This window comes from Nocardia exalbida NBRC 100660, assembly GCF_000308575.1.
Taxonomy (GTDB): domain Bacteria; phylum Actinomycetota; class Actinomycetes; order Mycobacteriales; family Mycobacteriaceae; genus Nocardia; species Nocardia exalbida.
Window position 1 is genome coordinate 1 of the sequence record NZ_BAFZ01000156.1, and the last position, 42,884, is coordinate 42,884.

42 protein-coding genes are annotated in these 42,884 nt (G+C 68.2%); 18 read left to right on the top strand and 24 right to left on the bottom strand.

The annotated features are described in order from the left end of the window. Positions 1 to 191: 191 nt before the first annotated feature. The 5 genes from ON29_RS30300 to ON29_RS30320 form a co-directional block, all read right to left on the bottom strand. Positions 192 to 788, bottom strand: coding sequence for a DUF2165 domain-containing protein (locus tag ON29_RS30300; RefSeq protein WP_085994970.1), 597 nt, complete (start codon positions 786 to 788; stop codon positions 192 to 194). 293 nt (positions 789 to 1,081) lie between these two features. Further along, a complete protein-coding gene (gene msrA / locus ON29_RS30305) occupies positions 1,082 to 1,597 on the bottom strand; it encodes a peptide-methionine (S)-S-oxide reductase MsrA (RefSeq protein ID WP_040871578.1) in 516 nt (171 codons plus the stop codon). Beyond that, positions 1,594 to 2,049 (bottom strand): peptide-methionine (R)-S-oxide reductase MsrB, encoded by a 456-nt coding sequence (msrB, locus tag ON29_RS30310; RefSeq protein WP_040871580.1) that lies wholly within the window; start codon positions 2,047 to 2,049, stop codon positions 1,594 to 1,596. The genes msrA and msrB overlap by 4 nt, the downstream gene beginning before the upstream one ends. A 149-nt stretch (positions 2,050 to 2,198) precedes the next feature. After that, complete coding sequence (locus tag ON29_RS30315; RefSeq protein ID WP_040871581.1) at positions 2,199 to 3,359, bottom strand: hypothetical protein; 1,161 nt, start codon at positions 3,357 to 3,359, stop codon at positions 2,199 to 2,201. A gap of 11 nt (positions 3,360 to 3,370) precedes the next feature. Then, the gene (locus tag ON29_RS30320) at positions 3,371 to 4,297 is read right to left on the bottom strand and encodes a metal-dependent hydrolase (RefSeq protein ID WP_040871583.1); all 927 of its coding nucleotides are present in this window, start codon (positions 4,295 to 4,297) and stop codon (positions 3,371 to 3,373) included. A gap of 238 nt (positions 4,298 to 4,535) precedes the next feature. Between ON29_RS30320 and ON29_RS30325 the strand changes: the two genes are divergently transcribed. Next, the gene (locus tag ON29_RS30325; protein WP_040871584.1) at positions 4,536 to 5,156 is read left to right on the top strand and encodes a TetR/AcrR family transcriptional regulator; all 621 of its coding nucleotides are present in this window, start codon (positions 4,536 to 4,538) and stop codon (positions 5,154 to 5,156) included. A 72-nt stretch (positions 5,157 to 5,228) separates the two neighbouring features. Here the strand turns inward: ON29_RS30325 and ON29_RS30330 are convergent, their stop codons facing one another. Next, complete coding sequence (locus ON29_RS30330) at positions 5,229 to 5,585, bottom strand: nitroreductase/quinone reductase family protein (protein WP_051175767.1); 357 nt, start codon at positions 5,583 to 5,585, stop codon at positions 5,229 to 5,231. A 286-nt stretch (positions 5,586 to 5,871) separates the two neighbouring features. Here ON29_RS30330 and ON29_RS30335 point away from each other — a divergent pair, with 286 nt between their 5' ends. After that, positions 5,872 to 7,095 (top strand): cytochrome P450 family protein, encoded by a 1,224-nt coding sequence (locus ON29_RS30335; protein WP_051175768.1) that lies wholly within the window; start codon positions 5,872 to 5,874, stop codon positions 7,093 to 7,095. A gap of 3 nt (positions 7,096 to 7,098) precedes the next feature. On the opposite strand, the gene ON29_RS30340 is transcribed toward ON29_RS30335, so the two are convergent. Beyond that, positions 7,099 to 7,755: a maleylpyruvate isomerase N-terminal domain-containing protein gene (locus ON29_RS30340; RefSeq protein ID WP_040871585.1), complete on the bottom strand. Its 657-nt coding sequence runs from the start codon at positions 7,753 to 7,755 to the stop codon at positions 7,099 to 7,101. 261 nt (positions 7,756 to 8,016) lie between these two features. On the opposite strand from ON29_RS30340, the gene ON29_RS30345 reads away from it, so the two are divergent. From ON29_RS30345 to ON29_RS30360, 4 genes are all read left to right on the top strand, one after another. Beyond that, entirely contained in the window at positions 8,017 to 9,828 is a 1,812-nt protein-coding gene (locus ON29_RS30345) for a CocE/NonD family hydrolase (protein WP_040871587.1), read from the top strand. 180 nt (positions 9,829 to 10,008) lie between these two features. Continuing rightward, a complete protein-coding gene (locus ON29_RS30350; protein ID WP_051175769.1) occupies positions 10,009 to 10,692 on the top strand; it encodes a TetR/AcrR family transcriptional regulator in 684 nt (227 codons plus the stop codon). A 163-nt stretch (positions 10,693 to 10,855) separates the two neighbouring features. Then, the gene (locus ON29_RS30355; protein WP_040871589.1) at positions 10,856 to 12,154 is read left to right on the top strand and encodes an FAD-binding domain-containing protein; all 1,299 of its coding nucleotides are present in this window, start codon (positions 10,856 to 10,858) and stop codon (positions 12,152 to 12,154) included. A gap of 96 nt (positions 12,155 to 12,250) precedes the next feature. Next, entirely contained in the window at positions 12,251 to 12,814 is a 564-nt protein-coding gene (locus tag ON29_RS30360) for a hemerythrin domain-containing protein (protein ID WP_040871591.1), read from the top strand. 88 nt (positions 12,815 to 12,902) lie between these two features. Here the strand turns inward: ON29_RS30360 and ON29_RS30365 are convergent, their stop codons facing one another. Then, entirely contained in the window at positions 12,903 to 13,793 is an 891-nt protein-coding gene (locus ON29_RS30365; protein ID WP_040871593.1) for a manganese catalase family protein, read from the bottom strand. A 160-nt stretch (positions 13,794 to 13,953) separates the two neighbouring features. Next, complete coding sequence (locus ON29_RS30370) at positions 13,954 to 15,630, bottom strand: glycoside hydrolase family 13 protein (RefSeq protein ID WP_051175770.1); 1,677 nt, start codon at positions 15,628 to 15,630, stop codon at positions 13,954 to 13,956. A gap of 133 nt (positions 15,631 to 15,763) precedes the next feature. On the opposite strand from ON29_RS30370, the gene ON29_RS30375 reads away from it, so the two are divergent. Then, entirely contained in the window at positions 15,764 to 16,591 is an 828-nt protein-coding gene (locus ON29_RS30375; RefSeq protein ID WP_051175771.1) for an SDR family oxidoreductase, read from the top strand. Between the two features lie 49 nt (positions 16,592 to 16,640). Here the strand turns inward: ON29_RS30375 and ON29_RS30380 are convergent, their stop codons facing one another. The 6 genes from ON29_RS30380 to ON29_RS30405 all read right to left on the bottom strand — a co-directional run bounded on the left by ON29_RS30380 (position 16,641) and on the right by ON29_RS30405 (position 22,948). Next, positions 16,641 to 17,990 carry a family 1 glycosylhydrolase gene (locus ON29_RS30380; protein ID WP_040871595.1) on the bottom strand — a complete coding sequence of 450 codons (1,350 nt, stop codon included), beginning with the start codon at positions 17,988 to 17,990 and terminating at the stop codon, positions 16,641 to 16,643. A 96-nt stretch (positions 17,991 to 18,086) separates the two neighbouring features. Next, entirely contained in the window at positions 18,087 to 18,668 is a 582-nt protein-coding gene (locus ON29_RS30385; RefSeq protein WP_040871596.1) for a TerD family protein, read from the bottom strand. 114 nt (positions 18,669 to 18,782) lie between these two features. After that, a complete protein-coding gene (locus tag ON29_RS30390) occupies positions 18,783 to 19,724 on the bottom strand; it encodes a phytoene/squalene synthase family protein (protein ID WP_373283945.1) in 942 nt (313 codons plus the stop codon). Continuing rightward, entirely contained in the window at positions 19,721 to 21,256 is a 1,536-nt protein-coding gene (crtI, locus tag ON29_RS30395; RefSeq protein ID WP_040871597.1) for a phytoene desaturase family protein, read from the bottom strand. Before crtI ends, ON29_RS30390 begins: the two co-directional genes overlap by 4 nt. Before the next feature lie 15 nt (positions 21,257 to 21,271). After that, positions 21,272 to 22,387, bottom strand: coding sequence for a polyprenyl synthetase family protein (locus ON29_RS30400; RefSeq protein WP_083864166.1), 1,116 nt, complete (start codon positions 22,385 to 22,387; stop codon positions 21,272 to 21,274). A 66-nt stretch (positions 22,388 to 22,453) separates the two neighbouring features. After that, positions 22,454 to 22,948: a DUF6764 family protein gene (locus ON29_RS30405; protein WP_040871626.1), complete on the bottom strand. Its 495-nt coding sequence runs from the start codon at positions 22,946 to 22,948 to the stop codon at positions 22,454 to 22,456. 210 nt (positions 22,949 to 23,158) lie between these two features. Between ON29_RS30405 and ON29_RS30410 the strand changes: the two genes are divergently transcribed. Continuing rightward, the gene (locus tag ON29_RS30410) at positions 23,159 to 24,016 is read left to right on the top strand and encodes a MerR family transcriptional regulator (RefSeq protein ID WP_051175772.1); all 858 of its coding nucleotides are present in this window, start codon (positions 23,159 to 23,161) and stop codon (positions 24,014 to 24,016) included. A gap of 197 nt (positions 24,017 to 24,213) precedes the next feature. On the opposite strand, the gene ON29_RS30415 is transcribed toward ON29_RS30410, so the two are convergent. Beyond that, the gene (locus tag ON29_RS30415; RefSeq protein ID WP_051175773.1) at positions 24,214 to 24,822 is read right to left on the bottom strand and encodes a TetR/AcrR family transcriptional regulator; all 609 of its coding nucleotides are present in this window, start codon (positions 24,820 to 24,822) and stop codon (positions 24,214 to 24,216) included. A 50-nt stretch (positions 24,823 to 24,872) separates the two neighbouring features. Here ON29_RS30415 and ON29_RS30420 point away from each other — a divergent pair, with 50 nt between their 5' ends. After that, complete coding sequence (locus ON29_RS30420) at positions 24,873 to 25,331, top strand: DUF6463 family protein (RefSeq protein ID WP_040871598.1); 459 nt, start codon at positions 24,873 to 24,875, stop codon at positions 25,329 to 25,331. Positions 25,332 to 25,754: 423 nt separating this feature from the next. On the opposite strand, the gene ON29_RS30425 is transcribed toward ON29_RS30420, so the two are convergent. The 3 genes from ON29_RS30425 to ON29_RS30435 all read right to left on the bottom strand — a co-directional run bounded on the left by ON29_RS30425 (position 25,755) and on the right by ON29_RS30435 (position 29,132). Beyond that, complete coding sequence (locus tag ON29_RS30425; RefSeq protein ID WP_245549259.1) at positions 25,755 to 26,453, bottom strand: MspA family porin; 699 nt, start codon at positions 26,451 to 26,453, stop codon at positions 25,755 to 25,757. A 51-nt stretch (positions 26,454 to 26,504) separates the two neighbouring features. Continuing rightward, positions 26,505 to 28,448, bottom strand: coding sequence for a glycoside hydrolase family 15 protein (locus ON29_RS30430; protein WP_083864168.1), 1,944 nt, complete (start codon positions 28,446 to 28,448; stop codon positions 26,505 to 26,507). A gap of 102 nt (positions 28,449 to 28,550) precedes the next feature. Further along, positions 28,551 to 29,132, bottom strand: a complete 582-nt coding sequence (locus ON29_RS30435; RefSeq protein ID WP_040871600.1) for a TetR family transcriptional regulator — start codon at positions 29,130 to 29,132, stop codon at positions 28,551 to 28,553. Positions 29,133 to 29,225: 93 nt separating this feature from the next. On the opposite strand from ON29_RS30435, the gene ON29_RS30440 reads away from it, so the two are divergent. The 5 genes from ON29_RS30440 (at position 29,226) to ON29_RS36215 (ending at position 33,743) form a co-directional block, all read left to right on the top strand. Further along, positions 29,226 to 29,696, top strand: a complete 471-nt coding sequence (locus ON29_RS30440; RefSeq protein ID WP_040871601.1) for a DUF4334 domain-containing protein — start codon at positions 29,226 to 29,228, stop codon at positions 29,694 to 29,696. Positions 29,697 to 29,702: 6 nt separating this feature from the next. Continuing rightward, positions 29,703 to 30,791 (top strand): NAD(P)-dependent alcohol dehydrogenase, encoded by a 1,089-nt coding sequence (locus tag ON29_RS30445; RefSeq protein ID WP_174371886.1) that lies wholly within the window; start codon positions 29,703 to 29,705, stop codon positions 30,789 to 30,791. Between the two features lie 115 nt (positions 30,792 to 30,906). Then, positions 30,907 to 32,328, top strand: a complete 1,422-nt coding sequence (locus ON29_RS30450; protein WP_051175774.1) for a cytochrome ubiquinol oxidase subunit I — start codon at positions 30,907 to 30,909, stop codon at positions 32,326 to 32,328. A gap of 3 nt (positions 32,329 to 32,331) precedes the next feature. After that, positions 32,332 to 33,357: a cytochrome d ubiquinol oxidase subunit II gene (locus tag ON29_RS30455; protein WP_040871603.1), complete on the top strand. Its 1,026-nt coding sequence runs from the start codon at positions 32,332 to 32,334 to the stop codon at positions 33,355 to 33,357. Between the two features lie 242 nt (positions 33,358 to 33,599). After that, positions 33,600 to 33,743: a hypothetical protein gene (locus ON29_RS36215; RefSeq protein ID WP_157172948.1), complete on the top strand. Its 144-nt coding sequence runs from the start codon at positions 33,600 to 33,602 to the stop codon at positions 33,741 to 33,743. A 154-nt stretch (positions 33,744 to 33,897) separates the two neighbouring features. On the opposite strand, the gene fabG is transcribed toward ON29_RS36215, so the two are convergent. The 4 genes from fabG to ON29_RS30475 all read right to left on the bottom strand — a co-directional run bounded on the left by fabG (position 33,898) and on the right by ON29_RS30475 (position 37,981). Next, on the bottom strand, positions 33,898 to 34,644 hold the full coding sequence (fabG, locus tag ON29_RS30460) for a 3-oxoacyl-ACP reductase FabG (protein WP_040871605.1): 747 nt from the start codon (positions 34,642 to 34,644) through the stop codon (positions 33,898 to 33,900). Positions 34,645 to 35,062: 418 nt separating this feature from the next. Next, on the bottom strand, positions 35,063 to 35,317 hold the full coding sequence (locus tag ON29_RS30465; protein ID WP_040871606.1) for a hypothetical protein: 255 nt from the start codon (positions 35,315 to 35,317) through the stop codon (positions 35,063 to 35,065). A 319-nt stretch (positions 35,318 to 35,636) separates the two neighbouring features. Continuing rightward, positions 35,637 to 36,932 (bottom strand): erythromycin esterase family protein, encoded by a 1,296-nt coding sequence (locus tag ON29_RS30470; RefSeq protein ID WP_083864167.1) that lies wholly within the window; start codon positions 36,930 to 36,932, stop codon positions 35,637 to 35,639. Between the two features lie 317 nt (positions 36,933 to 37,249). Continuing rightward, complete coding sequence (locus tag ON29_RS30475; RefSeq protein ID WP_051175776.1) at positions 37,250 to 37,981, bottom strand: IclR family transcriptional regulator; 732 nt, start codon at positions 37,979 to 37,981, stop codon at positions 37,250 to 37,252. A 197-nt stretch (positions 37,982 to 38,178) separates the two neighbouring features. Here ON29_RS30475 and ON29_RS30480 point away from each other — a divergent pair, with 197 nt between their 5' ends. The 4 genes from ON29_RS30480 to ON29_RS30495 all read left to right on the top strand — a co-directional run bounded on the left by ON29_RS30480 (position 38,179) and on the right by ON29_RS30495 (position 42,010). After that, complete coding sequence (locus ON29_RS30480) at positions 38,179 to 38,997, top strand: 2-keto-4-pentenoate hydratase (protein WP_040871609.1); 819 nt, start codon at positions 38,179 to 38,181, stop codon at positions 38,995 to 38,997. A 4-nt stretch (positions 38,998 to 39,001) separates the two neighbouring features. After that, entirely contained in the window at positions 39,002 to 39,985 is a 984-nt protein-coding gene (locus ON29_RS30485; RefSeq protein ID WP_040871611.1) for an acetaldehyde dehydrogenase (acetylating), read from the top strand. After that, the gene (dmpG, locus tag ON29_RS30490) at positions 39,982 to 40,998 is read left to right on the top strand and encodes a 4-hydroxy-2-oxovalerate aldolase (RefSeq protein ID WP_040871612.1); all 1,017 of its coding nucleotides are present in this window, start codon (positions 39,982 to 39,984) and stop codon (positions 40,996 to 40,998) included. Before ON29_RS30485 ends, dmpG begins: the two co-directional genes overlap by 4 nt. 73 nt (positions 40,999 to 41,071) lie before the next feature. Beyond that, positions 41,072 to 42,010, top strand: a complete 939-nt coding sequence (locus ON29_RS30495; RefSeq protein ID WP_040871613.1) for an undecaprenyl-diphosphate phosphatase — start codon at positions 41,072 to 41,074, stop codon at positions 42,008 to 42,010. A gap of 39 nt (positions 42,011 to 42,049) precedes the next feature. Here the strand turns inward: ON29_RS30495 and ON29_RS30500 are convergent. Next, a partial coding sequence (locus ON29_RS30500; RefSeq protein WP_040871615.1) for an AMP-binding protein occupies positions 42,050 to 42,884 on the bottom strand: 835 nt, incomplete at its 5' end.

Here is a 42,884-nt window from a genome sequence, read left to right on the forward strand (position 1 = left end):
GCCACCCGGCCAGCAGCCGGTGGCGCCGCCGTCGGGGCAACCGCAGGCGCAAGGGCCGCCGCCGGTGGATCAAGCGAAGATCGCCGACTTGAACAGGCAGATCGATGAGATCCGCGCTGCCCTCGAACGCCTGCAGAAGCAGCTGAGCGAACTCGACCGCAACGGTCGCTGACGCGGGCGCCGGTGACCGCTTATCGCGGCAGAACCTGGTCCGATTGCGTCGCCGTAGAGACGCTTTCGGGCCCGGGGCTATGTTGAGCGTCGGGCAGGTGAACGAGGATCAGGCCGATGCCCGCGATGAGGAAGTTCTGCAGCGCGGCCGAGGACGCGTTCACATCGTCGTTGGCCCACATGCGGAACCATTCGCCGCCGACGGTCAGGAACCCGCCCAGGAACAGCAGCACCGCCATGGTCCAGCCCAGGCTGGACAGCCGCACGGCCGTATCGAGGCCGGCTCGAAGCCGGCGCGGTCGTCCGGCCAGCACCCGGACCCACGCGGCTCCCGCGGCCAGCAGCACGAAGGCGATGAGGAACTCCCAGATCACAACCAGAATGTAGGCGACGAGCGCGACGTTGCCGTTGGTGATCGCGCGCCAGTCCGTTCCCGGATTGTGGATCGTCGCCTTCATCGACAGCACGGCGGCGACCCCCTTGCGATTGGTGTCGGTGTCCACGCAGTTGGTGAACGCGACGAACAGGTAGTAGAAGCCGGTGATCGTGGCCAGTGTCGCCACCGCCATCCGGCGGCTACCCACCACATCGAGAAACCTTGCGCCGCTGCGCGTCATCTGCCTACCTCGGGTCGACTGGCATGAAGGTCCGGACATTTAGGCGCCGACGATCATATCGGCGTACGCATGCGTCTTCTCCCCATGGCGGGGGAGTCGGAGCCGGTCGAAAACCCTCTACCGCAAATCTTTCCGTCCGCCGGATGGAACGACGATCCGCCTCCGCCCCGGTGGTTCCGCGGCGCGGGTCGGAACGCGGCGACTGCGCCACCCGGGAGGGTGGCGCAGTCGCATACTTTCGGCTCGGACGTGTCGGCGGTTACCGGGGCGCGGCGCCGTCGAGCCCGCGCGTCCTACTGCGCGGTGGTCTGCCGCTTCGGCAGCTTCCAGCCCGGACGGGGGAAGTGGCAGGTGTACCCGTCCGGGTAGCGCAACAGGTAGTCCTGATGCTCCGGCTCGGCCTCCCAGAACTCGCTCGCCGGGGTGACCTCGGTGACCACCTTGCCGGGCCACAGCCCGGAGGCGTCCACGTCGGCGATGGTGTCCAAGGCGACGCGCTTCTGATCCTCATCGAGATAGAAGATCGCCGAACGGTAGCTGGTCCCGATGTCGTTACCCTGGCGGTCCTTCGTCGAGGGATCGTGGATCTGGAAGAAGAACTCGAGCAGTTCCCGATAGTCCGTCCTGGCCGGGTCGTAGACGATCTCCACGGCCTCCGCATGGCCCGGGTGGTTCCGGTACGTGGGATGGTCGTTGCGCCCACCGGTGTAGCCGACGCGTGTCGACACCACCCCCGGTTGCTTGCGGATCAAGTCCTCCATGCCCCAGAAGCATCCACCGGCCAGGATGGCCTTCCGCGTGTCGCTCACGCCTCCTCCTTCGCGAAGAGAGTCCTGTACTGCCCATAGCCTTCCGCCTCGAGGTCGTCGAGGCGGATGAACCGCAGCGCTTTCGAGTTGATGCAGTACCGCAAGCCGCCCGCCTCGCGGGGACCGTCGGTGAACACATGCCCGAGATGACTGTCTGCGTGCGCCGAACGCACTTCGGTGCGGACCATCAGATGGCTGAAGTCCCGCTTCTGCACCACGTTCCCGGCGTCGATCGGCTTGGTGAAACTCGGCCATCCCGATCCGCTGTCGAACTTGTCGACCGAGGCGAACAACGGCTCACCGGAGACCACGTCCACATAGATGCCCGGCTCGTGGTTGTCCCAGTACTCGCCCGTGAACGCCCGCTCGGTCCCGTTCTCCTGAGTGACGTGGTACTGCTCAGGGGACAGGGCGGCGACCGCCGCGGGATTCCGGTTGTACTCCCGTGCCACATGACCTCCTCATATCGGCCCCACGTACAACCCCGGCGCAGTCCCGGAAAATCCCGGGCGAGCCGGGCGTCACACTCCGACCGGCTCGCCCGCCCGGCAGGGCGGGCGAGCCCAGTCGCTACCAGCGGCTCAGCCTCCTCGCCGACCCGCTACGCCGTGGGACTCGCGGCTGTTTCCGGAGCGGTGGCAACCGCGCTTGCCGCGGTCTTCCGCCGTGGCACCGTGAACACGGCGATCACGCAGAGAATCGCGACCACGAAGCAGGCGAGTGTGTACCAGAGATTCCCGATCGGGTCTCCCTCGCTCGTCCTGCCGTCGACGGCACCGAAGAAATCGGGCAATGCGGTCACCCAGAGCAACGCCATCACGCCCAGGTACACCACGCTGTAGATACGGACGAAATCGTTCGAATAGGGCGCGCTGTCCGCGCCGTCGCGCCGCAGCCGAAGCCATCGGCGGGTGAGAATCAGGACGGCGACGACCGTGACGACGACCAGTTCGGCGGCGTAGAGCGCTCCGCGCACGGCGGTACTCCCCATGCCGAATACCGTTGCGGGTATCGGCAACACGCCTGTGCCCAACGATGCCAGCACGCCGATGACGACCGTACGCCAGACCAATTGCACCCCGGAGAACGTCTGCCCCTGATCGACGTGGCGGCCGACGAACCATTGGACACAGAACGCCAGCGACATCGGCCACAGGGCGGCGAAGACGACCACACTCGGCAGTGGCACCGAATCGAACATCGGCTGATTGATCGGATTGTCGATCGACCATTCCCACCAGCGCAGCTGCGGGCCGAGATGGTCGAAGATCTCATAGAACGCATGGTGGACGAAGCCCACGCAAGCGGACCCGACGAGCACCCCGTGCTGCCGGAAGACTCCGAGTATCCGGACGATCTCGAAGGCCAGGGTGGCCATGAACGGGTAGATCGCGACGATGTAGAGCGGTAATCGGCCCCAGAGGAATTCCACGGTGAACAAGTTGTGCGCGAACATCGTGTCCACGTGTTCGTCGATGCCGAAGGCCGCCGGGAAGTACAGCGGGGGTTCGATGATGAACAGGTACGCGGTCGCGCCGAACCAGAGCACCAGGTTGGTGGGATCTCCGTGGCGGCGCAACCGCACGATCGCGTAGATCAGCGCGAGTACCGCGCCCAGGACGATCGTGACCTCGAGAACGGGCAACGTCCAGTTCTCCAACGCGAAGGGGTTTCGCACCTCGACCGGTCCGCCTGCCTGCTCGCACGAGAAGCCGAGCGCCGTGGCGAGCCGGTCGAAGGTGGGTGCGCAATGATCAGCCATCGGTCCGGCTCCTAGGGGGCGACCGTGCCGGCGGTGTACCAGTGCGAGACGTCGTAACCGTCCTCGTAGCGCCGGAACCACACGTCCGCGAGCGCGGGCAGCTTCTCGTGGTCCGGGTTGTGCTTGGGCAGCTGGCTGCGCACGACGCCCGCCAACGCGACGAGTTGCTCACGGAGCGGGAGATGGTCGAACGCCCGCGGCATCGGACCGTGGTCCTCCGACCGGAGGAACGGCAACCACGTGCGGAGTTTCTGCTTGCGACGGTAGGACGCGAACATCGACAACGCGTCGACCTTCCGTTCCTCCAGCGGGACGTGCCGGTTGAAGCCCGCGCAGGCCACCCTGATCACCTTCAGCACGTGACGGAAGATCGACGGCGCCATGCGCATCCGATACACGTCGCTGCCGACGACGGAGTCGAAGATGATCAGCGCCGAACTGCGATGTTCGACTTCTTCGACGAAATGCCAGATGAACAGGGACGCGACCCGGTCGTCGCCCGGCCGGAAGAGGGTCGCGTCGTTGTCGAGCATCAGTTTGAACACCGGGGTGAAGGTCGCCTCCAGATCGGCGGTGTAGGCGAGGCGGTATTCGACCGACGTGTTCACGGTGAGGCGGTCGAATTCCGCGATCACTTCGTTGAGCGTCTCCTGCAACCCCGGGTATCGCCGGATCAGGGCGTTGGCATGTTGGCGGTGCGCGGTGGAGTGCTGGCCTTCCTGCCGCACGAACGCGTCGGCTTCCTCGGCGACCTCGGGATCCGTGATCAGGGGCATGGCCTCCCGAATCATGTTGACGATCATCTTCTCGAAGCCGATCGCCAGGATGGACACCGCATTGGCCATCGAGGAGAAGGCCGGGTTCTCCTCGTTCCACAAGAAGGGCACGTCGTAGTCCGCGAACGCGAAGCGCATCTTCCGGACTTGAAGATCGGTCACTGGGCTGTACCTCGTCTTTCGGATCGAACAGGTCCGGCGGCGTCTTCCGGCGCCGCCGAGCCACGTTGGACGTGATCATACACACAGCGGCATTTGTGTATGATCAGAATTGATGCTCGAATCGCGGGACGGTCGTCGGCACCGCTTGTGATACCGTCGAGCCCTTGGTCGGGGGTGTCGGCAGGCTCTCTGATCAGCGGGTTCGCAAGCGACAGGCGTCGAGTCCAGGAAGCGGGCAGTGGCAGGAAGGCGCGGGTGGGGCGGGAGCCCGCCGAAAGACGACGAGGAGGCGTCTCGTCGCATAGTCGCCGCCGCCGTCGACCTGATCGGCCGGACGGGGTCGGAGATCAGCATCGCCGACGTCGCGGAGGCGCTGGGCGTCATCCGTCAGACGGTCTACCGATACTTTCCCAGTGCCGACGCGCTGATGACGGCCGCGGCGATCGCGTCGGTCGACGGTTTCCTCGATCGGCTGGCGCGACACGTCAGCGGTATCGAGGACGCGGTGGAAGCGATGACCGAGGGAGTGGTGTACACCCTGGCCGAAGTGCGTCGCACACCTCATCTCGGCATCCTGCTGTCGAGTACCTACTCGAACGTCCACCCCGAAAGCCTGACGTCCGAAGAGGCGCAAGCCTTCGGAATGACGATGATCAAACGCTTCGACGTCGATTGGGGGCGGTACGGCTACGACGACGAGTCGCTGCACGAGCTCGTCGAATACGTCCTGCGGACGATGCAGTCGTTCTTCATCTCCCCGGGCAATCCACCCCGCGGCGAGGAGGAGCTGCGGCGGTATCTACGACGCTGGATGGGCGCCGCGATCGTCGCCCAGCTGAAGCCGTCCGCGAGCGTCTAGCGCCGCGAAGTGGCACCCCTCGGGGTGGCCGCGTCACGCTTGCTTCCGATGCCGGCGGGGGAGATGCGGCGATCAGGTCGCGTCGTTCAGCCGCACCTTCACGAGCACCCGCCCGCGTTCGTCGCGCTGCGCTACCGCGTGCCCGTGCCGCTCAGCGCCGTCGAGCCGCAGGGTGATCGGGCCGCCATCGTCCAGGAAGTTCCGCCACCACGATTTCTTGTCCGGCATGGCGACCCCGATGACGAGTTCGTCTCCCTTGCGCCGGTAGTTGACCGGCGTGCTGAACGTCCGCCCTGATCGCCGCCCCACGTAGGTGATCACCACGAATCCCTTGCCCAGCAGCCGCCCGAGCAGCGGCACGTCGAGGAGGGAGGCCACCCCCGTGTTCAGCGCTCCCACGGTGCGTCCCAGCGCCGTCTTCGGTTCCACAATTTCCTCCCGGCCGGTCCCGCGGACAAATCCGAACACGCCACTCTAACCGCCACACCGGTTCTCGGCCGTGCCGGCGGGGACGGCCGTTCGGTCGACGTGCCCTCGCCCCTGCCGACCGGCACTCGCTGTTCGACAGGTCCGGAATTTCGTTTTCCGACGCTCGAGTTCTGGTTGGAGGCAGGATCCGTCCGTTGCTCGGCTGCGCGGCCGAACGCGCCGTGATACTCGTGCACGACCGTCCCTACGACGGCTGAAGGGTTCACGCGCAGAAGGGAATTCCCCCATGACAACCAGCCTGCCCGCATTCCCCGCCCCGGACGAGGATCTGCTGGACACCTGCATCCGGCTCCGGGAGATCGCGCCGGTGGTCGAGGTGGAGTTCCCCGGCGGCGTGCCCGCCTACCTGGCGCTGACGCACGACGCGGTGCGCGAGATCCTCGCCGGGGACAACAAGACGTTCGCCCGGGAACCCAAGCACTGGCCGGCCCTGTACGACGGTTCCATTCCGGAGGACTGGCCCCTGCGCGCCATCGTGCAGGGCGATCACCTTTCCACCAAGGACGGTGACGACCATCGGCGGCTTCGCAGCCTGATCAGCAAGGCATTCACGCCTGGCCGGGTGAATGCGCTGGAGCCGCGGGTCCAAGAGATCATCGACCGGTTGCTGGACGAGGTGGTGGCCGCCGGTGACGGCGTCGACCTGGTGCCCACCTTCACCGAAGCGCTGCCGATGGCGGTGATCTGCGAACTGTTCGGCGTGCCCGAGCACGAGCGGGATCGACTGCGGCGCTGGACCGCGACTCTGCTGGCGCACACCACTCCGCCCGAAGAGGCGTTCGCGACGCAGAACGCGCTCATGCTGTACCTGTACGAATTGGCGGATCGCAAGCAGCAGCAGCCGGGCGACGACCTGACCACGGGCCTGGTGCAAGCCCGCGACGAGGGCGACAAGCTGACCGCCGAGGAACTGGTCGCCGTCCTGTGGATCATGCTGGTCGCGGGCCACGAAACCACCGTGCACATGCTCGGATACGCCATCCTGGCGCTGTCGCGACACCCCGATCAGCTCGCGCTGGCCAAGGCCGAGAATCGCTGGGCCGACGTGGTCGAAGAGACTGTGCGATACCGGCATTCGGTGATGATGACCAGCTGGCGGTTCACGTTGACCGACGTCACGGTGGCCGGCGTGGCCATTCCCAAGGGCAAGGCGGTCGGCGTCGCCTACCAGGCCTGCGGGATCGATCCCGCCGAATACGGCGAGACCGCGAACGAATTCGACATCACCCGCGAGCAGCGGGGCGGACATCTCGGGTTCGGCCACGGCCCGCGCTACTGCATCGGCGCGGGCCTGGCCCGTCTGGAAGGCAGGCTCGCGCTCGCCTCGCTCTACCGGAGGCTGCCGGACCTCGAACTCGCCGTCGACCCCGCCGACATCCCGTACTCGCCGTCCTTCTTCACCATCGGTCCGCTGTCCGTGCCGGTCAAATTGGGTGGCGCGGCGCGGTAGCGCTCACCCGAGGACGAACGGCAGCCGCGCGGCGAGCTCGTCCAGTTCGGCCGTCTGTGTCTCGGTCGGCGCCCGTCGACCGGTGCCGATCAGCAGCGCGTCGGTGTCGGAGAACGAGAGGGGGAACGCGGCCCCGGCGATCTTCTCCAGCATCTCCCGTGATCGGCCGAGACCCGCCGCGGGCGGCTCGGTCGCGCCAGGGACGTGCGCGATCAGGTCGAGGTGGTGCAAGGTGCTCTCCAGGACGTACGCGCACAGGTAGTCGCCCGCGGTGAGGACCTCATCGCGGGTGCCGACCCGCAGGTCGGGGTCGGCGAGGCGGGCCGCGCGCCCGGCGGCGGAGCCGACGTCCTCGAAGTGAATTTTCAGCAACCGCGGCTCCCGGTACGCCGCGGCCAGCCGCACGATCAGCGCGTCGAGCGGGTCGTCGCCGGTCGGCGCCGTATCGGCCACCTCCCAGTAGGTCACCGCGTCGCGCGTCGGTTCGGCTTCGGCAGGGGTCACGAGGGTGATCAGGATGTCCTGGGCGTCGATGATCAGATGGCACACCAGGTCTCGCACGAGCCAGCCGGTGCAGCCGGACGGCTGCGCGAAATCCTCGTCCGAAAGGTCGGCGACCGCCGTGCGCAACGCTGTCCAGGAGCGTGAGAAGTCATCCACGGCCCGGAAGCTAGCAGTGTGCGGCGCGGCTCGCGACGGATTCGGCGCTCCGGGTTCGCCGAGCGGCCGAGATCGGCAGCTCACGGTGGCGGAGCGAAGCAGGCGCACTTGCGGCCGGGTAGTCGAATCTTGCAACGTTTCCGCAGGTCATCGGCCTGTTGCGAACGAGGAACGCATCGGCGATTCCTGGGACAACTGATCACATGCCATGTCACGCTGCTGCAGTCCGCAAATTCGCAGCAAACTGGCACGGAAGGATCGATGACGTCTATGTCGCAGGGAGATCCGATCGTCGGGACCACGTCCGAACAGCTCTCGCGGATCGCCGTCGAGGGAGCTTGGGACGCGCGGGGGCAGGTGCGCCCGGAAGCAGTGCAGTTCGCATCGAACCTGGTGACCGCGGTGCGGAACCGCAGTGGCGAGGGGTTGGTGCCCGACGACGTGGCGGACCTGGTGAGCCGGGCGCTGAACGTTGCCGTGCCGTCGTTTCCGCGCATCGAGGCGTCGGACGGAGTCGGGCTCTCGGCGCACATGCTGCGGCAGACCACCACCCGGCCGTGCCCGCTGGTGGTCGTTCCCGCCGGATGGACCCCGTTCGGGTGGCCGTTGTTCGAGTACGCCTACCTCGTGCTGGCGTCCAAGGGTTATCACGTGCTGGCGTACACCCCGCGCGGCATCGGCTTGTCCGCCCTGCCGGGGACGAACATACCGTGGTTCGGCACGTCCGAAGGCACGGTCGACGTGGCCGGTCCGCTGGACCGGATGGACGGTTCCACGGTGCTCACTTACGCGATCGATGAGCTAGCCCCCAGCCGCGTCGCCTTCATGGGCGAGTCGTACGGCTCGGGCATCAGCCAGATCGTGGCCGCGCACGACCCCCGGGTGAACGTCGTCGTCGCCCTGAGTACCTGGGGCAACCTCGCCACCAGCTTGTACGACAACGGCACCCGCCACCTCAGGGCGGTCGAAGCGCTGATCGGGTTGACCGGCGGAGCCGAAGAGGACAAGTTCGACGAAGAGGCGCTGGAGATCCTGGCGAAATTCGCCGAGGGCGACGACATGGACCCGGTGGTCGATTGGGGCACCGAACGCGCTCCGGAAAGTTACGTCGGTTCCCTCAAGGTTCCGACCTTCTTCTCGAACACCTGGCACGAGGGCCTTTTCCCGGTCAACCAGGTTCTGGAGACCTTCGAGAAAATCCCGGGCCGGAAACGGTTGAACATGTGGATCGGCGACCACGCCGCGCCGGAAGGTCCCGGCTTGATCGCTCCGCCCGCGGCCGGCGCCGGGCCGAACGTGCCGCTGCTCGAGGCGTACGCCTGGCTCGATCACTACCTCAAGGACGAGCAGAACGGTGTCGACGAGTGGCCGGAGATCAGCAATCAGGTCATGTTCACCTACGTGACCACGCCGGGCTCCGGGAACGATCAGAACGTGATCATCGAGCCGGCGCGCCGCGAGGAGAAGGCGTCGTGGGCCGACGTCACGACCGACGGCGAATCACTGGCCCTGACCGATGAGCGCGAGGGTGGGGACGGCGCGCTGGGCCCCGACGTCGCTTCCGGTTGGGAACGCAGTTTCATCGTGGGCGAGCAGCCGGAGGTCGTCGCCATGGACAAGCTCATGGTGACCGGCCAGCAGGAGTGGGCGGGCAACCCGAAGATCTACCGGCCCGCCGAGATCGACCGCACCCACGCCCTGGTCTGGTCGACGGGGCCGCTGCTCGCGGTGCGCGATGGTGTAGCGCGGCAGATTCGAGGGATCCCCCGGCTACAGGTGACCGTGGACAGCACCGACGAATCGGCGACCGTGGTGGCCTACCTGCTCGATGTCCACGAGGACGGCTCGGCGACGATCGTGACGCACGAGCCGAAGACCATCGAGTCGGACCTGCCCGCCACCGTCTCGTGGGAGTTGCAGGCGGCCGCCTACGACGTGCCGGACGGTCACCGGTTGATGCTGGTCATCGACGGCTCGGATCCCTTGTACTCCAGCGCCAACAGTGTCGGCGCGAGGATCACCATCAGTTCCCCGGATGGCGCTCCCTCCTGCCTGGAGTTGCCGCTCGGCTGACCGCTGCGCGTGGCCCGGGGCAGCCAAGGGTTCCGGGCCACGTCCGAGGTGACGGCCGGGGGCGTCCCGTGCGATCGGCGGTCGAGCGCAGCGCCGCTGGGAGCGCCGGAGTCGGACGCGACCGGCGTCGGTCGCAGCGGCCCTGGCGCGTGGCCGCGGCCGGCTCGGTAGTCTGCAGAGGTGTCCGCCGCACCCGCCGACGCCGGCGCACCGATCGTTCCGGTGCGAGACGGAGTGTTCTTCACGCTTCCGGCGGCATTGCCGCGCGGTCGGCACAATCTGGGGCGCGAGCAGGTGATGGCGGCCCAGCGGGAACGGCTGCTGGCCGCGGTCACCGAATTGCTCGCCGCTCGCGGTTATGCCGGATTCGGGCCCACCGACGTCGCGAAGCGGGCCGGCGTCTCGCTCGCGGCCTTCTACGACGCGTTCGCCAACAAGGACGAATGTGTCTTCGCGGGATACGATCGCTTCATCCAGGTGCTGCTGACCCAGCTGACCGGCGCTGACATCAGGGGCCGAGACCGCCGGTCCATCGTCGCGGACGCGCTCGGTCGATACCTTCGCTCCCTGCAGAACGACCTGGTCGTCGCTCGTGCCTACCAGGTGGAGATCGACGCGCTCGGGCCTGCGGTGCGGCTGCGCAGACGGCGCTCGATCCGGCTGTTCGCCGAGTTCATTCGCGGTCTGGTGCAGGCCGCGACCGGCAATCGGCCACCATTGCTGTCCGTCACGGCTTACATGGGCGTGGTCTACGCCGTTCGCCAACTCACCGCCGACGCGCTCGACGACTCGGACGCACCGGATCTGCCCGCGCTCAGCGCCGACCTGGAACCCTGGCTCACCGATCTGTTCCGCGAACGCTGAGGCGATCACGTCGGCCGGCTTGACACGACAGTCACCGTCCCGCAGCATTGGCGTAAAGAATTTTACTCCGATACCTGCCCGCATCCGCGTGGCACCGCAGCCGAATGTCCGATATCGCCGTCGTCGATCGCGACGGACGCCTGTCGTCGAAAATGACCATCGAATGGCCGTAACAATCGCACTTTTCACGCGTGACCTGCGCGTGCACGACAATCCAGCCCTACTGGCCGCGGTGCGCGAGGGGGCCGGGGTGGTTCCGCTCTTCGTCGTCGACGACCGGATCGTCGGCAGTGCCCATCCGGCCGGGAATCAGCTGCGCTTCCTCTCCGCCGCGCTGGCCGAACTGGATGCCGAACTGCGCTGCGCCGGAGGGCAACTGGTGATCCGGCACGGTGACTACGTCGAGGCGGTGGATCGGGTGGCGGCACAGGTGCACGCCGACAGCGTCCACATCGCCGACGACGCCACCTGGTACGGCCGGTGCCGAGCACGAGCGCTGCGCGAACGGCTGGCGCGACGCAGCTGCCTGCTGCACACCCATTCCGCCACCCTCACCGCCGTCGATCCGTTCGATTGCGCCTCGCGCGGACCGAACGACCCGGTTCCGGACTTCGCTACCTACTTTCGCCGGTGGCTGGAGGTTCCCAAGCGGCGTCCGCTGGACACGCCCACCGAGTTGATCGTTCCGCGCGTCGACAGTGATCCCGTACCGAAGTTCGACGAACTCGGCGACGCCGCTGTCTCACCGCAGCTGGCCGTCGGCGGCGAGATCACCGGTCGCGCGCTGTGGCGGGGCTGCACCGCCGACCGGAAACAACCACGCGACCCCTCCGGCGGCGACCTCACCCGGGAGGGATGTTCCCGCCTGACGCCCTACCTGCATTTCGGTTGCCTTTCCGCGGCCGAGATGGTGTATCGCACCGACATGACGACGGCGGACGGACGCGCCTTCGTCCGTCTGCTCGCCCGGCGCGATTTCCGGCTCCAGTTCCTCGCCGCCCGCGCAGGCATCGCGCGGTCCGGTGACCGGCCACGTGACCCGCAGGCGCACGATCCGGTCGCGGCCCGTGCCTGGTGCGACGGCCGTACCGGATACCCGATCGTCGACGCGGGCATGCGGCAATTGGCCGCGCAGGGATGGATGCCGGAACGCGCCCGGGCGATCGCCGCCAGTTTCCTGACCACGACGCTGCGGGTGGACTGGCGAGTCGGCGCCGACCATTTCCGGCGGTGGCTGCTCGATGCCGACGCAGCGAGCGACCGCTGCACCTGGCAGCAGGCGGGGCATTTGTACCGGGGAGCCCTCGGCACGGCCGAACGCTACGACCCGCACGGTAACTATGTGCGGCGCTGGATACCGGAACTGGCTTCGCTGCCGGGTTCGGAGATCCATCGCCCGTGGCGCCATAGCGTGCCGACCTCGGTCTATCCCGCTCCCATCACGGGCACCACCAGCAACTGACCGCCCGGTCCGCCGGTTTCGCGTGCTCGCCGGCGGGTACCGCCGCGACGGACGTAGTTCGTCAGCCCGACTCGAGAGCCCGAGGGGAGATCAACTATGGCAACCACGATCGACTCCACCACCGACGCGATCGATTTCCTCATCCATCAGCACGGCCGGATCAAGCAACTGTTCATCGAGACCGCCGACACCTCCGATCCCGTGGAGCGGGAGAGCAAGTTCTTCGAATTGCGGCGCCTGCTCGCCGTGCACGAGACCGCCGAAGAAGAGATCATCCACCCGCGCGCCCGGCGGGAGATCGGTGATGGCGCGTCCATCGTCGACGCACGGCTGGAAGAGGAGAACAAGGCGAAGAAACAGCTCGCCGAGATGGAATCGCTCGACATCAGCTCGATGGAATTCCAGGTGCGGCTGGCGAAACTGCGTGAAGCGGTGCTGGTGCACGCCGACCACGAAGAACGCGAGGAATTCACTCGGCTGCGCGAGGAACTCGACGACGAAGCCCTGCGGCGATTGCGTAAGACGGTCGAACTCGCCGAGACGATGGCGCCGACCCGGCCGCATCCCGGCGTGGAATCGGCCACGGCGAACGTGCTGGTCGGTCCGTTCGCCGCGATGATGGACCGAGCCAAAGACATGATCAGCAGGCCGAGGCACTGATCCCGCCATGAATGCCCGCGGCGCGCGGCCCCGAGGTGCCGCGCGCCGCGTCGTCGGACGCCCGCCTGCCGGTCGGGCATATCGCAGGTCAGTCCGGGATGTGCAGTTCATGGGTGAACGGTTTGGTGCCTTGGACCGCGGGCTCGCCTTCCGGGTTGGTCTCGGCGCCGTGATTCACTCGCTCGTCGGAGTCGAGCCATTCGGTGACCGGATTGTCGATGTAGCGCCATTCCGTGCCCGCGGGCCACGGTCCCTGTCCTTCGTTCCAGGGGCCGCGGGCGCTCGCGGCGCCGTTGGACATGTTGAACGCGACATTCTGGAACCGGTCGTCGCCGGGCAGTGCTCCCGGCGGGAAGTTGACCGGCAATTCGTTCAGCGCGGCGGTGAACTGCTGGAAGTGCGCGATCTCGCGGGTCATCAAGAACGAAAGCGTGTCCTGCACGCCGGGATCGTCGGTGAATTGCTTGAGATACTCGTAGACGATCTTGGCGCGAGACTCCGCCGCGAGATTGCTGCGCAGGTCGACCGAGGGTTCCCCGTTGGCGTCGACGTACGAACCCGACCACGGCACGCCCGCGGCGTTCGTGACCACCGGGCCGCCCCCGCTCAGCGCGAAGTACAACGGATTGGCCGCGGCCTGATGGATCACCTGGTCACGTCCGTCGGAGGTGGACACCATCGGCATCCAGTCGCACCGCTCGTTGGCTTGCTTCAGATCGTCGTTGAGCCCGTCGAGCAGCATGGTGATCATGGCGCCGACGATCTCGAGGTGACTGAGTTCCTCGGTGGCGATGTCCATGAACAGGTCGTACGTTTTCGGATGCTTACCGCGCAGCAGGAAGGCCTGATTGAAATACTGCATGGCGGCCTTCAATTCGCCGTTGGCGCCGCCGAACTGCTCTTGCAGCAGAGTCGCGAAACGCGGATCGGGCCGGTCCACGCGAACTTCGAATTGCAAATCCTTGTTGTGTGTGAACATCGCTCTCCTTACCAGTACGGTCGGCTGTTCGAAATGGCTTCCAGTGCCTGATCCAGCGCAGGACGAGCAAGAGATGAGTTACGTGTTCGCTGGCGACGATACGGGCTCCGGCACCCGGGCGTTCGCAACGACACGAGCGGCGGAAAGGGGATCCGACCACCTACATACGGCGCTGCTCGAACCCGTTCCGGACGATCGCCGGGGCGTCTGGGTGGTCGGTGACCTCGAGCCAAGCCGCGCTGTCAGGGGGCAGGGCGTCCGACGTGCGAGGCTCGCTGGACAGCAAGACCAGCTCGTGCGGGGGCAGCGCGATCGGCGCGCTCGAAATGTTCACCACGCAGACCAGGCCAGGGGAGCGATGCAGGACCAGCACCCCTGGATCGCTGGGCAACCACGACCAAGCGCCTTCCCCGAGCGCGGGATGGTCGCGGCGCAGACGCAGCGCCTTGTGGTAGAGGTCCAGTATCGAGTCCTGTTCCCGCATCTGGAGTTCGGCTGTCGATGACACCCAGTGCTGGGGCTGTGGCAGCCAAGGTGGCGTGCCGTCCGGACCGAACCCGAAGGGGGGCCGGAACCCGCTCCACGGCAGTGGGACGCGGCACCCGTCGCGACCGCGCACCGTGTGGCCCGAGCGCTCCCAGGTCGGGTCCTCGAGCACCTCCACGGGAAGATCCTCGAGCTCCTCCAAGCCGAGTTCCTCGCCCTGATAGAGGTACGCACTGCCAGGGAGCGCGAGCATCAGGAGCAACGCCGCCCTCGCGCGCCGCCGCCCCCGCGCCACATCGACGGGGCCGTGCGGTTCGTGGTGCGAACCGCCACCGCGGGTGGACGCCCGCCCGTAGCGGGTCACATGCCTGGTGATGTCGTGGTTGGACAGCACCCAGGTCGGTGGGGCCCCGACCGCCTCCAGCGCTTCGGTCGTGCAATCGACGACGGCCCGCAGCGCGGCGGCATTCCAGGAGCACCGCAGGAAGTCGAAGTTGAACGCCGTGTGCAGTTCGTCCGGACGCACGTAGCAGGCGAGGCGCTCGGGTTTGGCCACCCACGCTTCGGCGACGAAGACGCGATCCGGCCCGTAGGAATCCGCGATCTCGCGCCAGCCGCGGTAGATTTCGTGCACTTCCGGCCGGTCCCAGTGCGGGTGGCCGGTCCGATCCGGCGGTTCCATCATGTCCTCGTGATCGGTCTCGATATCCGGCAGATCGGCGTGTTTGACCAGCCCGTGGGCCACGTCGACACGGAAGCCGTCCACGCCTCGATCCAGCCAGAAACGCAGGATCGACTCGAACTCGGCACCGACATCCGGATGCGCCCAATCCAGGTCCGGCTGGTGCACGTCGAACAGGTGCAGATACCACTGCCCGTCCCTCACCCGAGTCCACGCCGGGCCGCCGAACACGCTTCGCCAATTGTTGGGCGGACCGCCGGAGGGCGCGCCGTCCCGGAACAGGTAGCGGGCTCGCTCCGGCGAACCCGGCCCGGCCGCGAGCGCCTCCTCGAACCAGGGGTGCCGAGCCGAGGTGTGATTGGGGACCAGATCCACGATGACGCGCAGGCCTTGCGCGTGCGCTTGTTCGATCAACGTTTGCGCGTCCGCCAGCGTGCCGAAGCGCGGATCGATGTCGCGGTAGTCCGCGACGTCATAGCCTCCGTCCGCCATCGGCGACGGGTACCAGGGAGTTATCCATATCGCGTCCACCCCGAGGTCGCGGAGATAGGGCAGCCGAGACCGGATACCGGCGATATCGCCGACGCCGTCGCCGTTACCGTCGCAGAAGCTTCGGATGTAGATCTCGTAGATCACGGCGTCGCGCCACCAAGGGGCATCCGCAGCCATCGTCACGCTCTCCTCTCGGTTCGCTGCAGGTCGGGTACCCGGAATCGAAAGTCGTAACGTCGCGTGTCCGAGGGCTGGCAGGGGTGGCCGCGGCCGCGGGTGTGGTCGGTGCCCGGCCGGGTAGTCGCGGAACATGGCTACTACAGCTCCACTTCCGGAAGATCGAGCAGGCACTCCGCGGCGAGCCGTGGTGACCGGGGGAGACTCCGGGATCGGTGCGGCGATCGCGGTCGCGCTCGCCGCGGGCGGGACCGACGTCGGTCTGACCTTCCACAGCGACCGGCGCGGCGCGGAGGACACCGCGGCGCAAGTGCGCGAACAGGGGAGGACCGCCGCCGTGCGCCGCCTCGACCTGGCGAACTTGCCGTCCGCCGCGTCGGTCGTCGACGAACTCGCCGACGAATTAGGCGGCCTCGACGTGCTGGTGAACTGCGCAGGTACCGGATCGGCTCAAAAGGTGATGGAGATGGACTTCGACACCTGGCGGCACGTGCTGTCGGTCGACCTCGACGGCGCGTTCCTGTGCGCCCAGCGCGCCGCCGAGCACATGATCGCCGCCGGCAGCGGTGGCCGGATCATCAACATCACCAGTGTGCACGAGCACGCGCCGCGCGTCGGCGCCGCGCCGTATTGCGCGGCCAAAGCGGGTCTGGGGGCGCTGACGAAAGTCCTGGCGCAGGAACTCGCCGAATACGACATCACCGTGAATTCGGTCGCGCCGGGCGAGATCTCGACACCGATGACCGGTCAGGAAGACGTCGATCCGCGTGAGCAGTCCCGCCCCGGCGTACCACTGGGGCGGACCGGTCACGCCAAAGAGGTTGCCGCCGTGGTGGCGTTTCTGGCCGGACCGGAGGCAAGCTATGTCACCGGCGCGTCCTACGTCGTGGACGGCGGCATGCTCTTGATGGGCCCGCAGGCGAGCAGCCTGCTGACCGACGAGAAATGGCGTACGCCCTGACCGCTGATCCGGCTGTTCCTCTCCGCGGCGGGGCCGGCGCCGGGACTTGCTACCGCTCCGCTACCGGGGAAAGGCAGCTGGCGGGTGGATCGACGAACACGCAGAGGGCCGGGCCGCGGGCGGGTCGGTAGTCGCCGGGGACTCCGCCCCCGGCGATCACCTGCGTGTAGGTGCCGACGGCGTCGGTGGGGCGGCGGGTGAGGCCGGGGTCGGTGCGCACGTCCACGGTGTAGAGCCCGAATCGTGGTGTGTAGCTGCCCCATTCGTAGTTGTCGGTGAGACTCCAGTAGTTGTATCCCATGATGTTCATGCCGTCGGCCGCGGCGCGCTGGATCCAGTAGACGGTGTCGCGGAGGTGATCGCTGCGGGTGTAACCGTCGGCGCGGGGGCGGCCGTTCTCGGTGGGCATCCCGTTCTCGACGATGTAGAGCGGTTTACCCGGCAACCGGCGCGAATAGTATTGCAGCGCGTAGTAGATGCCCTCCGTACGTAACGGCAGGTCCCAGATCTGTGGTCCGGGCAGGTCGGGCATCGCCGAACCGCTGGCCCGCGCGATGGACTCGATCAGCGACTGCGCCGGATCGAAGGCGAAGTAGTAGTCGACGCCGACGTAGTCGAGGCGATCGGCGATGCGATCGATCAGCGAGCCGTTGACCTGCGCCTCCGAGCCGGCGACGTAGCCCACATTGCTGGTCACCTGCGCGCCCGGCTGCCTCTGATGGATGTAGTCGTAGGCGGCGTTGTGTACCTGTGCGACCCGGTTCAGCATCTCGCCGGAGTCCGCGGCGCCCCTGCGGACCTCGTGCACGATGTAGGCCACGGGCTCGTTCACGGTCACCCACAACGGGTTGCGGGAGGCGTAGCGGTCGACGACGGCGCGCATGTTGGCCAGCCAGTCGTCGACCATGCGCGGGTTGCGCCAGCCCCCTCGGTCGGCGGCCCAGCCGGGATACACCCAGTGATCGAGCGTGATCATGGGTCGCATCCCGGCCTGCTCGACGGCGCCGATGACGGAGTCGTAGAAACGGAATGCGCCGTCGTCCCAAACTCCCGGCGCGGGTTGCAGTCGGGCCCACTCGATTCCGATCCGGAACACCCGCGCACCGAGGTCCGCGGCGAGCTGGATGTCCGACGCGTATCGGCCGTAGAAGTCGACCGAATCGCCCAGGCCGTCGTATCCGGGGGTGGCCCCGATGTACCGCGTCCAATTGCTGTCGGGCGCATGGCCTTCGGACTGGAAACCAGAAGTCGATACGCCCCAGAGGAAATCCCCGCCCAGCGCCGGTAGGCCGGCTACCGGCTGTACGGGCGGGATGGCCGGCGATTGCGTGGCGAGCAACAGCGTGGATGCCGCGCCGGCGAGCGCGGCCAGGACGTACCGACGGAACCGAGATCGCATTGGCCCAGAGTAACTGGGGCAGTCCACCGAGTGGCGGAATCCGCGTATCAGCGCGATTCGAAGACGCGGACGATCCCGGCCCCTGGTTTGCCGTCGCTATTGCATGGCGAAGCGCAGAAGTGCCTGCATGTCACCTTGTTTGATCTTGCCTTGGCGGTTGAGGACTTCGAGCTGCCATTGGTCGCCGTTGCGGAAGGCGCGGGCCACCGCATTGGCGTTGTCGGTGCCGAGCAGTGACGGCCAGATGTCGGCGACCTGCTGGCTGTTGCCGCCGGTGGCGTCGTAGACCTTGAAGGAGATGTTGTTGGCCTTGTCGAAGGAACTGCCCTTCTTGAAGGCGGCGGCGACGAAGATGATGGCGTCGATCGCGGTGGGGACGTCGGCGAAGGTGACATGGATGGTCTCGTCATCGCCGGAGGCGGCGCCGGTCTGCTCGTCGCCGGTGTGCGCGACCGAGCCGTTGCCCAGTGGGTCGAGCGAATCGAGTCCCGCGAAGCGCACCGGTTCGCTGCCCTGCATGAGAACGGCGACCAGATCGAGGTCGACACCGCGTTTGCGGCGCGCCCAGCCGAGCGCGCCGCCGCTGGTGCCGGAGGACGGATCCCAGCTCACCCCCACACTCAACTTCGTGATCCCCGCGAGGTCCGCGGCACCGTCTTCTTTTCTGAGCGTAATCACGACATCAGGATACTGACGCGGCGCCGCCGCGCCCGCGATGACGAAAACCGCGGCTGCTCACGGCTGTCCGGACTCGTCGCGGCACGCTATCCGGCCACCTGCGCGCCGGACCGATCACCGCTCGACGCGGCGTGCCCACCAGGCCTTGACCAGGCCGGTCGCGCCGACCTGTGCCCGCCGCCGGTTCGGCACGGTGGCGCGGCGGTCGAACACCGCGAAATCGCTGTCCTCGATGCGGTCGAGTATCTCCGCGTACAGCGTGGTCGCCGTAGTGACGCACGGGCGGGAACGAGGGTGCAGCAGAGCGATTCCGGCGTGCGCGAAACGGTAGATATCACGGGTGATCGCGTGCTGCGCCGCCAAGGCTTCGCGGACCCGGGGCTCGGTGCGCCGGTGTGTCAGGCACCAGCGCAGGAGATCTCGGTCGACGCCGAACGCGGCCAGTTCGTCGGTGGGCAGGTAGACCCGGCCACGCATCAGGTCTTCGGCGACGTCGCGCAGGAAGTTGGTCAGTTGGAACGCCTTACCGAGTGCGGCGGCATGGGGTGCGGCCTCGTCGGCGCAGGTGGCGCCCAAGACCGGGAGCAACTGCAAACCGATGACTTCGGCCGAACCGTAGATATAGGTGTCGAGTGCGGCGCGGTCGGGATAGCCGGTCACCGTCAGATCCATCCGCATCGAGGCGAGGAACGCGTCGAACAGGGCCGCTGGAATGCGATAGCGATCGGCGGTGTCGAGTATCGCGGGAAGCACGGCGTCGGCGTCGGCGTCACGATCGCGGAAGTGCACGGCGAGTGCGTCCAGTTGCCGGGCCCTTTCGGCGGGTTCGCGACGCGGGTCGAACTCATCGAGGATGTCGTCGGCTCGGCGCGCGAATCCGTACAGGGCGTGCACCGCCGGGCGTTGATCGGGCGCGAGCAATCGGGTCGCCAGGAAGAAGGTCTTTCCGTGGCGTGCGTTGAGCTGTCGGCAGTACCGGTAGGACCGGTGCAAAGCCGGGCCGCTGATTCCGGTTTCGGGGGCGGTGCGGGTCATCTCGGCTCCGATCAGTGTCATCGATCAATTCGGCTGGTGCCGAGCGCGGTTCGCAGGGGTACGGTGCGCCGGTGCCCTTGCGGCTCGAGGCCGGTGACGCGATCCGCGGCGAGCCGCCCGGAGATCAGCACCGGCGGAATCCCCACTCCCGGCACGGTCGAGCCCCCGGCCAAGACGACGTTGTCGATACCGCGGATCATGTTGGCCGGCCGGAACGGACCGGTTTGGGTGAAGGTGTGCGCGAGCGCGAACGGGCTTCCCGCGCGCATGCCGCGCCGCGCCCAGTCGGCGGGTGTGTCGACGCGCAGGACCTCGACATCGCCGAGTCGCGCGCCGAGTCGTTGCTGAGCGATCGTCAGGATCTGGTCCGCGTAGCCGGTGCCCGCTCGCTGCCAATCGATCCGGCGGCGTTCGAGGTTCGGCACCGGCGCGAGAACCGACAGCAGGTCCCGTCCTGCCGGAGCCGTAGCCGGATCGGTAGCGGTGGGGCGGGTGACCAGCAGCGAAGGATCGCGCATCACCTGTCCGCGCACGATGATGTCGTCGAACGATTCCCCCCAGGCGGCCCCGAACAGCAGGCTGTGATGCGCGATTCCGGCCGCGGGCGCGCATGCGAGATGGGCGATCAGCGCCGACGGGGCGGAGGTCAGCGGAACCGGACGCCGCGGCGCCCGCGCGACGAGGCGGTACGCCTCGTGTAGTTCGGTCGTCAACACCACGGCGTCGCAGGGGATTCGGTCGCCGTCCTGGGTGAGCACGCCGGTGATCCGCGAGCCCGCGCGGTCCAGGGCGGTGACCGAGGTGTCGTAGCGGAAGCGGACACCGGCATTCGCCGCCGCGCTCGCCAGCGCATCCGGAAGCGCACGCATGCCGCCGCGCGGGAAGAACACCCCGCCGACGGTGTCCATGTAGGCGATCACCGCGTAGGCCGCCAACGCCCGGCTGGGCGCGACGCCCGCGTACAGCGATTGAAAGGTGAAGACACGGCGCAGTTCCGGGTCGCGGATGTAGCGCCGGACAGCGGCATCCCACCGCCCGAAACCGCCCGCGGCGAGCAGCCGGGCCAGTGCGGGAGTCGCCATCGACAACGGCGAATCGAAATTCGCCGAGATGAACCGGTCCATCTCCGCGCGATACAAACGCGTCAGCCAGTGCCGCAGACGGCGATAACCGTCGGCGTCGCCGGCCCCGGCGAACCGGCGGATCTCTTCCTGCATCCGCTCGGCGTCGGTGTGCACCTCCAGCGTCCGGCCCTCGGCGAAATGCGCCCGGTACGCCGGTTCCACGGGTATCAGCTGCACATGGTCGGCAGCCCGCGCTCCGGCGGCGGCGAAGACACTCTCGACGATGTCCGGCATGGTGAGGACCGTCGGGCCCGTGTCGAACCGGTAGCCCGCGACCTCCGCGTGCCCGGCTCGTCCGCCCGGTACCGAGTCGCGTTCCACCACGATCACTTCGCGCGACCGGCCGGCCAGGTGCAGGGCTGCGGACAACCCCGCCAAACCCGCCCCGACGATCACGATTCGGTCGGTGGTGCCTTCGACGGTGCGCATCGGTTCGACCTCCTGTCAGGCGACGCGTTCGGTGCAGGCGGCTGCCATGTGCGCGAGGGCGGCACGCATCGGTGTGGGAAAGTTCGCGGCGTCCAGCGCGCCGTGTGCGCTGTCGACCAGCTCGGCGATCATCGTCTCGATCCTCGCCGGGGCGCCGGATTCGGCGATCAGCGTTCGGGCGCGGGCGAGCTCGTCGGCGCCGAGCCGGGGACGATGCAGCAGATCCGACAGTTCGGCCCGCGCCGCCGAGGTCGCGAGTTCGCGCGCGAGGACCACAACGCTGGTCGCCGTCCGTTCGGCGAGGTCGCTGTCGGCGGGTTTGCCGGTCACGGCCTGCGACCCGAAGATGCCGAGAACGTCGTCGCGCAACTGGAACGCCTCGCCGATCGCGGCGCCGTACCGGCCCAGGGCGTCCACCACGGTCGCGCCGCAGCCGGCCATCGCCGCGCCCATCTCCAACGGGCGTCGCACGGTGTAGTTGCCTGATTTGGCTCGTGCGATCGCGAGGACCGAGTCCAGCGCCGGCTCGAGGCGCGCGTCATTGAGCAGATCCGCGAACTGTCCGGTCGCCAGCTCCACCCGCATGCCGTCGTAGCGCGGCCATACCCGCGCGAGCGTGGACTCGGCGAGCCCGCTTTCCCGGAGCATCTGCTCGGCCCACACCAGGCACATATCCCCGAGGAGTGTCGCGGCGGATTCGCCGTACCGGACAGAGGAGCCGGGCGCACCGGTCCCGTGGTGCGCCGCGGCGAAGCGGACGTGCGCGGACGGGGCGCCGCGACGCGTCGCGGACCGGTCCATGACGTCGTCCTGCAACAGCGCGAACGCGTGCAGCAGTTCCAGACCGGCCGCCGCGCGCAGGGCTGCCGGGTCATCCGGCGCCCCGCACAGCCAGCCGAGGTACATGAACGTCGACCGCACGCACTTGCCGCCCAGGGCGTATTGGCGCAGAACGTCCTGCGCACCCAGGCGAGTGAGCGCGGCAGGGCACGCCCGCACGAGAAAATCACCGATCTCGTCGATTACCTCCCGGCGCACCGCGTCCCGCCACAGCGAGAAAGCGGGCGCGGTACCGAGCACCGGAAACTCCCTGACCGAATCGGTCGCGACTTCGGACGACACGACGCTCATTCCCGATCCCCTTCGTACGCCTCGGGCGACTACTTCTACTTCAGCAAGGTTACTCATAATGATGCACTATCGAGGCGAGAAGCAGCCCTGCCAGGTCTGAAAGTCACCCGCGAAGCCGAAACCGCCGCTACATGTCGGGGTCGAGACGCCGGTGACCGAGACCGTCGCACCGGGGCCTGCGATTCCGATCGACAACCCCGGGTGCACGCCGGTCGTCGTGACCGTCGCGCCGGGGCCGAGCGCGATCGCGGCGGGGCCGGACAGTGCCGCCGAGTTCGAGGTGGCGACGCCGCCGTTCTGCGCTATCGCCAGGGAGAGGCTGGTCGGCGCGGCATCCGCGCTGGCCTTTCCATCGAAGCCGTACGCGGCTGCGGCGCCGCCCGCGCTGCTGGTCGCCGAGCACGAGGCGCCACTGTCGGAGTTCTGGGTCGCCGCGAGGCCCGGAGCGGGGCACCCCGCCGGGGCGGCGGTGGCGGCGGGTGCGGCGAACAGCAGGCCCAGTGAGGCCGCGCCCGCACCGGCCGTCAACCCGATCGAGCGCGTGAGGGTGAGTCGGTTCATGGCGTTCTCCTTCGGGAGCATTGGCTTACAGGGCTTCACACTACGCTTCTAATGATGCAAAATCGATGCATCGATTGATTCTTTCGAAAGGAGCGGAGGACGTGCTGATGCGGAGGCCGCCGGATAGCCGCTCGGCCCGCGGCGTCATGAGCGCGTGGCCTGACAGCTCACCCGGCACTCCGAACCGTGACCAGCACACGCGGTGCGGCGATGGCTGACGAGCAATCCGCTCGCTACACGGTGGGCGCGGTGGCGGCCAGGCTCGGCATTCCGATCGCCACCCTGCGCAGCTGGAATCAGCGCTACGCGATCGGCCCGCCGAGACACCGGCCGGGCGCACACCGTCGCTATTCCGAATCCGATATCGCGGCCTTGCGGCGCATGATCGAACTCGTCGGAGCCGGCGCCACACCGGCCAGTGCGGCACGGCAAGCACGCGCCGAAGCTCCGGAAGGGCCGGCGGGTCGCAGCGCCCTCTTGGCGGCGGCCGAACGGCTCGAACCCGATCTCGCGCTCACCGAGGTCATGGCCGGTTTGGCACACGACGGTGTCGTCGCGACCTGGAACCGGCTGTGCCGTCCGGCATTGGCGACGATCGTCAGCGGGCAGGCCGGCGGCGAGGGCCTGATCGACGTGGAGCATCTGCTGTCCTGGGCGGTGATCGCCGGCCTGCACCGCATGTTCCCGCCGGTGCGCCGCCCGCGCTCCCAACCGCCGATTCTGCTCTCCTGTACCGCGGGGGAGTACCACGTGCTGCCCCTGGAGGTGCTGCGGGCCGCGCTGGCCGAGCGGGGTGTGGTGGCGTTGTTGCTGGGCGCGGCGGTGCCCGACGCGGCCCTGACCGACGCCCTGTCGCACCACGACCGCCCGTGCGTGCTCACGCTCTGGTCACAGGTGCCCGCCACCGCCACCCCGGAAACGATCCGTGCCGTGCGCCGGACCGCGGCACGGATGCTGGTCGCCGGACCGGGCTGGTCCGCGGTCCGGCTGCCGCCCGAGGTGTCCTACGTCCGCACGCTGGAGGACGCCCTCGCGACTCTGTGCGAGCTCGGGCGCGCCGCCGGGTGAACGCGTTCGCCACCGGCGTCTCGAACCGTTCACCTCGCAGCGCCGACGCGGCCGCATCGGAGGTAGCCTGCGTCATCCGCTCCAGGGAAGCGGTCGCGTGCGTCATCGCCGGGGTCCGCCACTGGGACGGCCGAGACCGCGCACCGGATCTGGTTACCGGCAGCAACCGCCTTCATCGAACGCGGCCTTTCGGCAGTTCACTGTGGTGGGCGCAGAAGGTATTCCCCGGCGAGCTGGACGGCTTCGCGTTTGCTGTACCCGGGGTGGTCGGCGACGATGAAGTGGCGGCCGATCGCGAGGGCGAACGTCAGGGTGCTTCGCGCTTCGATCTCGTCGGGGTCGGTGACGAAAGCTCCGAACATCGTGCGCAGGAAGTCCATTCGCTCGTTGTCGATACGCCGTAGGCGCGCCGCGACGGACTCGTCGTGGCGCGCCCAAGCCCGCACCGCGATATCGATGCGGTGCAGGTCCTCCGCGAAGGTCAGTTGTCCCGCGCGGCGGATCCGCTCGGCGGCATCGCCGCCCTCTGCCTCGGTCTGGGCGATGACCGCTGTCGTGCACCGGCGCTCCCACTCGTCGAGCATCGCCGTGAGCAACGCGGGACGGCCGTCGAAGTACCCGTAGAACCCGCCTTTCGTGACGCCGAGTTCAGCGGCGAGCGTCTCGACGCGGACGGCCTCGGGACCTCCGCGGGCAAGGGCCTCGAGGCCCGCCTCGACCCAGCGGGCTCGTGTGGTGCGGGGCACGGCTGGAATCTGGCCACCTCCATTGATCGCGCTGATTCTATACGTTACCGTACAAATCATCTATACGGCACCGTACAAAAGGTGCCGCACAGCACCATCGGAAGGTCACGATGAACACCAGGAAACGGTTGCTCCGCTGGGCCGCCGCGATCATGCTCGTACTGAGTACCGGGCACATGTTCTTGCTGGCGCTCACCGCCTGGGCGAACATCACCGGCTGGGTCGATCGGGGGATATGGGCGGCCGTCCCGCTCACGCTCGCGGACGGAGATGCGGTACAGACGACGGAGTCGCTACAGAACAAGGTCACATTCTGGGCCGGTCCGGGCTGCTTCGCCATCCCGCTGATCCTGTTGGGTCTGCTGATCTGGCATCTCGCCGGGCGCGGTGTGCCCGTGCCCGCCGGTATCGGCTGGGGCCTCGCGGCATGGTGTGCGCTAGGGGGCGTCCTTCTGGTGCCGTCCCCGTTCTTCGTCGGCATGATCGCCGGGGTGCTCGTCATCGTGGCGGCGCGCAAGAATAATCGACCGGCGACCGTGTCGGCGGCGAGTCCGGAGATGCGAGGCTGACCTGTGCGTGTCGCTTCACGGCCTGGCGGTACACGCCGACGACCGACCTGCCCGCCGCACTGCGACAGGGCTGATCATCCCGGTCGACGACCAGCCCCTTCCCCGGCTACCTGGAGGGCACGATCGGGGTGGCCCCGGCCGGTCCCGGCGCAGGAGGAACCAGCGCACCGGCCGGTGTATTCGTACTCGGTGCCGACCGGCCAGGTGGCGGCGCCAGTATTTGCAGTGGGAGTGCCGGTGCCTGCGCCGCGGGCCCGCGGCTGCCGGGGGCGGGCTTGTCGGCGCCGCACGAGGGAGCGCTGTGTGCTTCGGCGCAGGTGGACCCTGGACCGGCCGGAACGATCGGCTCGGCGGAGGCGCCGGCCGCGGCGATGATCAACGAGACCGACACGCCGACCGGTGCCATCCAACGGCGCATCGGGATCACAGCCATATCGGGTCACCGTAGACGGCGACCGAATTATCGGCCGTGGCCGTGGAAATCGACACGATCGCGAACGAGCGCAGGCTCACCGCGCCCGCACACGCATCGATCTTGATCTGGATCTGATCGACCGAGATCGAACCGTGCGCTCCCGCAAGCGGTTTGGTGCCGAGCGTGATGCTGTTGATGGTGCCGGGCTTGATCGTGGTCGACATGTTCGGCAGGGCCAGCGCGCTGCCGCCGACCGCGAGACCGGGGGAGGGGGCCACGGTCACCATGGCGTTCGGGCCGATGGCCGCGGACAGGCCGACAGTGAGGCCGTTGGACACGTCGGCCTGGCAGCCGATCTGATATCCCAGCTGCAACGTCCCGGAGTTCACCGCTTCCCGGCCGTCGCCGCCGATATCGGCGGCCGCCGACAAGGTGACGAACCCTTCCCTGCTGAACGGCGTCGCGGCGAGATTGGGTACGCGCTGCACGTCTTCGGCGGTTTTGCTGATCCGCAACTCCCAGCCGTCCTCGGTCTCGACGACGCGAGATTTGTCTGCCATTTGATCAGCGATCGCGGGTGCGGCGGTCATGCCGAGCGCCGCGGTCGCAGCGATGCCGAGCATCGCTATCGTCGAGCCGTTCAATGAAATCCTTAGTGCTGGTAACAGTTCGACGTGATAGTACTGACCCGTCCCGGGCCGTGGCACGCAAAACACCCGGTGCCGGGTAGCGGGGGATTCGCTGGAGCGGATCCCCGGTCAGCGGTGGATATATCCCCTGGTGAGCGGGGCGTCGTCCAGGCGAGGGGCGATCGATTCACCGCCGAGCGCCTGCCGCAGAATCGCCTGTTCGTCTTGGACGACGTGCATGACGGCGTTGATCAAGGCGAGGTGAGTGAACGCTTGCGGGTAGTTGCCCCAGTGGCGGCCGGTCCTGGGGTCGATCTCCTCGGCGTACAAACCCAGCGGGCTGGCGTAGCCGAGGAGTTTCTCGCACAGTTGTCTGGCTCGTTGCTTCTCGCCGATTTCCGAGAGCGCCGAGACCAGCCAGAACGAGCAGATCGTGAAAGCCCCCTCCTCGCCCGCGCATCCGTCGTCGGTCTCACCGACGCGGTATCGCAGGACCAGGCCGTCTTCGGTCAGCTCGTCGGCGATGGCCAGCACGGTGTTGCGTACCCGTTCGTCATCGGGCGGCAGGAAACGAACCAACGGGATGAGCAGGGTCGACGCGTCCAGCGCCGTACTGCCGTAGTACTGGGTGAACACCCCGCGGGAGTCGACGGCATGTGCGCAGATGTCGGCATGGATCTCGTCGGCGGCCTTCTGCCAGCGCTGCGCCCGGTCCGAATCCTGGTGGATGCGGGCCAGCCGGGCGCCGCGATCGGCGGCGACCCAGCACATGACCTTGCTGGAGGTGAAGTGCTGGGGTTGCCCGCGAACCTCCCAGATGCCATGGTCGGGCTCGCGCCAGTAGGTGAGGGCGCTCTTGACCGCACGGCCGAGCAACGGCCAGGCCCGGGCGTCGATTTGATCTTGGTGACGGGCGTAGAGGTAGACCGCGTCCAGCGCCGCGCCCCACACGTCGTGCTGGCGTTGCCGGTACGCCTCGTTGCCGATGCGCACCGGCGTGGCGTTGTCGTAGCCACGCAGGTGGGGCAGGATCTGTTCGGTGAGGTCGGTTTCGCCGCCGATGCCGTAGACGATCTGCATGTCATGAGCTTCCTCGGTCAAGTCGAGGATGTAGGAGAAGAAATCGTTCGCCTCCCAGCTGAAGCCCAGTGTGTACAGGCCCCACAGGGCGAAGGCGGAGTCGCGGATCCAGGAATAGCGATAGTCCCAGTTACGCTCTCCACCAGGGGTTTCGGGCAGTGAGGTGGTGGCAGCGGCAGCGACGGCGCCGGTCGGGGCGAAGGTCAATCCCTTGAGGGTCAGCGCGCTGCGGGTGAGTTCCGCGGTCCACGGGTGATCCGGGAAGCGCCCGCCCGCAAGCCAGTGCCGCCAATGGTGGATCGTCCGCAGCAGCCGCTCTTCGGCCTCCTCGGCATCGCCGGGGGCGTCGCGACTACCCCAGGCCAGGGCGCAGAACCGGGTGTCGCCCGTCTTCAGCAGTGTGCGGGCGACCGCGTGCGTGCCTTCCAATCCCAAGCGCATGTCGGTGCTCAACGTCAGTTGCAGATCGGTCCCCTCGGCACTGGCCTGGGCGAGGTGATAACTGCCGAGATAGTCCCATCGGGCGCGATACCTGCCGTAGTCGAAGGCCGGTTGGCAATCGAGCCCGAACTGGATCTGACCGGTCTCACAGTGCACCGTGCGCAGCAGGATGTGCTCGGCGTCGTAATCGGTGGGGGTGCGCCGATGCGCACTCCGGCCCGGTGTCTGGTGCCGCCATGGCCCCACCAGCAGCACGTCGCGCACCGTCGCCCAGCCATCGCCGCTGCGCCAGCTCGTCTCCATGACCATCGTGCCCGGGATGTAGCGACGGTCGGTGGGCACCACGAAATCGGCGGGAGCGAAGCGGAACGAGCCCGCGGATCGATCGAGAATCGCCGCGAACACGCTCGGAGAGTCCATGCGGGGCAGGCACATCCACTCGATGGCTCCACTGGGGGAGATCAGGGCGGTGACCTCGCAATCGGAGATGAACCCGTAGTCGTCGATGCGCGGGAACGCCGTGAGCCGCGTTGTGCGTTCGATCTCGTCCATGCGTTTCTCCATCGTCGTCTCGGCGCTTACCGTCCGGCCGGAGTCATGTGACGCTCACACCAGCCCACCATCTCGCGGGTCGGCTCGGCAAGCCCTCGGCAACTAACGAGGGTCTTCGGCCGGGAGCGCATCTGGGCTGACCAGCCGACGGGCGGCCAGGACCGTGGCGGCGCGGCGTTCGGTGCGGTGGTGATGGTCGGTGCGGGTGGCGTGCATGGCCGCGGTACGGGCCAGATCGGTGAGCATGACGATCAGGGTGATGGGCTGGAATTCCGCCGTGATCAGCCCTTGGTCTTGCCCGCGCCGGATCTCGGTGAGCTTTCCCGCGATGATCCGGCGGATGGCGTCTTCGGCGGCGGGGATGTGGGTCTGTTCGATCTCGGCCCACGCCTGCAGGCGGGCGTTGTCGGGGTGGGTGACGTAGTGGTCGAAGAGCCGGCCGACGTAACCGGGCAGGTCCGCGGCGTCGAGGGCGGTTTCGTCGGTGGTCTGGGTGACCCATTCCTCGGTGACCGCGGCGTACAACTCGTCTTTGCTCGCGAAGTACGCGTAGAGCCGGTCCTTGCTCGCCTTGGCCGCCTCGGCGATGCGATTGATGCGCGCGCCGGCGATGCCGTACTGGGCGAACTCCGCTTTGGCCGCGACGAGGATCCGTTCCCGGGTGGCCTGACCTGCTGCGCGCATGGGCGCATCCTATCTTGCCGAACCTTTTGGTTCGGATATAGAGTTTCCGAACCAAAAAGTTCTGGAAAACCACACCTGGGAACGAGGATTGCTATGGGCTCTACAGGGACCGACTGGCGAGATCTCGCCGCGCGGGAGACCGGGGTGACCGCGGCCGAGTTGGATGCGCTGTGGGCCGAACTGCCCGTCGCGCGCGCCGAGGACATCCTGGGCGAATGGAAGGGGGCGGCGTTTCCGACCGAGCATCCGCTGCGCAAAGCGCTCTCGGTCGGTCGCTGGTACGGCAAGACGTTCCACAGCGTGCTGGACGCGAAGCCGCTGATCTGCCGAGCCGAGGACGGGTCGCTGTTCTCCAACGTCGAACTCGGCGGCGGCGGGGAGGCGACGCTGTGGAATATCGAGTTCCGCGGCGAGGTGACGGCCACCATGGTCTACGACAGCCGCCCGGTCTTCGACCACTTCAAATGGCTCGACGAGAACACGCTGATGGGCATCATGAACGGCAGGCCCGATGTGGTGCTGGCCCACGGCGAGTACTTCTACTTCCTGCTCGAGCGGGTCTGAGCGATGGTGACCACCACCGCGGTGCTCTCGCGCGACCCGGCAGCGCCGTTCACCGTCGAAGCCGTCGAGATCGATGAACCGCGCGACGACGAGATCCTGGTCCGGATCCAGGCCACCGGGATCTGCCACACCGACCTGATCACCCGCGCGGCGGGCGCGGCCGACCATCCGGTGCTGCTCGGGCACGAAGGCGCCGGAGTGGTGGAGGCCGTCGGCGCGTCCGTGACCGGTGTACGGCCCGGTGACCGCGTCGTGTTGACGTTCCGGCACTGCCGAACGTGCCGCAATTGCCGGGCCGGACGGCCGGCGTATTGCGTGCGGGCGGCGAAGCTGAACCAGTTCGGTGGCCGGGCGGACCGCTCTCCCCGGGTCACCATCGCGGGAACCGCGGTGCTGGACGGGTTCTTCGGTCAATCGAGCTTCGCCGCGTACGCGTTGACCACCGCCGACAACACGGTGGTCGTCGACACGCAGGTCGATCCGACGATCCTGGCTCCACTGGGCTGCGGGTTCCTGACCGGCGCCGGAGCGGTGCTCAATGTACTGCGACCGGACCGGGACGCCCGCGTCGCGGTCTACGGCGCGGGTGCGGTCGGGATGGCGGGCGTGCTGGCGGCCCTGGCGAGCGAGGTCGCCGAACTGGTCGTGGTGGAGCCGTCGCCCTTCCGGCGGGCGCTGGCGCTGGAACTCGGCGCCACCGCGGCCCTGGATCCGGCGGCCGACGACATCGTGTCCGAGATCCGGAAGCTGACCGACGGCGGGGCGACCCACGCGCTCGACACCACGGGATCGTCGCGTGTGCTCGCCACGGCGGCCGCCGGGGCCGCGCTCGGCGGCACCGTGGTCGCGGTCGGCCTGGGTACCGGCGTCCCGGAGATCGACTTGCGGGATATCGTGCTGGGCGGCAAAGGGATCCGCGGTTGCCTCGAAGGCGACGCGGTGCCCGCGACCTTCATTCCGCACCTGCTGGACCTGCACGCCGCCGGACGCTTCCCCATCGACCGTCTCGTGACGACGTACCCGCATACCGACATCAATGCCGCGCTGGCGGAGCAGCGCGACGGCAAGGTCGTCAAGCCTGTTCTGACCTGGTGACCGCTGCGACGCGCCATGACCTCGCTGGTTGGGGCGAGGCAAAAGGGGGATAACCCGCGAAAGGGCCGGATGCGAGCACGGGCATGCGGCCGTGCGACCGCTGGAAGGGGCCGGGATGGTGTCGAGCACGCTCGCCGCGCTGTACCAGGCGTCCGCGCCGGAGCCGCCCGGTCTGCTGCCCGCGCGCCAGCAGATGGCCTTCTCGCTGGGCTGGCATATCGTGCTGGCCTGTTTCGGGGTGGCGTTTCCCGCCATGATCTACGTCGTGCATCGCCGGGGAATCGTCCGTGCCGACTCCGTCGCCCTGGGGTTGGCCAAGCGGTGGGCGACGGTGTCGGCGATCCTGTTCGCCATCGGCGCGGTCTCCGGGACGGTCCTCAGCTTCGAGATGGGCTTGTTGTGGCCGGGGCTGATGGGCCGCTACGGCGACGTGCTCGGCTTGCCGTTCGCCTTCGAAGGGCTCTCGTTCTTCATCGAAGCGATCTTCCTGGGCATCTACCTCTACGGATGGGGCCGCATGCCGCCGCGCAGGCACCTCGCGATGCTCATCCCGATGGGCGTCGCGGGAGTGGTCGGCACATTCTGCGTGGTCAGCGTCAACGCGTGGATGAACAATCCGACCGGCTTCCGGCTCGTCGACGGCGAGGTGACCGACGTCGATCCGTGGCGCGCGATGTTCAACGACGGCGTCTACCTGCAGTTCGCGCACATGTGGGTCGGGGCCTTCATGGTGGTCGGGTTCCTCGTGTCGGGTGTCTACGCGGCAGGTCTGCTGCGGGGACGCCGCGACCAGCACCATCGGCTGGGGTTCACCGTCCCGTTCGTCTTCGCGACCGTCGCCGCGGTCGCGCAACCTCTCATCGGCCACGTCCTGGGGATGCGGGTGCACGACACGCAACCGGCGAAGCTGGCCGCGTTCGAACTGGCCGCCACCACCGAGGGGCCCGCCCCGCTGAGATTGGGCGGCGTGCTCGTCGACGGTGAGGTCAGGGGAGCGCTCGAGATCCCTCGGCTGGGTTCGATCATCGCTCGCAACTCGCCGACCGCACCCGTCCCCGGCCTGGACTCGGTCCCCGTGGAGGATCGGCCCCCGGTCAACATCACCCATCTCGGCTTCCAGACCATGGTCGCCATCGGCACCCTGCTCGCGCTCATGGTGATCGTGTTCTGGTTGCTGCGCTGGCGGCGCCGCGACCTGCTGGCCCGGCGCTGGTTCCTCCGGGCGGCGGTGGCCGCGGGGCCTCTGGCGATTCTCGCGCTCGAATGCGGCTGGATCGCCACCGAAGTAGGCCGCCAGCCGTGGACGGTGTGGCAAGTGCTGCGTACCACCGACGCCGCCAGCATGAGCAACGATCTGTGGTGGAGCTACGTCAGCGTGTTGCTGGTGTATATCGGGATGACGGCGGGCGCGATCGTCGTCCTGCGCTCCATGGCCCGCCGCTGGCGCACCGGCACCGCGACCATCACCGCTCCGTACGGGCCGGGAGCGTCACCGGTCGACCAGGCGCAGCGCGCTCGCAGCGTCGGAAAGCCCTGACCGATGGATCTCTCGGACGTGGTCGCGACGGCGATGTTCATCGGGGTGGTGCTCTACGCACTGTTCGGTGGCGCGGACTTCGGCTCCGGATTCTGGGACCTGACCGCGGGCGGCCCCCGGCGCGGCAGCCGCCTGCGGGTGCTCATCGACCACAGCATCGGACCGGTGTGGGAGGCCAACCACGTCTGGCTGATCTACATCCTGGTGTTCCTCTGGACCGCCTACCCCGCGGCGTTCGCCGCCATCATGACCACCTTGTTCATCCCGATGAGCCTGGCGCTGCTCGGAATCGTGCTGCGCGGGGCGAACTTCGCCTTCCGCAAGTACTCCGCGACCCTGGGCCAGGCGCGCCTGTTCGGCGCCTTGTTCGCCGGTGCGTCACTGATCACGCCGTTCTTCTTCGGCACCGCCGTCGGAGCGATCGCCTCCGGGCGGGTGCCCGCCGAGGGTTACGGCGACCCGGTGCGTTCGTGGCTGAATCCGACCTCGCTCCTGGGCGGCACCCTGGCCGCCGGAACGTCCGCCTTCCTGGCCGGAGTCTTCCTGACCGCCGACGCCGCACGTTCCGGTGATGGCGCCCTCGCCGGCTATCTACGTTCCCGCACGCTGATCGTCGGTGGGGTGACCGGGGCGGTCGCGATCGCGGCGATCCTCCCGATCCGCCATGACGCACCGACCCTCGGTGCCGGGCTGCTCGGACGCGCCCTGCCGCTGATCGCACTCTCGGCCGCCGCGGGCGTGGCCACCCTGGTGCTGCTGTACCGGCGTCGCTTCGGGTGGGCACGGGTGCCTGCGGCGGCGGCGGTCGCCGCGATCGTCATCGGATGGGCGGTCGCGCAGACGCCGTGGATCCTCGTCGACCAGATGCTCATCGCGGATGCCGCGGGCGCCAGGGCGACCCTGCTCGCACTGCTCGCCGTCGTCGCCCTCGCCGCCGTGACGGTGCTACCCGCGTTGGCCTACTTGTTCTGGCTCACCCAGACCGACGCGTGGGTACGCGAGCAGCCCGTGTCACCGGAAGAGGCGTAGGACACCGCCGGTTTGCGCGCACCTCGCGACGGATCCGCGAAGTGGTACCGAAAGAACGGTTTGTTTGTGGCCGCGGGTGGTATCCGCTGCACGTATCGGTTCGACAGCGCGGTCGTGCCGGTACGCTATCGGGGCATCCCCGCTGCTCGACGACCGGCCGGTTCGACGTTGTCACGAATACTTCGCGCCGCACGAGACGAGATGCCCTCTTGCAGAGGATGAACGGCGCGAAGGATTGCATCGTGATCGAGGACATGAACATGCCCATCACCGACGACGACGACCGAGACCGGATCATCTGGCCCGAGTCCAGCGCTTCGAACGCGTGGTGGGCGGATGTCATGGGCCACCGATTCCCCCGAACCCAGACCGCGACCTCGAGTTGACCTCGCCCCGGCCCGCTCCGATCGCAGCTGCGCCGCTCAGCCGCGACTCCGGCGTCGCCTCGGTGCGGGGCCGGTGTGCGCCGCGTCGCGGCGGTAGCCCTGGTCGTCGGACCGTCGTCGCCGCGGCGTGGATAACCGTCGGCGCCGAGGGTGGTCACATGAACCGCCCACCGGTCACCTCGAGCACGGTCCCGGTCATATACGACGACAGATCCGAAGCCAGGAACAGTGCGACGGAGGCGATCTCGCTCACCTCGCCCGCCCGCCCGAGCGGAATCTCGGCCATCTTCTGATCCCACACCTTCTGCGGCATCGCCTCGGTCATCGCGGTGCGGATCAAGCCGGGCTGGATCGCGTTGACGCGCACGCCCAGGTGCGCGAGTTCCTTGGCGGCGGCCTTGGACAGGCCGACGATGCCCGCCTTGGCGGCGGAGTAGTTGGTCTGGCCCGCCAGCCCGATCTTGCCCGACAGCGACGACATGTTGACGATGGCTCCGCTGCCACGCTCTCGCATGATCGCGCCGGCCAGCCGGGTGCCGTTCCAGGTGCCCTTGAGGTGCACCGAGATCACCTCGTCGAACTGGTCCTCGGTCATCTTGCGCATAGTGGCGTCGCGGGTGATCCCGGCATTGTTGACCATCACGTCGACCGGGGAGAACGACTCCGCGGCCGCGTCGAGCAGGGCCTGCACCTCCTCGGCGACGGTGACATCGCAACGTACGCCGCGTGCGACGGCCGCGCCGCCGAGACGTTCGGCCGCCTGCCCGGCGGCGGTCCCGTCGATGTCACCGACGACGACGCGGGCGCCCTCGGCGACGAATCGCTCGGCGATCGCGTAACCGATTCCCTGTGCGGCGCCGGTGATCACGGCGGTCTTGTCTCGTAGCAGTGGGCCGGTCATGACTTTTCCTCACGGTGGTCGGTCTCGGGGACATCGCCGATGTGCGCCGGATGCGCCGGGCGCGTCCGATTATCGGCTTATCGACCATGATCGACGCCCGCCGCGGCGTCGGCGGGGTCGGTCGCCGACACGATGCACCCTGCCCAGGTCGGCTCGGCCCGGCCGGGGGCAGGGCGGAGACGGGGTCGAATCCGGCGGGGGTGGATGCAGGGTTGCCGGTACGACCGAGGCGTCGGCTGCTCGAGTCCGGTGAGCACCTCGCTGAGGGATCCCGCCTCGAAAGCGGGGACGACCTCACCCATCACCTTCGTGGTCGCTGCCGCCGTGCAGCGCCCCGCCCTTGCCGCGGCGCCAGCGCGACGACCATCACCCGTGCATATTCGAAGCAACGGTTGTGGCCACCAGGGGAGCAGGCGTACTACGTGCCGGAGTTTTCGGGCTCCGGTGAACGGTGCAGGTTGCGCAGTTCGTCGATGATCTCGATCGCCGTCAGGGGAGATGTCGCGGCGCCGTGGCGGATCCGGGCGGCGAGGCCTGCCGGGCAGCCGGGGCCCGGCCTGGACGTGGTGGCGCATGCCGTGCAGCCCTCCACGGCACCGGCCAGATGGGCTTCGACATTGCGCGCGTCGAGCGCGGCGATCAAATCGAGCCCGCTCAAGAAGTTGATCGGCATGTCGATGAGTTCCTCTTGCTGAATGTCCGATCGGGCGTGCGAGTCGCACGTGTTCTGTTCCGGCCGTCTTCATGCCGCACAGCCCGACTCGATCGAGGCGGGACGGGCTGCAGCGGTGTCCGGCGGGTGAATCCATTGCGCGGCCGACGGCATTGTCGGCCTGCCGACGTCGTTGTCGGGGCGGATGTCCGGTGACAGCGTTGTCGTTCGGACGAGGAGCAGCGCGCGTATGTATAGGCTCCGCATCGGTAATGTAACAGATGGATATACCTATTGGGAACCCTCCAGCAAACTATGCCTCGGCGGCGTAAAGGCACGGCTAGGCGAGGTGATGCGTGGGCGTGACGGTGCGGATCCGAAGCAGGATGTCGAACCAGTCGCCCACTCCGGCGCCGGCGATGTGATGGTCCGCGTCGCGGTCGCGGTGGTAGGTGCCGATGATCAGGCGCAATCGGGTCGGTCGGTGTAGCCATCGCCGTACCGGGCCGGGCGGCGCTGTGCGCAGGTCCAGTAGATAACCGGCGTGGCCGGGATGGTCCAGCGCGCTGTCGGCGAACTCGGGCGACGGAGCCGGAACCGTCAGATCCGCGCGCAACTCGCCGGTGTGAAACGCGATCGCCAGGGACAGATAGCCGGTGCCGAAGCGCTTGCGCAACAGGAATCCGGTGGTCGGGAACTCCTGGGACATCGCCGCGATCGTCAGCCGGGGGGCGACCGCGGTGTTCGAGATCCCCTCCCAGTACGCGATCCGCTGTCCGGTGCGCTCGTGCCAGGCGGCGATTCGGTCGGCGGCGTCCGCGGCCTCGGCGGCGAAGTCGCGGCGCCCGGACGCGGTGCTGAATTGGTGGTATCGCACGATGAGCCGCGCCGCGTCGAGCGCCGCGGGTCCGCCTGCGGCCCCTGGTAGCGATTCGACCAGCGCCAACGCGTCCCTGGCGTGGTCGACGAACGGTCGGCCGGGATGGGTGCCTCCGGCCCGCTGGAGATGCTCGCCCACTCGGTGCGCGGAGACTATCGGGTCGTAATGCGCTCGCAGGTCGTCGAGCCGGTCCGGCGCCACGGTGGCGACGAAGTCGCGGACCTGCGCGTAGTGCGCAGGCTTGGCCGCTTCGGGCGTCAATCCGAACAGCCGCACGGGATCGTCCGGATGCGCGCGGTTGAACTCGCGTAACCACCGCAGTACGGCGAGGGTCTCGGTATTTCGCCAGGGAACCCACGCGTCGCCGAGTAGTTCCCGGGGATCGCCATGGCCGGTGCGGGTGTAGTCGTCGAGAGCTGCGACCACCGTCTCGTCGTCCAGCAGAGCCAGCGCCCGGAAGCCCTTCCGCTCCACCAGCGTCCGCAGGACCCGGTGTGCGGTGACGGATACTTCGTGCCCGGCCCGGGTGGTCATGCCGATGCCGGCGACGACAACGTCTTCCATCAAGTCGGCGAGCGCGGGCAGGGCCCCGGGTGACCTGTCGTCATGCGGCACGTCGAACGGTTCCGCCGCGTCACGAAGCCACTCGGCGACCTCTGCGGTATCGGATTTTCGCTGCGTCATCATGCACTCCCGGCGGTTGAACAGCTGCCTGCGCCGCGGGACGTGACCCGAAGCCCAAAGCGCCTTTGTCATCAAATCTAATTATGTTTGATGACAAATTAAATTGGCGGTCTGTCGATGTCAATCGCGGGGAGTCGATCGCTCGGACCGGCGGCGCTGGGGTTGAGGGTTGCCGAGCGGGTGCTGCCTCGGCGTCCGCGCTTCCTGCCGCCGGAGGCGCTGCCGCGTTGCCGAGCGGGCGGCGCGATGCGCGGGCACCGGTCGAAGGCCGGAAACGCGAAGGCACGGTGTCCGCACCTTGGTTCACCCGACGGACGTCCGGCCTTCGGGCCGGGCGGGGTTCGACCGTCCTCGTGGCCTCCAGGCGCCGTCCGTCCGGGAAAAGTCGTTCAGGAGGTGGGCGTGCCCAACAGCCGGGCCCGCCGGGTGAGGGTGAGCCCGATTCCCTCGGCGGCAGCGCGGACCGCTGCCGCGTGGTTCTCCGGATGGAACCGGTGGGACGGCCCCGCCACGCTGATCGCGGCCACGACCTGGTCGGCCTCGCGGACCGGGGCGGCGACGCACACCAGGCCGGGAGCCGATTCCTCGAATTCGAAGGCCACGCCGTCGGCCGCGATCCGATCGAGCTGGTTGCGCAGCGTGCCGGGCAGGATCATCGTCCGCGGGGTGTGGCGCCGAAGCGGTCCTGTCAGTACCTGGTCGCGCAGCGCCGCGTCGGCGTTGGCCAGCAGGACCTTGCCGATGGCCGTGCAATGCGCCGGCATGCGGCCTCCGATCCGGGACGGGGCGCTGGCCTGACGACGCCCGCCGATCTTGGTCAGGTACACGACATCCGTACCGTCCAGAACGCCGAGATGCACGGTTTCGTGAATGCGAGCGTTCAACTCCTCCAGGAACGGAATCGTCACCTCGAGCAGACTGCGCTCCACCGACGCGCGCATCCCGAGCTCGAACAGATGCCCGCCGAGCCGATACCCGGCCTCGGTGCGGTCCAGCAATCGCACCGCCACCATGTCCGACAGCACCCGGTGCAAGGTGCCCTTCGGCATCCGGGTCCGCCGCGCGAGTTCGGCCAGGCTCAACGCGGTGTCATCGATCGAGAACGCCTCGAGCACCGCCATGGTCTTGCCCAGAACGGTCGAGCCGTCTACCGCACGACCGGCAGCCGCAGATGACACCGTCGACCTCCAACCCTTCGGCCGATTCACTCTACTCGGATGGCGTTCGGCTCAGTGGAACGCATCGCTGGCGGGCCGCTCCCGCCTGCGGCGACAGTGGGATCACCGTTCCATACTTCCTCACGAATTCCGGGATCCCGATGCCAACACCTCCATGCCTTGATCGACCTTCGGCGGACACCGCCACGATTGCCGCCGCCGACCTGCTCGGCGCGGCGGCCCGCTCCGGCACCCCGTGCGCGCCGGTGCGCGATCTGATCGGTTCCGACGATGTGGCCGCGGCATACGCGGTGCAGGAACTGCTGACCGCCGAGCGCGTCGCGGCGGGTGCCGAGATCGTCGGGCGCAAGATCGGCTTGACCTCACCGGCGGTGCAGCGCCAGCTCGGCGTCGATCAACCGGATTTCGGAGTGTTGTTCGACGATATGTACTACCCGCAGGACACACCGGTACCGCTGAGCCGCTTGCTGCAACCGAAGGCCGAAGCCGAGGTCGCGTTCGTGCTCGCCGCGGACTTGGTGGACGGCCCGCTCGATGACGAGCAGATTCGCGGCGCGGTCGGCTACGCCGTGGCCGCGCTCGAGATCGTCGACAGCCGCATCGCGGGCTGGGACATCACGTTCGGCGACACCGTCGCCGACAACGCCTCCAGTGGCCTGTTCGTCCTCGGCGCCGAACATCGCACGCTCGATTCCTTCGACCCGGTCTCGGCGCAGATGCGCATGTCGATCGACGGTGTCGAAGTGTCCACGGGAACCGGCGCCGCCTGCCTCGGCGATCCGCTGCACGCCTTGGCCTGGCTGGCGCGGACCACTCGCGAGTTCGGCCGTCCCCTGCGTGCCGGGCAGATCGTTCTCTCCGGAGCGCTCGGACCGATGGCCCCGATTCAGGGCCCCGCCACCGTCACCGCCGACATCACCGGACTCGGCGCGGTGACCGCGACCTTCATCAAGGAGTGAGACCATGAACGACAACCCCGCCAAGCTGAAAGTCGCGGTGATCGGGTCGGGCAATATCGGCACCGATCTGATGATCAAAGTGATCCGGCACTCGACGGTGCTGGAGATGGGCGCGATGGTCGGCATCGACCCCGAATCCGACGGCCTCGCCCGAGCGCGCAGGTTCGGCGTCCCGACCACCTCCGATGGCGTCCAGGGCCTGCTGGAGCTGCCGAACTTCGACGAGATCGACGTGGTCTTCGACGCGACCTCCGCCAAGGCCCACGCCGCGCACGCCGCGGTGCTCGAACCGCTCGGCAAACGCCTGATCGACCTGACCCCGGCGGCCCTCGGCCCGTTCGTCATACCGGCGGTGAACCTGGACGAACATCGGCACGCCCCCAACGTCAACATGGTCACCTGCGGTGGCCAGGCGACCATCCCGATCGTCGCCGCCGTCTCCCGCGTGACGCCGGTCGCCTACGCCGAGATCGTCGCGTCCATCGCGTCGAAGTCGGCGGGGCCGGGCACCCGCGCCAATATCGACGAGTTCACCGAGACCACCGCGCACGCGATCGAAGCGGTCGGCGGCGCCCGGCGCGGCAAGGCGATCATCATCCTCAATCCGGCGGACCCGCCGCTGATCATGCGCGATACGGTGCTGTGCCTGATCACCGCGCACGACTCCGGCACGCACGAGGCGATTCGCGAGTCGGTGGAGCAGATGGTCGCCCATGTGGCCACCTACGTGCCCGGTTACCGCCTCAAGCAGAAAGTTCAGATCACCGCCGTCCCGCAGGATCAACCGGTGCACACCCTGCTCGGCCCCGACGCGGCGGCCGCGCCCACCCATCAGGTGACGGTCTTCCTCGAAGTCGAAGGAGCCGCCCACTACCTCCCGGCCTACGCGGGCAACCTCGACATCATGACCTCGGCGGCCGTGCGCTACGCCGAATCCATCGCCGACACGATCGCCGCCGCACCGGCAGGACAGGAAGCGCTCCGATGACCACCCAGCTGTTCATCCAAGACGTCACCCTTCGCGACGGCATGCACGCGGTGCGCCATCGCATCACTCCCGACGACGTCGGGCGGATCGTCGCCGCGCTCGACGCGGCGGGGGTCGACGGCATCGAAGTCGCCCATGGCGACGGCCTCGCCGGAGGCAGCTTGAATTACGGCCCGGGGAGCAACACCGACTGGGAGTGGATCGAAGCAGCTGCCGCCAATCTCACCCACGCCAGGCTGACCACGCTGCTGTTGCCCGGTATCGGCACCATCGAAGAACTGAAGCACGCCTACCGGCTCGGCGTCCGGTCGGTGCGCGTGGCCACCCATTGCACCGAAGCCGATGTGTCCGCCCAGCACATCGCCACCGCACGGGAACTCGGCATGGACGTCTCCGGATTCCTGATGATGTCGCACATGGCCGAACCGGCTCGCCTCGCCGAACAAGCGAAATTGATGGAATCCTATGGGGCGCATTGTGTCTACGTCACCGATTCGGGCGGCCGGTTGACCATGAACGGCGTCCGCGACCGGGTCAGCGCCTACCGTCAGGCACTCGATCCGGGCACCGAGATCGGTATCCACGCGCACGAGAACCTCTCGCTGTCGGTGGCCAATTCCGTGGTGGCGGTCGAAGAAGGCGTCACCCGGGTCGACGCCTCGCTCGCCGGCCACGGCGCGGGAGCGGGCAACTGCCCGATCGAACCTTTCGTCGCTGTCGCCGATCTGCACGGCTGGAAGCACAACTGCGATCTGTTCGCTCTGCAAGACGCCGCCGACGACTTGGTGCGGCCGCTGCAGGATCGCCCGGTGCGCGTGGACCGCGAAACCCTCACGCTCGGCTACGCCGGGGTCTACTCGTCCTTCTTGCGGCATGCCGAAACCGCGTCGCGGCGCTACGGCATCGACGTGCGCACCATCCTGCTCGAGGTGGGACGCCGCGGGCTGGTCGGCGGGCAAGAGGACCTCATCGTCGACATCGCGCTCGACCTGTCGGCCGGCGCCGGCGGGTAATCGCCCGGATATCGCCGGGGCGGTGCGGGAGCCTCTCCGGCGCTTCCTTTGCGCGCGTGCGAGACTCGCTTCGATGCTCACCTACTTTCAAGCGACTGTCATCGGTGCGGTGCAGGGGGTCACCGAACTCTTCCCGATTTCCAGCCTGGGTCACTCCGTGCTGGTCGCAGCATGGCTCGGAGGCGATTGGGAGAAGCTGACCGGCGAAGGCGAATCCGGCACAGGCACACCGTATCTGGCGTTCGTGGTGGCGCTGCACGTGGCGACGGCGGTCGCGCTGCTCGGCTACTACTGGCGGGACTGGTGTGCCATCGTCGCGGGTTTCCTCACCACACTGCGAACCGGGCGCCTCGACACCATCCCGCAGCGGCTGGCGTGGCTGATCGTCATCGCCACCGTTCCCGTCGGCGTGCTCGGCTTTCTGCTGGAACATCCCTTGCACGCCTTGTTCGGGGCGCCGATCTACGCCGCCGTCTTCTTGGCGCTCAACGGTGTCGTGCTGATCATCGGTGAGGGACTGCGCCGACGGAACGAACCGTCCCTGGCCGAATACGGTCGGCGGTTCGCCCTGCGGCAGTCCCACAGCGGCACTCTCACCGCCGAGGCGGAGCCTCGCCGCCAATCCGACCGGCCATTGGCCGCCCTCGGGCCGAGGGACGCCCTCGGTATCGGCTTCGTCCAAGTCGGCGCGCTGCTGACCGGTTTCAGCCGGGCGGGCCTGACCATGGTCGGCGGTCTGTGGCGTGGTCTCACACACGAGCACGCGGCGAAATTCGCCTTCCTGCTGGCCACTCCGGCGATCCTGGGCGCGGGACTGCTGGAGATACCCGAGCTGGTCGGCCCGAAGACCGACGGCATCCGGGGGCCGGTGCTGGTCGGCGCCCTCGTGTCCGGGGTGTCGTCGTGGCTGGCGGTGCGGTTCCTGGAGCGGTACTTCCAGACCCGCACGCTGCTGCCGTTCGCCGTGTACTGCCTCGCCGCCGGGGCCGTCTCGGTCGTCCACTTCGGCTGAGGTCTCCCTCCGCCGGGCGATCGAGTGACCGAGGTGTGATCAACTGGCCTCCCATTCGTCGGCCTGCGCTGCACCATCGGTGTCCAGGATGACCGTCGCGCCGACGGTCCCGCCTGCGATCAGTTCGATCAGCGCGGCGGAGGATCCCGGTTCGCCGCTGGGCAGGATCTGGGATTCGTAGGTGAGTTCGGCGTGGTCGCGCAATTGCGCGGCGGCCGTGGCCAAGTCGTCGTAGCTGAGGGTCCGATCGCCGAGGAAAGCGGTGTCGCTCCCGCGCAGTGTGCGGGTGCGGTGGGCGTAGGTGACCGGGCGGGGTGATTCGGCGGCGATCTCCGCGACGACGGTGGGGTCGTCGAGGGCGAGCCAGTCGACCGTGTCGCTGGACCGGCTGTCGCCGAGCGTGAGTCCGATCTTGATCTCGAACTCATCGGGCAGCTGTGCGTCGAGTGCGTCGACCGGGACCACGGCGGCGCCGGTTTTGAGTATCGCCCAGGTGGCGATGACCGCTTCGATGCCGCGATCCAGCCGCACCGCCACGCCCGCGCCGGGGCCGCAGCCGCGCGCGATCAGCACGCGCGCCAACCGCGACGAGCGGATTTCGAGGTCGTGGTAGGACACGTCGATATCGTCGACGACGACGGCGGGGGCGTCCGGGTCGTCTTCCACCGCGGCCACGAGTGCCTGGGCCAGTGTGGTGCCCGCCGTCGTCGCCGCTGCCTGCGGTGCGGTGGCGTCCGTTCTGGTTGTGATGCGTTCCCGTTCGGTTGCGTCGAGGATGTCGATGTCGCCGATGGGGGTGTGGGGGTTGGTGGCGATGGTGGTGAGGATGCGGTGGAGGCGGTGGCCGAGGGTTTGGATGGTGGTTTCGTCGAAG

What these genes read in the sequence shown, in the direction of transcription:
- ON29_RS30300 (WP_085994970.1), bottom strand. Translation starts at nt 788, where the DNA reads ATGACGCGCAGCGGCGCAAGGTTTCTCGATGTGGTGGGTAGCCGCCGG.
- ON29_RS30315 (WP_040871581.1), bottom strand. Translation starts at nt 3,359, where the DNA reads ATGGCTGATCATTGCGCACCCACCTTCGACCGGCTCGCCACGGCGCTC.
- ON29_RS30335 (WP_051175768.1), top strand. Translation starts at nt 5,872, where the DNA reads ATGACAACCAGCCTGCCCGCATTCCCCGCCCCGGACGAGGATCTGCTG.
- ON29_RS30345 (WP_040871587.1), top strand. Translation starts at nt 8,017, where the DNA reads ATGACGTCTATGTCGCAGGGAGATCCGATCGTCGGGACCACGTCCGAA.
- ON29_RS30355 (WP_040871589.1), top strand. Translation starts at nt 10,856, where the DNA reads ATGGCCGTAACAATCGCACTTTTCACGCGTGACCTGCGCGTGCACGAC.
- ON29_RS30360 (WP_040871591.1), top strand. Translation starts at nt 12,251, where the DNA reads ATGGCAACCACGATCGACTCCACCACCGACGCGATCGATTTCCTCATC.
- ON29_RS30365 (WP_040871593.1), bottom strand. Translation starts at nt 13,793, where the DNA reads ATGTTCACACACAACAAGGATTTGCAATTCGAAGTTCGCGTGGACCGG.
- ON29_RS30370 (WP_051175770.1), bottom strand. Translation starts at nt 15,630, where the DNA reads ATGGCTGCGGATGCCCCTTGGTGGCGCGACGCCGTGATCTACGAGATC.
- ON29_RS30375 (WP_051175771.1), top strand. Translation starts at nt 15,764, where the DNA reads ATGGCTACTACAGCTCCACTTCCGGAAGATCGAGCAGGCACTCCGCGG.
- ON29_RS30380 (WP_040871595.1), bottom strand. Translation starts at nt 17,990, where the DNA reads ATGCGATCTCGGTTCCGTCGGTACGTCCTGGCCGCGCTCGCCGGCGCG.
- ON29_RS30390 (WP_373283945.1), bottom strand. Translation starts at nt 19,724, where the DNA reads ATGACACTGATCGGAGCCGAGATGACCCGCACCGCCCCCGAAACCGGA.
- crtI (WP_040871597.1), bottom strand. Translation starts at nt 21,256, where the DNA reads ATGCGCACCGTCGAAGGCACCACCGACCGAATCGTGATCGTCGGGGCG.
- ON29_RS30400 (WP_083864166.1), bottom strand. Translation starts at nt 22,387, where the DNA reads ATGAGCGTCGTGTCGTCCGAAGTCGCGACCGATTCGGTCAGGGAGTTT.
- ON29_RS30405 (WP_040871626.1), bottom strand. Translation starts at nt 22,948, where the DNA reads ATGAACCGACTCACCCTCACGCGCTCGATCGGGTTGACGGCCGGTGCG.
- ON29_RS30410 (WP_051175772.1), top strand. Translation starts at nt 23,159, where the DNA reads ATGGCTGACGAGCAATCCGCTCGCTACACGGTGGGCGCGGTGGCGGCC.
- ON29_RS30415 (WP_051175773.1), bottom strand. Translation starts at nt 24,822, where the DNA reads ATGATTTGTACGGTAACGTATAGAATCAGCGCGATCAATGGAGGTGGC.
- ON29_RS30420 (WP_040871598.1), top strand. Translation starts at nt 24,873, where the DNA reads ATGAACACCAGGAAACGGTTGCTCCGCTGGGCCGCCGCGATCATGCTC.
- ON29_RS30430 (WP_083864168.1), bottom strand. Translation starts at nt 28,448, where the DNA reads ATGGACGAGATCGAACGCACAACGCGGCTCACGGCGTTCCCGCGCATC.
- ON29_RS30435 (WP_040871600.1), bottom strand. Translation starts at nt 29,132, where the DNA reads ATGCGCGCAGCAGGTCAGGCCACCCGGGAACGGATCCTCGTCGCGGCC.
- ON29_RS30440 (WP_040871601.1), top strand. Translation starts at nt 29,226, where the DNA reads ATGGGCTCTACAGGGACCGACTGGCGAGATCTCGCCGCGCGGGAGACC.
- ON29_RS30450 (WP_051175774.1), top strand. Translation starts at nt 30,907, where the DNA reads ATGGTGTCGAGCACGCTCGCCGCGCTGTACCAGGCGTCCGCGCCGGAG.
- ON29_RS30455 (WP_040871603.1), top strand. Translation starts at nt 32,332, where the DNA reads ATGGATCTCTCGGACGTGGTCGCGACGGCGATGTTCATCGGGGTGGTG.
- fabG (WP_040871605.1), bottom strand. Translation starts at nt 34,644, where the DNA reads ATGACCGGCCCACTGCTACGAGACAAGACCGCCGTGATCACCGGCGCC.
- ON29_RS30465 (WP_040871606.1), bottom strand. Translation starts at nt 35,317, where the DNA reads ATGCCGATCAACTTCTTGAGCGGGCTCGATTTGATCGCCGCGCTCGAC.
- ON29_RS30470 (WP_083864167.1), bottom strand. Translation starts at nt 36,932, where the DNA reads ATGACAAAGGCGCTTTGGGCTTCGGGTCACGTCCCGCGGCGCAGGCAG.
- ON29_RS30475 (WP_051175776.1), bottom strand. Translation starts at nt 37,981, where the DNA reads ATGGCGGTGCTCGAGGCGTTCTCGATCGATGACACCGCGTTGAGCCTG.
- ON29_RS30480 (WP_040871609.1), top strand. Translation starts at nt 38,179, where the DNA reads ATGCCAACACCTCCATGCCTTGATCGACCTTCGGCGGACACCGCCACG.
- ON29_RS30485 (WP_040871611.1), top strand. Translation starts at nt 39,002, where the DNA reads ATGAACGACAACCCCGCCAAGCTGAAAGTCGCGGTGATCGGGTCGGGC.
- dmpG (WP_040871612.1), top strand. Translation starts at nt 39,982, where the DNA reads ATGACCACCCAGCTGTTCATCCAAGACGTCACCCTTCGCGACGGCATG.
- ON29_RS30495 (WP_040871613.1), top strand. Translation starts at nt 41,072, where the DNA reads ATGCTCACCTACTTTCAAGCGACTGTCATCGGTGCGGTGCAGGGGGTC.